Source organism: Asaia sp. As-1742 (genome assembly GCF_011753235.1).
GTDB lineage: Bacteria > Pseudomonadota > Alphaproteobacteria > Acetobacterales > Acetobacteraceae > Asaia > Asaia bogorensis_B.
Map to the genome: position 1 here is coordinate 1 of NZ_VWWA01000002.1, position 53,679 is coordinate 53,679.

63 protein-coding genes and 1 pseudogene (1 of these 64 only partly in view) are annotated in these 53,679 nt (G+C 60.0%); 47 read left to right on the plus strand and 17 right to left on the minus strand.

Annotated elements, in window-relative coordinates; genetic code table 11:
- The coding region (locus tag F3J08_RS02670; RefSeq protein WP_370458655.1) for a cation transporter at positions 1-529 on the minus strand (529 nt) is incomplete at its 3' end.
- Between the two features lie 40 nt (positions 530-569).
- On the opposite strand from F3J08_RS02670, the gene F3J08_RS02675 reads away from it, so the two are divergent.
- The 4 genes from F3J08_RS02675 to F3J08_RS02690 all read left to right on the plus strand — a co-directional run bounded on the left by F3J08_RS02675 (position 570) and on the right by F3J08_RS02690 (position 2,492).
- The gene (locus tag F3J08_RS02675; RefSeq protein WP_166928336.1) at positions 570-992 is read left to right on the plus strand and encodes a helix-turn-helix domain-containing protein; all 423 of its coding nucleotides are present in this window, start codon (positions 570-572) and stop codon (positions 990-992) included.
- A gap of 445 nt (positions 993-1,437) precedes the next feature.
- Positions 1,438-1,653 (plus strand): hypothetical protein, encoded by a 216-nt coding sequence (locus tag F3J08_RS02680; RefSeq protein WP_003618604.1) that lies wholly within the window; start codon positions 1,438-1,440, stop codon positions 1,651-1,653.
- 18 nt (positions 1,654-1,671) lie between these two features.
- Entirely contained in the window at positions 1,672-1,995 is a 324-nt protein-coding gene (locus F3J08_RS02685) for a DUF736 domain-containing protein (protein WP_166928337.1), read from the plus strand.
- Positions 1,996-2,336: 341 nt separating this feature from the next.
- On the plus strand, positions 2,337-2,492 hold the full coding sequence (locus F3J08_RS02690) for a hypothetical protein (RefSeq protein ID WP_166928338.1): 156 nt from the start codon (positions 2,337-2,339) through the stop codon (positions 2,490-2,492).
- Positions 2,493-2,519: 27 nt separating this feature from the next.
- Here the strand turns inward: F3J08_RS02690 and F3J08_RS02695 are convergent, their stop codons facing one another.
- The gene (locus F3J08_RS02695; RefSeq protein ID WP_166928339.1) at positions 2,520-2,753 is read right to left on the minus strand and encodes a helix-turn-helix domain-containing protein; all 234 of its coding nucleotides are present in this window, start codon (positions 2,751-2,753) and stop codon (positions 2,520-2,522) included.
- 269 nt (positions 2,754-3,022) lie between these two features.
- On the opposite strand from F3J08_RS02695, the gene F3J08_RS02700 reads away from it, so the two are divergent.
- The 10 genes from F3J08_RS02700 to F3J08_RS02745 all read left to right on the plus strand — a co-directional run bounded on the left by F3J08_RS02700 (position 3,023) and on the right by F3J08_RS02745 (position 10,633).
- Positions 3,023-3,229 (plus strand): transcriptional regulator domain-containing protein, encoded by a 207-nt coding sequence (locus F3J08_RS02700; protein ID WP_166928340.1) that lies wholly within the window; start codon positions 3,023-3,025, stop codon positions 3,227-3,229.
- 58 nt (positions 3,230-3,287) lie between these two features.
- Positions 3,288-3,809 carry a DUF2285 domain-containing protein gene (locus tag F3J08_RS02705; protein WP_166928341.1) on the plus strand — a complete coding sequence of 174 codons (522 nt, stop codon included), beginning with the start codon at positions 3,288-3,290 and terminating at the stop codon, positions 3,807-3,809.
- A 96-nt stretch (positions 3,810-3,905) separates the two neighbouring features.
- Positions 3,906-4,202, plus strand: a complete 297-nt coding sequence (locus F3J08_RS02710) for an AlpA family transcriptional regulator (RefSeq protein ID WP_012553482.1) — start codon at positions 3,906-3,908, stop codon at positions 4,200-4,202.
- Positions 4,199-5,272, plus strand: coding sequence for a replication initiator protein A (locus tag F3J08_RS02715; protein ID WP_166928342.1), 1,074 nt, complete (start codon positions 4,199-4,201; stop codon positions 5,270-5,272). The genes F3J08_RS02710 and F3J08_RS02715 overlap by 4 nt, the downstream gene beginning before the upstream one ends.
- Positions 5,269-5,757, plus strand: coding sequence for a DUF2840 domain-containing protein (locus F3J08_RS02720; RefSeq protein WP_166928343.1), 489 nt, complete (start codon positions 5,269-5,271; stop codon positions 5,755-5,757). The genes F3J08_RS02715 and F3J08_RS02720 overlap by 4 nt, the downstream gene beginning before the upstream one ends.
- Positions 5,754-6,383, plus strand: a complete 630-nt coding sequence (locus tag F3J08_RS02725) for a S26 family signal peptidase (protein ID WP_166928344.1) — start codon at positions 5,754-5,756, stop codon at positions 6,381-6,383. Before F3J08_RS02720 ends, F3J08_RS02725 begins: the two co-directional genes overlap by 4 nt.
- A 58-nt stretch (positions 6,384-6,441) precedes the next feature.
- The gene (locus F3J08_RS02730; protein WP_166928345.1) at positions 6,442-6,783 is read left to right on the plus strand and encodes a DUF736 domain-containing protein; all 342 of its coding nucleotides are present in this window, start codon (positions 6,442-6,444) and stop codon (positions 6,781-6,783) included.
- Entirely contained in the window at positions 6,780-7,451 is a 672-nt protein-coding gene (locus F3J08_RS02735; RefSeq protein WP_166928346.1) for a lytic transglycosylase domain-containing protein, read from the plus strand. The genes F3J08_RS02730 and F3J08_RS02735 overlap by 4 nt, the downstream gene beginning before the upstream one ends.
- 193 nt (positions 7,452-7,644) lie before the next feature.
- Positions 7,645-9,384, plus strand: a complete 1,740-nt coding sequence (locus tag F3J08_RS02740; protein WP_166928347.1) for a VirD2 family relaxase/mobilization nuclease — start codon at positions 7,645-7,647, stop codon at positions 9,382-9,384.
- Positions 9,385-9,499: 115 nt separating this feature from the next.
- A complete protein-coding gene (locus tag F3J08_RS02745; RefSeq protein WP_166928348.1) occupies positions 9,500-10,633 on the plus strand; it encodes a DUF4238 domain-containing protein in 1,134 nt (377 codons plus the stop codon).
- Between the two features lie 106 nt (positions 10,634-10,739).
- Here F3J08_RS02745 and F3J08_RS02750 read toward each other — a convergent pair whose 3' ends face one another.
- Together F3J08_RS02750 and F3J08_RS02755 are read right to left on the minus strand one after the other, a co-directional pair.
- Positions 10,740-11,051 (minus strand): CcdB family protein, encoded by a 312-nt coding sequence (locus tag F3J08_RS02750; protein ID WP_166928349.1) that lies wholly within the window; start codon positions 11,049-11,051, stop codon positions 10,740-10,742.
- Between the two features lie 4 nt (positions 11,052-11,055).
- Positions 11,056-11,325, minus strand: coding sequence for a type II toxin-antitoxin system CcdA family antitoxin (locus F3J08_RS02755; protein ID WP_166928350.1), 270 nt, complete (start codon positions 11,323-11,325; stop codon positions 11,056-11,058).
- Positions 11,326-11,498: 173 nt separating this feature from the next.
- Here F3J08_RS02755 and F3J08_RS02760 point away from each other — a divergent pair, with 173 nt between their 5' ends.
- From F3J08_RS02760 to F3J08_RS02815, 12 genes are all read left to right on the plus strand, one after another.
- Positions 11,499-13,496, plus strand: a complete 1,998-nt coding sequence (locus tag F3J08_RS02760) for a conjugal transfer protein TraG (protein WP_166928351.1) — start codon at positions 11,499-11,501, stop codon at positions 13,494-13,496.
- A gap of 7 nt (positions 13,497-13,503) precedes the next feature.
- Positions 13,504-13,935, plus strand: a complete 432-nt coding sequence (locus F3J08_RS02765) for a CopG family transcriptional regulator (RefSeq protein WP_166928352.1) — start codon at positions 13,504-13,506, stop codon at positions 13,933-13,935.
- Between the two features lie 147 nt (positions 13,936-14,082).
- Positions 14,083-15,087, plus strand: a complete 1,005-nt coding sequence (gene trbB / locus F3J08_RS02770) for a P-type conjugative transfer ATPase TrbB (protein WP_166928353.1) — start codon at positions 14,083-14,085, stop codon at positions 15,085-15,087.
- Positions 15,084-15,452 (plus strand): TrbC/VirB2 family protein, encoded by a 369-nt coding sequence (locus F3J08_RS02775; RefSeq protein WP_205206678.1) that lies wholly within the window; start codon positions 15,084-15,086, stop codon positions 15,450-15,452. The genes trbB and F3J08_RS02775 overlap by 4 nt, the downstream gene beginning before the upstream one ends.
- Positions 15,452-15,730, plus strand: a complete 279-nt coding sequence (locus tag F3J08_RS02780) for a VirB3 family type IV secretion system protein (protein WP_166928354.1) — start codon at positions 15,452-15,454, stop codon at positions 15,728-15,730. Before F3J08_RS02775 ends, F3J08_RS02780 begins: the two co-directional genes overlap by 1 nt.
- Before the next feature lie 11 nt (positions 15,731-15,741).
- Positions 15,742-18,177: a conjugal transfer protein TrbE gene (gene trbE / locus F3J08_RS02785; protein WP_166928355.1), complete on the plus strand. Its 2,436-nt coding sequence runs from the start codon at positions 15,742-15,744 to the stop codon at positions 18,175-18,177.
- Entirely contained in the window at positions 18,174-18,977 is an 804-nt protein-coding gene (gene trbJ, locus F3J08_RS02790) for a P-type conjugative transfer protein TrbJ (RefSeq protein WP_132127033.1), read from the plus strand. The genes trbE and trbJ overlap by 4 nt, the downstream gene beginning before the upstream one ends.
- 5 nt (positions 18,978-18,982) lie before the next feature.
- Positions 18,983-20,407 carry a P-type conjugative transfer protein TrbL gene (trbL, locus tag F3J08_RS02795; RefSeq protein ID WP_166928356.1) on the plus strand — a complete coding sequence of 475 codons (1,425 nt, stop codon included), beginning with the start codon at positions 18,983-18,985 and terminating at the stop codon, positions 20,405-20,407.
- A 5-nt stretch (positions 20,408-20,412) separates the two neighbouring features.
- Entirely contained in the window at positions 20,413-21,096 is a 684-nt protein-coding gene (gene trbF, locus F3J08_RS02800) for a conjugal transfer protein TrbF (protein WP_166928357.1), read from the plus strand.
- A complete protein-coding gene (trbG, locus tag F3J08_RS02805; protein ID WP_166928358.1) occupies positions 21,093-22,094 on the plus strand; it encodes a P-type conjugative transfer protein TrbG in 1,002 nt (333 codons plus the stop codon). Before trbF ends, trbG begins: the two co-directional genes overlap by 4 nt.
- Complete coding sequence (locus F3J08_RS02810; RefSeq protein ID WP_166928359.1) at positions 22,091-23,269, plus strand: TrbI/VirB10 family protein; 1,179 nt, start codon at positions 22,091-22,093, stop codon at positions 23,267-23,269. Before trbG ends, F3J08_RS02810 begins: the two co-directional genes overlap by 4 nt.
- The gene (locus F3J08_RS02815; protein ID WP_166928360.1) at positions 23,266-23,499 is read left to right on the plus strand and encodes a DUF2274 domain-containing protein; all 234 of its coding nucleotides are present in this window, start codon (positions 23,266-23,268) and stop codon (positions 23,497-23,499) included. Before F3J08_RS02810 ends, F3J08_RS02815 begins: the two co-directional genes overlap by 4 nt.
- Before the next feature lie 2 nt (positions 23,500-23,501).
- On the opposite strand, the gene F3J08_RS02820 is transcribed toward F3J08_RS02815, so the two are convergent.
- On the minus strand, positions 23,502-24,191 hold the full coding sequence (locus F3J08_RS02820) for a LysR family substrate-binding domain-containing protein (RefSeq protein WP_166928361.1): 690 nt from the start codon (positions 24,189-24,191) through the stop codon (positions 23,502-23,504).
- Positions 24,192-24,251: 60 nt separating this feature from the next.
- Positions 24,252-24,858, minus strand: a pseudogene (locus F3J08_RS02825) (glutathione S-transferase family protein).
- A gap of 109 nt (positions 24,859-24,967) precedes the next feature.
- Between F3J08_RS02825 and F3J08_RS02830 the strand changes: the two are divergent.
- Positions 24,968-25,555, plus strand: a complete 588-nt coding sequence (locus F3J08_RS02830) for a TetR/AcrR family transcriptional regulator (protein ID WP_166928362.1) — start codon at positions 24,968-24,970, stop codon at positions 25,553-25,555.
- 45 nt (positions 25,556-25,600) lie between these two features.
- On the opposite strand, the gene F3J08_RS02835 is transcribed toward F3J08_RS02830, so the two are convergent.
- Complete coding sequence (locus F3J08_RS02835; protein ID WP_166928363.1) at positions 25,601-26,563, minus strand: alpha/beta fold hydrolase; 963 nt, start codon at positions 26,561-26,563, stop codon at positions 25,601-25,603.
- 92 nt (positions 26,564-26,655) lie between these two features.
- Between F3J08_RS02835 and F3J08_RS02840 the strand changes: the two genes are divergently transcribed.
- Positions 26,656-27,255: a TetR/AcrR family transcriptional regulator gene (locus tag F3J08_RS02840; RefSeq protein WP_166928364.1), complete on the plus strand. Its 600-nt coding sequence runs from the start codon at positions 26,656-26,658 to the stop codon at positions 27,253-27,255.
- Positions 27,256-27,336: 81 nt separating this feature from the next.
- On the opposite strand, the gene F3J08_RS02845 is transcribed toward F3J08_RS02840, so the two are convergent.
- Entirely contained in the window at positions 27,337-28,254 is a 918-nt protein-coding gene (locus tag F3J08_RS02845; protein WP_166928365.1) for a LysR family transcriptional regulator, read from the minus strand.
- Positions 28,255-28,355: 101 nt separating this feature from the next.
- On the opposite strand from F3J08_RS02845, the gene F3J08_RS02850 reads away from it, so the two are divergent.
- Positions 28,356-29,150 (plus strand): NAD(P)H-dependent oxidoreductase, encoded by a 795-nt coding sequence (locus tag F3J08_RS02850; protein WP_166928366.1) that lies wholly within the window; start codon positions 28,356-28,358, stop codon positions 29,148-29,150.
- Positions 29,151-29,212: 62 nt separating this feature from the next.
- Here the strand turns inward: F3J08_RS02850 and F3J08_RS02855 are convergent, their stop codons facing one another.
- Positions 29,213-29,848, minus strand: a complete 636-nt coding sequence (locus F3J08_RS02855; RefSeq protein WP_166928367.1) for an NADPH-dependent F420 reductase — start codon at positions 29,846-29,848, stop codon at positions 29,213-29,215.
- Between the two features lie 103 nt (positions 29,849-29,951).
- Here F3J08_RS02855 and F3J08_RS02860 point away from each other — a divergent pair, with 103 nt between their 5' ends.
- The gene (locus tag F3J08_RS02860) at positions 29,952-30,842 is read left to right on the plus strand and encodes a LysR family transcriptional regulator (protein ID WP_166928368.1); all 891 of its coding nucleotides are present in this window, start codon (positions 29,952-29,954) and stop codon (positions 30,840-30,842) included.
- A gap of 375 nt (positions 30,843-31,217) precedes the next feature.
- Here the strand turns inward: F3J08_RS02860 and F3J08_RS02865 are convergent, their stop codons facing one another.
- Positions 31,218-32,135, minus strand: a complete 918-nt coding sequence (locus F3J08_RS02865) for a LysR family transcriptional regulator (RefSeq protein WP_166928369.1) — start codon at positions 32,133-32,135, stop codon at positions 31,218-31,220.
- 155 nt (positions 32,136-32,290) lie between these two features.
- Here F3J08_RS02865 and F3J08_RS02870 point away from each other — a divergent pair, with 155 nt between their 5' ends.
- Positions 32,291-33,481, plus strand: a complete 1,191-nt coding sequence (locus F3J08_RS02870; RefSeq protein ID WP_205206681.1) for an MFS transporter — start codon at positions 32,291-32,293, stop codon at positions 33,479-33,481.
- A 104-nt stretch (positions 33,482-33,585) separates the two neighbouring features.
- On the opposite strand, the gene F3J08_RS02875 is transcribed toward F3J08_RS02870, so the two are convergent.
- Complete coding sequence (locus tag F3J08_RS02875) at positions 33,586-33,933, minus strand: MerR family transcriptional regulator (RefSeq protein WP_166928371.1); 348 nt, start codon at positions 33,931-33,933, stop codon at positions 33,586-33,588.
- An 81-nt stretch (positions 33,934-34,014) separates the two neighbouring features.
- On the opposite strand from F3J08_RS02875, the gene F3J08_RS02880 reads away from it, so the two are divergent.
- On the plus strand, positions 34,015-34,815 hold the full coding sequence (locus F3J08_RS02880) for an alpha/beta fold hydrolase (protein ID WP_166928372.1): 801 nt from the start codon (positions 34,015-34,017) through the stop codon (positions 34,813-34,815).
- On the plus strand, positions 34,812-35,945 hold the full coding sequence (locus F3J08_RS02885) for an MFS transporter (protein ID WP_166928373.1): 1,134 nt from the start codon (positions 34,812-34,814) through the stop codon (positions 35,943-35,945). The genes F3J08_RS02880 and F3J08_RS02885 overlap by 4 nt, the downstream gene beginning before the upstream one ends.
- Positions 35,946-36,043: 98 nt before the next feature.
- Here F3J08_RS02885 and F3J08_RS02890 read toward each other — a convergent pair whose 3' ends face one another.
- Positions 36,044-36,961, minus strand: coding sequence for a LysR family transcriptional regulator (locus F3J08_RS02890; protein WP_166928374.1), 918 nt, complete (start codon positions 36,959-36,961; stop codon positions 36,044-36,046).
- Between the two features lie 104 nt (positions 36,962-37,065).
- Here F3J08_RS02890 and F3J08_RS02895 point away from each other — a divergent pair, with 104 nt between their 5' ends.
- The 4 genes from F3J08_RS02895 to F3J08_RS17095 all read left to right on the plus strand — a co-directional run bounded on the left by F3J08_RS02895 (position 37,066) and on the right by F3J08_RS17095 (position 40,824).
- On the plus strand, positions 37,066-38,277 hold the full coding sequence (locus F3J08_RS02895) for an SGNH/GDSL hydrolase family protein (protein WP_166928375.1): 1,212 nt from the start codon (positions 37,066-37,068) through the stop codon (positions 38,275-38,277).
- 45 nt (positions 38,278-38,322) lie between these two features.
- Positions 38,323-39,357: an aldo/keto reductase gene (locus F3J08_RS02900; protein WP_166928376.1), complete on the plus strand. Its 1,035-nt coding sequence runs from the start codon at positions 38,323-38,325 to the stop codon at positions 39,355-39,357.
- 24 nt (positions 39,358-39,381) lie between these two features.
- On the plus strand, positions 39,382-40,446 hold the full coding sequence (locus F3J08_RS02905; protein WP_166928377.1) for an SDR family oxidoreductase: 1,065 nt from the start codon (positions 39,382-39,384) through the stop codon (positions 40,444-40,446).
- Between the two features lie 240 nt (positions 40,447-40,686).
- Positions 40,687-40,824 carry a zinc-binding dehydrogenase gene (locus F3J08_RS17095; protein ID WP_240149101.1) on the plus strand — a complete coding sequence of 46 codons (138 nt, stop codon included), beginning with the start codon at positions 40,687-40,689 and terminating at the stop codon, positions 40,822-40,824.
- A 128-nt stretch (positions 40,825-40,952) separates the two neighbouring features.
- Here F3J08_RS17095 and F3J08_RS02915 read toward each other — a convergent pair whose 3' ends face one another.
- Positions 40,953-41,663 (minus strand): SDR family oxidoreductase, encoded by a 711-nt coding sequence (locus F3J08_RS02915; protein ID WP_166928378.1) that lies wholly within the window; start codon positions 41,661-41,663, stop codon positions 40,953-40,955.
- Between the two features lie 85 nt (positions 41,664-41,748).
- On the opposite strand from F3J08_RS02915, the gene F3J08_RS02920 reads away from it, so the two are divergent.
- Positions 41,749-42,747 carry a LysR family transcriptional regulator gene (locus F3J08_RS02920; RefSeq protein ID WP_166928379.1) on the plus strand — a complete coding sequence of 333 codons (999 nt, stop codon included), beginning with the start codon at positions 41,749-41,751 and terminating at the stop codon, positions 42,745-42,747.
- Here F3J08_RS02920 and F3J08_RS02925 read toward each other — a convergent pair.
- Positions 42,675-43,535, minus strand: coding sequence for a LysR family transcriptional regulator (locus F3J08_RS02925; protein WP_205206685.1), 861 nt, complete (start codon positions 43,533-43,535; stop codon positions 42,675-42,677). The genes F3J08_RS02920 and F3J08_RS02925 overlap by 73 nt on opposite strands.
- Before the next feature lie 127 nt (positions 43,536-43,662).
- On the opposite strand from F3J08_RS02925, the gene F3J08_RS02930 reads away from it, so the two are divergent.
- Positions 43,663-44,079 carry a tautomerase family protein gene (locus F3J08_RS02930; protein WP_166928381.1) on the plus strand — a complete coding sequence of 139 codons (417 nt, stop codon included), beginning with the start codon at positions 43,663-43,665 and terminating at the stop codon, positions 44,077-44,079.
- 64 nt (positions 44,080-44,143) lie between these two features.
- Here F3J08_RS02930 and F3J08_RS02935 read toward each other — a convergent pair whose 3' ends face one another.
- Complete coding sequence (locus tag F3J08_RS02935; protein WP_166928382.1) at positions 44,144-45,343, minus strand: MFS transporter; 1,200 nt, start codon at positions 45,341-45,343, stop codon at positions 44,144-44,146.
- A gap of 107 nt (positions 45,344-45,450) precedes the next feature.
- Between F3J08_RS02935 and F3J08_RS02940 the strand changes: the two genes are divergently transcribed.
- Entirely contained in the window at positions 45,451-45,882 is a 432-nt protein-coding gene (locus tag F3J08_RS02940) for a winged helix-turn-helix transcriptional regulator (RefSeq protein WP_370458656.1), read from the plus strand.
- Between the two features lie 117 nt (positions 45,883-45,999).
- Positions 46,000-47,001 (plus strand): NAD(P)-dependent alcohol dehydrogenase, encoded by a 1,002-nt coding sequence (locus tag F3J08_RS02945; RefSeq protein ID WP_166928384.1) that lies wholly within the window; start codon positions 46,000-46,002, stop codon positions 46,999-47,001.
- Between the two features lie 18 nt (positions 47,002-47,019).
- Here F3J08_RS02945 and F3J08_RS02950 read toward each other — a convergent pair whose 3' ends face one another.
- The gene (locus F3J08_RS02950) at positions 47,020-48,009 is read right to left on the minus strand and encodes a GlxA family transcriptional regulator (RefSeq protein ID WP_166928385.1); all 990 of its coding nucleotides are present in this window, start codon (positions 48,007-48,009) and stop codon (positions 47,020-47,022) included.
- Positions 48,010-48,111: 102 nt separating this feature from the next.
- On the opposite strand from F3J08_RS02950, the gene F3J08_RS02955 reads away from it, so the two are divergent.
- Genes F3J08_RS02955 through F3J08_RS02970 form a run of 4 tightly spaced genes read left to right on the plus strand, consistent with a single transcriptional unit; the run spans position 48,112 to position 51,223 of the window.
- The gene (locus F3J08_RS02955) at positions 48,112-48,660 is read left to right on the plus strand and encodes a cysteine hydrolase family protein (RefSeq protein ID WP_166928386.1); all 549 of its coding nucleotides are present in this window, start codon (positions 48,112-48,114) and stop codon (positions 48,658-48,660) included.
- Positions 48,657-49,652: an NADP-dependent oxidoreductase gene (locus F3J08_RS02960; protein ID WP_166928387.1), complete on the plus strand. Its 996-nt coding sequence runs from the start codon at positions 48,657-48,659 to the stop codon at positions 49,650-49,652. The genes F3J08_RS02955 and F3J08_RS02960 overlap by 4 nt, the downstream gene beginning before the upstream one ends.
- A 39-nt stretch (positions 49,653-49,691) precedes the next feature.
- Positions 49,692-50,207, plus strand: a complete 516-nt coding sequence (locus F3J08_RS02965; RefSeq protein ID WP_166928651.1) for a GNAT family N-acetyltransferase — start codon at positions 49,692-49,694, stop codon at positions 50,205-50,207.
- Positions 50,204-51,223 carry a zinc-binding dehydrogenase gene (locus F3J08_RS02970; protein ID WP_166928388.1) on the plus strand — a complete coding sequence of 340 codons (1,020 nt, stop codon included), beginning with the start codon at positions 50,204-50,206 and terminating at the stop codon, positions 51,221-51,223. The genes F3J08_RS02965 and F3J08_RS02970 overlap by 4 nt, the downstream gene beginning before the upstream one ends.
- A 92-nt stretch (positions 51,224-51,315) precedes the next feature.
- Here the strand turns inward: F3J08_RS02970 and F3J08_RS02975 are convergent, their stop codons facing one another.
- On the minus strand, positions 51,316-51,768 hold the full coding sequence (locus F3J08_RS02975; RefSeq protein ID WP_166928652.1) for an Lrp/AsnC family transcriptional regulator: 453 nt from the start codon (positions 51,766-51,768) through the stop codon (positions 51,316-51,318).
- A gap of 143 nt (positions 51,769-51,911) precedes the next feature.
- Between F3J08_RS02975 and F3J08_RS02980 the strand changes: the two genes are divergently transcribed.
- The gene (locus F3J08_RS02980) at positions 51,912-52,928 is read left to right on the plus strand and encodes an NAD(P)-dependent alcohol dehydrogenase (protein ID WP_166928389.1); all 1,017 of its coding nucleotides are present in this window, start codon (positions 51,912-51,914) and stop codon (positions 52,926-52,928) included.
- Positions 52,929-53,544: 616 nt separating this feature from the next.
- Positions 53,545-53,679, plus strand: the start of a protein-coding gene (locus F3J08_RS02985; protein WP_166928390.1) for an alpha/beta fold hydrolase. It continues 657 nt past the right edge of the window; the window shows 135 of its 792 coding nt (coding positions 1-135); it begins with the start codon at positions 53,545-53,547; the stop codon falls past the right edge of the window.

Sequence of the window (53,679 nt, forward strand, 5' to 3'; positions counted from 1 at the left end):
CCAGCAGAACCGCCAGATTGCCGATGGCGTCATTGCGCGAGCAGATCCAGACCGAGCGCATGTTCGCGTCCCCACTGCGGAAGCGGTATAGCATCAGGGCGACACCCCCATTGGCCAGCAGCGCCAGGCCGCCGATCAGGCCCATGGTTTCGGCATGCGGCAAGGTGCCTGACCAGGCATGCCAGAGCGTATTGCCCAGCACCCAGACGGCGAAGGCAATCATGGTGGCGCCCTTGAGCAGGGCCGCCCGGCTGCGCCACGCCAGCGCCATGCCCGTGACGGTGAGGCTGATGGCGTAATTGGCGGTATCACCGAAGAAGTCGAGTGCATCCGCCTGCAGGGAAGCGGAACCGGCCATGACGCCGGCGACAATCTCGGTGAGGAAAAATCCGCCGTTGACGATCAGGGCGATCCAGAGTGCCCTGTGCCAGCGACGAGCATCTTGACCGGTCGAGGGAGAGACGGAACTCGGGCAGCAGGAGTCATGACAGCAGGGCATGGTGACACTCTCGTAAAAGACGACGAGCACCCCATATCCACCCTGTGGTCACTACAGGGTCAAGAACTTCATGACGCAGACATATACGATCGGGGAACTTGGACGCCTGACGGACACGAAGGTTGAAACCGTCCGGTACTATGAACGCATCGGATTGCTGCCGCCCCCGCCCCGAAGCAGTGGCAATTACCGCGTTTATGATGGCGCTCATCTGGGGCGTCTGGGCTTTATCCGTCGGGCGCGTGAACTCGGCTTTCCGCTGGATCAGGTGCGGGAGTTGCTGAATCTGGCCGGGCAGGAAGCCCGGTCGTGTGAACAGGTGGACGAACTTGTCCAGGCTCATGTCACGGATATCGAGCGCAGGATTCACGATCTGCAGGCACTCCGACAGGAACTGACGCAGCTTCTTGCGCAATGTCAGCATGGCAAGGTTGCCGAATGCCGGATCATTGAGGCGCTCCAACCACACATAGACGGCCAGACGGCGGCGTAACGTCGGGCTTCCCCATTGCCCGCGGTCCCGGTACGGGATTGACCGCGCGCCGGAAGCCCCCACCCGGGGAGATCGGGGGCGGGGAGTGTGACCTCTCGCCGCATTCCAACCGCGAGACCGGCGGACGAGGGAGCGGTGGTCCCCTTCCTCACCGGTGAACAGGTCGAAACAGCAGTGGCGAAGGAGGGATCGTCCAGCGGGCAACTGGCTGGCCAGCCTTCGTTGGAGCGACGGGTCCATAGGATGCGGCCCGAACCGTTCGCAGCAGGGACGCGGCAGTCGGGGGCGGGTGTCTAGCCGCGATCCGCGCCACCAGCATGGAAGACGGTCGCACCGGGCGAGCGCGATATCCTCCTGTGTCGCACGTTCCCCACTTGTCGGACCGGTCATGCCGGCATCGTCTCTCCATGGGGCTGGCGGGTCCGCACACCATGGCCTCTGTCGGATGGCTGATCTAGCCGAAGACCGGCTGCGCCTCGATCGGCTGGCCGCAACGGCGTTCCAGAACTTTCTTCCCCTGACGGCTGCGCCGTCATTCCTCGCGAGACAAGAAAGTTCCGGCCCTGCCGTCCTCCGCTGCGCTGCGGCCCTGAAGGGTGCTCTGCCGCTCGCCTCCGGCTGGTCGATCGCCATCGAGGCCACGGTGGTCGCGGCCCGATAACAGCATGGAGATACGACAATGGCTAACATCGGTTCCTTCAAGAAGGTGGGCGAAGGCTTCGAAGGCGAAATCGTCACCCTGGCCCTGCAGGCCCGCAACGTCCGCCTGGTGGCGGAAACCAGCCGGGCCAACGACAACGCCCCCAACTACCGCGTCTACCTCGGACGGGTTGAACTCGGGGCCGCATGGACCCGCCGCTCCAACGAAGGCCGCACCTATCTGAGCCTGAAGCTGGACGATCCCTCCTTCGCCGCCCCGATCTTCGCCAACCTGTTCACTGACGAGGAAGGGGAAGGCTACACCCTCATCTGGACCCGGCCCCGCAGCCGGAACGGGGAGTAAGCTCCCCACCACCAACCCCGCCCGGTCTCCCCGGGCGGGGCCTTCCGGGGCTTCTTTTCCCGCGTGATCTTCCGAGCGCGGGCGGCAGTGCTGGTCGCCCGACGTGAGACGCAGGAGGAATAGGGGGCTTTCCTTCAGCCTTCCCATTGTACCATGCGCGAGGGCGCACCGCGTCAAGGACGCGTGGTCCCCCCAATTTTGCCCGACGCACCCTTTGGGCACGCCGAACAAAATCGGTTCCCCCACGCGCCGGCGAGCCGGTCGCCTGCGGCGATCCCTGACCCGGTCCACCCCGGCATGAGCCGTCCGTCCTGTCTTCAAGAAACGAAAGGAACAGGACGATGACCACACATCACGACTACATCCAGATGCTACGCGCTGAACTGACCAGCTTTCACCTGAGCCGTCGCGAGCGCCGACAGATCGAGCGCGAACTCAAGGAGGCGCTTGCCCGGCAGGGTAACGTCGAAGCAGACAGGCCGACACCGCCCCATTGAGGGCGGATAGGGCAGAGTCAAGGATCCCTATTTCTGATCGTCTGCCGGAAGATGATTTTCATCCAGTAATGCCGCCGGCCGCACGCCCAGCGCCTGCGACGCATGCCATAGCGAGAGAAGCGTCACATTCTGGCGTCCGGTCTCGATCCAGCTGATATAGGCGCGGTCCACGCCCATCTGTTCCGCTAGGGCCTCCTGGCTGAGACCGGCGGCGCGTCGCAGGCGCCTCACGTTCGCGCCGAAAAGTCCTCGGATGTCCATCCGCAGGATAGGAACGATTTGTGTATTATCGCGCTACGTATTATAATACACGAAATGCCAAGCGCCTTTTCGTGTGATGCGTCACGGGCATCACGTGATGTCGCGCAAACCGACCTTTCGGCCCGTCTGGCGTCAATATCCCCCGATATAGAAATAATCCCGAGCTTACAGGATATATTCGGGATCACCTTCCTGAGTCTTGGGGACTACCCGTTCCGGTTCTGCACCGGATACTGGGTCGAATCCATGACACATCGGGGGAGGGGGGCGTGCCGACAAACCGGCCGTGGGATGCCGCACCCCTTCGTCGCGCCTTCTCCGGGCTCGACCCTGCCGGTCTCGCCCAGGAATGGCTGCGGCGCAACCCGGCCTACCTGAACGATTATGCAGTAACCATGACGACGGGCAAGGCGGACGCCGAAACATGGCGCGCCTTCGCCCGTCGTTGGGGGTTGCGTTTTCCCTGTCGACCCTGATCTCCCCGCCTGGCTCGCCCCCGCGTTCTGGGATCCGGACATCGCGCCGGAGGTGGCCGTGCGTGGTGACGGGGGTGACATTCTGTCTCGCCTCACACCATACGCGCGGGCACGACATGATGCTCCGGATGGCATCCATCTCGTGCTGGATAGCGCAGCAGGCCCCCTGCGCCTTGTCATTGTCGTCGATCGACAGCCCGACGCACCAGGAACCTGGTTCATCATCGATGACAGGCACCTCATGACCCGTCTGGCCAGCGTTACGCGCTTCGGTCGTCTGCTTGCCGGTCAGACGCCCGGTCCTCTTCCCTCCACCTTGCGCCTGAGTCCCCAGCAGAAACTCCGCCAGATCCGCATGCTCTGCATCGCGGAAGGCCGGCGCATGGGGGTGGCGGTCCGACGGATCGCGGCCGGCATCTACGGCGAGCATATCCTGCGTCTGTCACGCAATGAATGGCGTGCCAGTTCATGGCATCGGGCTTTCTACCGCGATCTCGACGGTGCCGCGTTCTACCAGAACGGCGGTCACATTGCTCTCCTTCAGGGGCTGAAGCAGGGGGGTGACATTTTGGCGGCCTGAACTTTGTCATCCCTCCCCACAGCTCATTCTCCGGCAGCGTCCTCCCATGAGCCGCGACATCCCGCCAGCGGCCCGATCCACCGGGAGAAAGACCCCATGCGTGTTCAGCCGACACTGCCACCGCGCTATCTGCGCACCCCGGATGCGGCCAATTTCGTTGGCCTGTCCATCCGCACCCTCGAAAAACACCGGAGTTGCGGCACCGGTCCGCTCTACCGCCAGCTTGGCGGCCGGATCGTCTACGCCGTCGAAGACCTGTGCGCCTGGGCCGACCTGAACGTCCGGCTCTCCACCGGGGACGGTGGCGGCATCCCGATGCCGTCCGACCCCCGCGCCTATATCATCCGCCTGCAGGCGAAGGCCCGCAAGGCGCAGCGGAGTGCCGGACGATGATGCCGGCCGCCGACAGCTGGCGCCAGCCCGATCGGCGCTTCGTGGTCACGGGGTCGGCACGCCCCCGCGATATCCGCGATCTGATGGGGCGTCCGTTTTTCGCATTGGGAAAAACGCCGCGCCTTACCCCGATTGATTACCAGGCACGACATATCGCGATCATGGTGCGGGCTGAAAATGCTGGCGGTATGGCGACCGTCTGGGACGTCGACGTCCTGATCTGGCTGACCGGGCAGATCGTCGATGCGCTGAACCATGGACTGTGGGTGTCACGCCATGTGCGCTTCACACCCTGGCGTCTGTTTCAGGATCTGGGCTGGGCGACGGGCGCGCATGAATATGATCGCCTCCACGGCGCGCTCGCGCGTCTGTCGGCGACAACAGTCATGACGAATATCCGTCAGGGCACTGACTGGCGGCAGAGGCCGTTCACCTGGATCAGTGATGTCCGGATATCCCGTGATGATGGCGTGGCCCTGACGCTGCCGGACTGGCTGATGGAAGCCGCCTGCGATCGCTCGCGCGTGCTGAGCGTTGATCCCGCCTATTTTTGCCTTCGTGGCGGTCTGGAGCGATGGCTTTACCGCCTGGCGCGTCGGCATGCCGGACGGCAGAAGGATGGGTGGCGCTTCGATCTGGCAGAGTTGCACGCGCGCTCAGGCAGCCTGACCCGGCGTCGCGATTTCATCGCGAAAATCCGCGCCATTGTCGTCAGCCAGATCATCCCCGGTTATGCGTTTCGCGTCATTTCTGGCGGAAAACTGGGGATTTTATGCGCTGTTCCAACGAGTCAATCCACCGAGTGTGTGGATAACGATGTGAAACATGTCGTTGGATCAACGGCGCATCATATCGTGGGAGCGACGGCGGATTTATCGTGGGATCATTGGCGAAAATCGGCGCAACGTGTTGTTTTTAAAAGCGGAATTAGCCCTGTAACTTATATAACTAATATAATAACTTATTATGTAGGAGATTCCGGTCTTCCGGCTTCCCTTACGGCAGCCCGATCGGGGCATGAAAAAAAGGCTCGGGAAGCGGTCGCGGATCGCTTGGTCGGTGTCCCATGACCGCCCGCTCCTTCCGGCTGGACGATGCTGTGCTGACCACGGTCGAACTGACCTGGATCGAGAAGCGCATCGAGCACTGGATCCGGTTCGGACATCCCGTCGAGGATCGCATTCTGGATCGCAGGCGCAGGCTGATGAGCTTCACGCCGGACAGCGTGTTCGCGTTCATCCGCTGGGCTGCCAATGATTTCGGGACCGTGGTGTCCTGCATCGACATCGTGCGGGCCGTGGGCGTTCAGGAAGCCTGCCAGACCGTGCCCTTCGTGCGCCCCGGCGGCGAGAGCCTGTTGCGCCAGAGTGGCTGGCCAAAGGTGCGGCGCGTGCTGGAGGCCATCGACGGCGTGGAGGCGCTGGGGATCGATCCCGCCGTCGCCTGTCCCGATCATTGGCGGCATCTGCATCATCGTCTCACGGCAGCGCAGGAACCGCGTCCCTACACGTCAGAGCGCCATGAGGCATGGCTGCGCAGGAGGGCCATGTCATGACGCGGCGCGGCTGGTTTTTCACCACGTATTTCGCCGTGCTCGGCATGGGCGCCTCGCTGGCGTTTCATCCCGCCCCGCGCTGGGTCTGGAACGAGACGGCCAGCGTGCCGATCGGGTTGTATCGCCTCCAGCCCACCGTGCCGGTCCGTGTCGGCGACATCGTCGCCATCCGCCTGCCGGAGCGCGAAGCGACGCTGCTGGCCACACGCGGCTACCTGCCGTTCGGTGTGCCGCTGCTCAAGCCTGTGGCAGCGCTGGCGGGGCAAAGTGTCTGTCGCATCGGCGTCCACCTCACCATCGACGGCAAACCTGTTGGCGACGCGAAGACCGTCGATCATCGGGGCCGCAAGCTGCCGGTCTGGCAGGGCTGTCAGCATCTCGGGCCGGGGCAGGTGTTCGTCATGAACGCCGCTGTGCCGACCAGTCTGGACGGGCGGTATTTCGGCGTCCTGTCGATGGACACCGTCATCGGGCGTGCCGTGCCGGTTCATGTCCGCATGGGCGAGGCGGAGTCACCATCGCCACATTTCGATCCCCTCCCGGATCTGCGCGATCCGGTGCGGGAACGGCCGCTTCTGGGACCGCCCATGATGCCCATGAAACAGAGCGAACCGCCGATCGAATGACGATCGTAAGGCACACGGTTTTCCCATCACCCCTATCATTTCCGAAAGGATTTTTCTCATGAGCCAGATTGGATTTTTTACCCGCACCGCCGATGGTTTCGCCGGGCGGGTGCGCACCCTGTCGCTGGACGCCGAACTGACCTTCGTGCCAGCGGAAAACAATGGCGCGGAGCATGCGCCGGATTATCGCATCCATCTCGGTGACGGGGATTCCGGACCGGAGATCGGTGCCGGTTGGACCCGCACTGGGGAGCGCGCCGGCGAATATATTTCCATCGTCCTAGATGACCCCAGTTTCATACAGCCGGTCCGGGCCACGCTGTTTCAGGCCGGCCGCGGTGGGCGCGAATGGCAACTGGTGTGGAACCGGCCCACGAAACGTCCGGGAGGCCGGGAATGAGTGCCCGGTTTTTCCTGTCCGCCGGCATGCTGGCCGTGCTCGCGCTGCCACTCTCGCACGCCTCTGTCCACGGGCAGGATTGGGACGATCTGGTGCGACAGGCGGCGAAGGAAAATGCGATCCCGGCGACGTGGGTGCGGGCGGTCCTCCATGCCGAAAGTGCCGGTGATCCACATGCTGTTTCCGGTGCGGGTGCGATGGGCCTGATGCAGCTCATGCCGGGCACCTGGAAGGAGGTCCGGCGCACGCTCAATCTGGGCGCTGATCCCTTCGATCCGCACGACAATATCGCCGCCGGGGCAGCCTATCTGCGATGGCTGCACGACCGTTATGGCGATGTGGGATTTCTTGCCGCCTACAATGCCGGTCCCGGTCGTTATGACGAGCATCTCGCATCCGGTCGGCCACTGCCAGGCGAGACGATTTCCTACGTGGAATTCGTCACACGGCTGATGAAAAACCGATCGTCTGACCTTCATCTTCCCGTTTCTTTTTTGTCCTTTTCGGTTCGCTCCTGGGTGACGGCCGCGCTCTTCGTTTCAGGCCAGTCCGATGCGTTTCGGACGACCACTTCACGTCATGTCGTTGCTCCCGAGAACCTCTTCGCAGGGCATGTCGGGGAGAGGTCCGGCATGGTCCCGCTGGGAGGATCGGATCAGGTCCAGTGAGGCGTGAAACCCCCGGAAAATCAACAGAGAAGGGAGGGCTGGATAAAAGGCCGCACATCGCGGCTCGGTTGGGGTGGCTGTTTTCCGGGGTTTTTGAAGTCTTGTCGCGAGGTGCGTGGATTTTCTGAACCTCGCGACACAGTGTCATCTCTTTGATCCGGCGCGATCTTTCGCGCGGTGCAGGACATTTTTCATGAACAGGGATGAGGACTTCCGGGTCCGACCAGGGCGCATCCGCTCCACCCGCGCCCGGCAGGCGCGGCCTTTCGTGACGCAGGTGCTGGCGTCGGTGCAGCAGGCTGGTGGCAGGGTGTCCCGCGCGGGGAAAATCACCTCTGGCCACCGTTCCAGTTTCGGGCGCGGGAGGGCCGCCGCCCATGCCGCGAACCGCCTGCTGACCAGTCGTTCGCGGGGCGTCGTGATCAAGGCCCGCGTCGTGCGGCATGCCCCGCGCGCCACACCCTTGGCAGCACACCTGCGGTATCTCCGTCGGGAGGGCGTGACGCGGGACGGGGAGGACGCGCGCCTGTTCGACAAGGACAGCGACGACATCCGCGCCTCGGACTTCGCCGAACGCTGCGACGGCGATCGTCATCATTTCCGCTTTATCGTCTCTCCCGAGGATGCGCCGGAGATGTCGGACCTGCGGGCTTTCGCACGGGATCTGATGGGGCAGATGGAGGCCGATCTTGGCACGAAACTCGACTGGGTTGCCGTCGATCACTGGAACACGGCGCACCCCCATTTGCACGTCATCGTGCGGGGTGTCGCGAAAGATGGCACCGACTTGGTGATCGCACGTGATTATATCCGCGAGGGAATGCGCGCCCGTGCCCAGGACCTGGTGACGCTGGAACTTGGACCGCGCACCGATCACGATATCCATCAGGCTGTCGAGCGGCAGGTAAATGCTGACCGCTGGACCCAACTCGACCGACAGCTTCAGAGGGATGCCGGAACGGATGGCATCATCACTCTCGGGCGCGCGCCGGACGAAACGCCGGACGCCTTCTCCACCGTGAAGCTGGGCCGGTTGCGCCGTCTGGAAACCATGGGGCTGGCGCATCAGGTCGGGCCGGATCGCTGGAGGATGGACGAGAGCGCGGAAGCGACTTTGCGGGAGATCAGCGAGCGCAACGACATCATCAAACGCATCCACCGGGGTCTGGCGGAACAGAAAATCGATCGCGCCGCGTCCTCCTGGGTGCTAGCGGGTGAAGATGCCACCGATCCCGTCATCGGCCGGCTGGTCGATCGTGGCCTCGATGATGAACTGCGCGGCACGGCCTATGCGGTCGTCGACGGGATTGATGGGCGCACACATCATGTCCGTTTGCCGGACCTTGAAGCCGCTGGCGACGGAGCGGCCGGCTCCATCGTCGAACTGCGGCATTTTACCGATAAGCGGGGCCGGGACCGTGTCGCGCTGGCCGTGCGTTCGGATGTCACGCTGGAGCGGCAGATGACGGCGGAGGGCGCTACCTGGCTCGACCGGCAGGCCATCGCGCGGGAGCCTCTTGTCCTGGCGTCCACCGGGTTCGGCTCCGAGGCCAAAGAGGCGATGGAAAAGCGAGCGGAGCATCTGGTGGAGCAGGGGCTGGCCAGCCGCGACGGCGGGGGCATTCGATACGCGCGGAACCTGATCGCCACGCTGCGTCAGCGGGAACTGGAGATGGTAGGACGGAACCTCAGCGGGAAATCAGGGATACCGTTCCGGCAGAGTGGGGAGGGCGATCCCGTTACCGGCACTTATCGTCAGCGTTTCAATCTGGCGTCGGGCCGGTTCGCCATGATCGATGACGGGCTGGGCTTCGAGTTGGTACCATGGTCGCCCTCGCTGGAAAAACAGCGCGGACGGGAGGTGTCGGGAATCATGCGCGGCGATGGGGGGATTGACTGGTCTTTTGCGCGCAAACGGGGGCTTGGATTGTGATCGGGAAGTCAAGCAAGGCGAGGTATTTGGGTCAATTCCCAACCAAAGGGATACGACAAATCTATAACAAAATGTATTATCTGTATTCTATCTTCGGAGAGCGGGCCCAATCAAAATGGCTGAAAAAAAGAATCAACATTATGTTCCCAAATTCTACCTACGCCATTTCTCAAAATCAGGCAGTTGTATTTCTGTCTATAATTTTAAATCTTCGAAGGTTATTGCGCAGGCTAGTATCGATGGTCAGGCTAGTAAAAAATATTTTTACGGTAGAGATTTATTTCTTGAAAACCGTCTAGGGGAGTTGGAAGGACAAGTCGGTAGCATCTTTGCCGACATACTTAAACGGAGACGCTTGCCACTCAGGACTGATGACAAATTCCGGACGTTATGTCTGTTCATGATGATCCAAGATTCTAGAACAACCGCAAGCGTCTCTAAATTGAATGAAATGGCAAATAAACTTGGAAAAGAGATGCTAAGAAGGAGCATTAAAGATCCTGAGTTGTTGGCGCATTTGCCTGACTTGCAGATATCTATGTCGTATCCATTCAGTATTTTGTTCAAGCAGTCGATTGGAATGGAGCCAATTATGCGGGATCTAAAATTGAAAATAATTCATAACGTGAGCTCTGTTCCATTTATATCATCTGATCATCCAGTAGTATTTCAAAATCAATTTTACGATAATATTTCAGACAATCGATGCCGAGGGTTGGCGAGTGCAGGACTTCAGATTCTTCTGCCCATTTCACCTCAGTACATGCTCATGTTTTATGATGATGTCGTTTACGATGTTGGATCGATTGCGACGAATTTTGTCCGCGTTCCATCCGAAGAACAAATCGAAGCACTTAATGGGCATCAATGGATAGGGGCAATGGGGAACGTATTTTTCCCAGAAGGTGCTGACACGGATCGATTGTTGAAAATGGCACAGAAATATATTCCTTTAAGAAAACAAGAACGCGTTGACCTTACAATTACGTCTCTAGACGAAGATGAACCTCAACAAAAAGAGGTGATTAAAATTTCCAGCAGCATTAGTCATGTGGCTTGCCTAAGCATATGTCGGCCACGGATCAAGAGAACGACGATTTCTGACGGATATTTCCCACTACGCAACGACTTCTGGGCCGCAAGCGTACGACAGTGGGAGCGGGCTCTCATGAAGGGTCAAATATCCTTCGATGAATTTTGGCTACTGACAACGAAAGTGCCGACCGTTAAGAAACGACCCGCGCGCTAATTTCGGTCGAAATACTACTCTGGAGAGCAGAGGACTTTTATAAGTAGCGCAGCATAATTTCTTCTAGGGTCGACATTTGTGGATTTACGTGGAGCGCTTGAGTTCTTCACGCCCTACTGACCAGTTCGTCCAGTGCCCTGATGATCATATCCTGATCGCGTTCGGCCAGGACGCCGACTGCGGCTCCAAGCCGTGCGGCGGGTACAGTCGCCAGGTCGAACGGGTTGGCAAAGACCTCCTCTCCTTCGACATGGAGATGCGGCGTCAGCGGATGGTCTGGTGGCGCACTGCCCGATCGTCTGACGAGCGGCATGACCACGCGGCCAACGCTGCGTTCCAGGCGATTGCTCTGGATCTGGACGACGAACGGGATGTCCCGGTTTCGGCCGGGGTTCCGGTAGATCGCGAATTGCGGCATCGGATCAGAGCGTCGAGAATTCGTCGCTCAGGAAGCCGTGCCGAATGTGAAGATCGTTCACCGCGTCGATCACGCCGTCGAGCTTGCGCTGTTCGTCTTCGCACTGCTGCCGCGCGGATTGCAGGTAGTCGCCGAGCAAGGTCTCGACCGTCGCCGAGAGATTAGGTGTCATTTTCCGGACCTGCGCCAGCAGATCGGTGTTGAGCGATAGGTTGACCGGGCGGCGGGGGGCGCTCCGATCATAGGAAGCGCAGAGGCTGGTGCGGCTGGGCATGATCCGACTCCTTATGCGCATATTGTGCGCATAAGATGAGGATGCCGACGCCAGACCGCAACGCGCAAGTATTTTTTCGCTCCTGCCCGCTACGGTACGACCGGCGCCGGATCATCCTTGCGCCTTGGAAAACCCTGGTTGTTCGCTATCTCCCGTGACGAGGGGAGGGATCGATGGAGCAGCCGGGAACACGCATCCAGTGGGGGCAGGCGCTCGTGGTCCTGTCCGTGATCGTGCTGTCCTGGTGGACGGCGACACAATGGACGGCCTGGGAACTGGCGTTCCAGCCGGAACTCGGCCGACCGTGGTTCATGGTCCTCCATCGCTGGCCGGTCTATGCCCCGCCGCTGTTTTTCTGGTGGTGGTACGAGTTCGACGCCTACGCCCCGGCGGTCTTCGCGCGGGGCGCCTGGATCGCGGGTTCCGGCGGGGTGCTGGCCTTCGCAGCGGCCGTGACGCTGTCCGTCCACCGCGCCCATGAGGCGAAGCGGGCCGCGACCTATGGCTCTGCCCGCTGGGCCGAAGATGCGGAAATCCGCGCGGCGGGGCTGTTGGGCGAGGATGGCGTCGTGCTGGGCAAATACCGCCGGGCCTATCTCCGACATGATGGCCCCGAGCACGTCCTGATCTTCGCGCCGACGCGCACCGGCAAGGGGGTGGGCATGGTGATCCCCACACTTCTGACCTGGCCGGGTTCGGCCATCATCCATGACATCAAGGGCGAGAACTGGCAGATCACCGCCGGTTTCCGGAATCGCTTCGGGCGGGTGCTGCTGTTCGATCCCACCAATCCGGCCTCCTCGGCCTACAATCCGCTGCTGGAGGTCCGGCGCGGGGCGTCGGAGGTCCGCGACGTGCAGAACATCGCCGATATTCTGGTCGATCCCGAAGGATCGCTGGAACGGCGCAACCACTGGGAAAAGACCTCCCATGCCCTGCTGGTCGGGGCGATTCTGCATGTGCTTTACGCCGAGGACGACAAGACCCTCGCCGGGGTGGCGAAATTCCTCTCCGACCCGAAACGGTCGATCGAGGCGACCCTGTCCGCCATGATGCGCACGAACCATCTGGACGGGAAGGGGCCGCATCCCGTCGTGGCGTCGGCCGCGCGGGAACTGCTCAACAAATCGGACAACGAGCGCTCCGGCGTGCTGTCCACCGCCATGTCGTTTCTTGGTCTCTACCGTGATCCGGTGGTGGCGACGGTGACCAGTCGCTGCGAATGGCGGATCAGTGATCTGCTGGAGGGTGAACAGCCTGTCTCCCTGTATTTCGTCATCCCGCCCTCGGACATCAGCCGTACCAAGCCGCTGATCCGCTTGATCCTCAACCAGATCGGGCGACGGCTGACGGAGGATCTGTCCGGCCGGGAGGGGCGGCGTCGCCTGCTGCTGATGCTCGACGAGTTTCCCGCTCTCGGCCGTCTGGATTTTTTCGAGAGCGCTCTGGCCTTCATGGCCGGCTATGGCATCAAGGCGTTCCTGATTGCCCAGAGCCTCAACCAGATCGACAAGGCGTATGGTCAGAACAACAGCATTCTCGACAATTGCCATGTCCGGGTCAGTTTCGCGACCAATGACGAGCGCACCGCGAAGCGCGTGTCTGATGGGCTCGGCGTGGCCACCGAAATCCGGTCGCAGAAGAACTATGCCGGGCACCGGCTGTCGCCCTGGCTTGGGCATCTCATGGTGTCACGGCAGGAGAGCGCCCGTCCCCTGATGACGGTGGGTGAGGTGATGCAGCTTCCGGCGCAGGATGAGGTGGTCATGGTGGCGGGTTGTCCCCCAATTCGCGCGCGCAAGGCCCGGTATTTCCGGGACCGCCGGTTCGTCGAGCGCGTTCTGCCGCCGCCGGATCCCACGCAATTGGCACGGCCCGTGCGACCTGATGACTGGAGTGGCCGCACGCTTCCTGCCACCCCGCCGCCGGAGAAAACGTCGGCGGCGGAGCCTGACAGGCCCGACGACGCCGATAGCGATGAATCGCTCGGCACGGGGCGGAAGTGGTCGCGCGAGCATGATCCGGCGGAGACCGGCAAACGCAAGCGGCGTGCGGCACCGGACCTTTTTGGTGAGGAACCGCCACAGGATCCAGAAGCGCGTGATCGTGCCGACCTGACGCGGATTGCCCGGCAGGCCGGGCTCGACCGTGGCAACGATCTCGGGCTGTGAGGGCGTGATGAGAACATCCCCGAAGAAGGCGCGGCTGTCGGTGTATCTGGAACCGAAACTGCTCGATGCCCTGACCGCGCACGCTACGCGGCGCGATCTTTCCCTGTCCCTTGTGGCTGAAGCCGCCATCGCGTCCTTCCTCTCGCCTGATGCCGATGAGCGGCGGGAAGCAGCGATGAGCCGCAGGCTGGACCGCCTTGACCGGCAGGTCGCCCGTATGGAGCGCGATCTTGGGATCAGCCTTGAGACGCTGGCTCTGTTCATCCGCTATTGGATGACAGTCAGTCCGCCCTTGCCGGAACCGGCAGCCGCAGCGGCGCGGGCGCAGGGGACGGAACGGTATGAAGCGTTCGTGGCAGCCCTTGGTAGGCGACTCAGTCGGGGGCCGGTCTTCCGGCGGGAAATTCCCGACGATGTGCCTCCCACATCGGAATCCTGATCCCGCGATCTGCAAGTAAAAACCGCATCCGTTACGATCCTGTACGATCGCAGGAAAATACTGTTGAAATCGGGAGAAAGCAGCACTCTCTAATTGTCCCCGTCGTCGTCCGGAGAGGCCGGATGACCCGTAAAGACGGGGATTCCCATGGCGGTCACATCGATTGAAAGTGCTGCCCGACAGCGTGGGATTTCCATGCTGCGCACGGCGATGGGACCGGCCATTGCGACGCATCTGGCGGACCCGGCTGTGGTCGAGGTCATGCTCAACCCCGATGGCAGGCTGTGGATCGACCGCCTGTCCGAGGGACTGGGCGACACGGGGGAGCGGATCACACCGGCTGATGCCGAACGCATTGTGCGGCTGGTGGCGCACCATGTCGGGGCAGAGGTCCACGAGGCAGCCCCACGTGTGTCGGCGGAACTCCCGACCGGTGAGCGTTTCGAGGGGCTTTTGCCACCCGTGGTGACGGCACCCAGCTTTGCAATCCGTAAACCCGCCGTCGCGGTGTTCACCCTCGACGATTATGTCGAAGCCGGGATCATGGCAGAAGGGCAGGCGGCATATCTCCGTCAGGCAGTTGCGGACCGGAAAAACATTCTGGTCGCCGGCGGCACATCCACGGGCAAGACCACATTGGTCAACGCCCTGCTGGCCGAAGTTGAGAAAACCGACGATCGTGTCGCGCTGATCGAGGATACGCGCGAACTGCAATGCCGGGCACCCAATCTCGTGTCGCTCCGCACCCGTGATGGTGTCGTCACGCTATCCGAACTGGTCCGGTCAGCGCTACGGCTGCGCCCTGACCGTATTCCCATCGGCGAGGTGCGCGGTCCCGAGGCGCTCGACCTGCTCAAGGCCTGGGGCACGGGTCATCCCGGTGGGATCGGCACGCTGCATGCTGGCACCGCCATCGGCGCACTGCATCGCATGGAGCAACTGATTCAGGAAATCGTCGTCACAGTGCCGCGCGCCCTGATTGCCGAGACCATCGACGTGATCGCCGTCTTATCCGGACGTGGCACGCAACGCCGGTTGTCCGAACTGGCTGAAATCGACGGCCTGGATCCCGTGACAGGAGCCTATCGCATCCGGCCAGTCAGCCTTTCATCTTCCAAAACATCATTCTCTGACAATGGAGAGTCATCATGATGCCGCCTTCACGTCTGCGCGCCGTCGTGTGCGCTGTTGCACGTCCCGATCGGCATGCGCCGGATCTTCGTGTCTTCGGAATATCCACGCTCCTGTCGCTGGTTTTCGTATCATCGGCCTGGGCGTCCGGCTCCGGCATGCCGTGGGAAAACCCGCTCAACGAGATCCTGGAATCCGTGCAGGGGCCAGTGGCCAAGATAGTCTCTGTGATCATCATCACCGTGACCGGTCTGACCCTGGCGTTCGGGGAAACATCCGGCGGGTTCCGTCGCCTGATCCAGATCGTCTTTGGACTCAGCATTGCTTTTGCGGCCAGCTCTTTCTTCCTGTCCTTCTTCTCCTTCTCGGGCGGGGCGTTGATCTGATGGCCGCCGGATATGATGATGACGCGGTGTCGGGCTTTCATGTCCCGGTGCATCGCTCCCTGACCGACCCGATCCTGCTGGGCGGCGCTCCGCGTGCCGTCGCCATTGCCAATGGTACGCTGGCGGCTGCGATCGCACTGGGCCTGCGCCTGTGGCTGATCGGGGCCGTCTTCTGGGTCGTCGGGCACACGCTGACGGTCTGGGGCGCCAAGCGCGATCCGTTCTTCATCGAGGTGGGGCGGCGGCATCTCCGCTACCCCGCCTGGCTGCGGGCATAGGGAGACCGGCCATGATGTCCCTTGGCGAATATCGTAACCGGAATTCCCTCCTATCGGATTTCCTTCCCTGGGCGGCGCTGGTCGAAAATGGGGTTGTCCTGAACAAGGACGGTTCCTTCCAGCGCACGGCACGTATCCGTGGTCCCGATCTGGATAGCGCAACACCTGCCGAACTGGTGGGTGTCACGGGGCGTCTGAACAATGCCCTGCGCCGGCTCGGTTCAGGTTGGGCCGTGTTCGTGGAAGCGCAGCGCGTCCCGGCAACGCTTTATCCCGAGAGCGATTTTCCCGACGCCGCTTCACAGATGGTCGACCTGGAGCGTCGGGAACAGTTTGAGGATGAGGGCGCGCATTTCGAGAGCCGGTATTTCCTGACCCTGGTGTGGTTGCCGCCTGCGGAATCTTCCGACCGGGCCGCGCGGTTTCTTTATGAGGGGCGGGAGCGCGACGGGCCGGACCCGCATGGGATGCTTCATGCCTTCGTGGACCGCAGCGATCGTCTGCTGGCCCTGCTCGACGGGTTCATGCCCGAGGCGGCGTGGCTGAACGACGGCGAGACGCTCACGTACCTGCACAGCACCATTTCCACCCGGAACCAGCGGGTCAGGGTGCCCGAAATCCCCATGCATCTCGACGCCCTGCTGGTGGATCAGCCGCTGGCGGGCGGGCTGGAGCCGAAACTCGGCGATGCCTTCCTCAAGACGCTAACCATCACAGGCTTCCCCAGCCGCACCTTCCCCGGAATTCTCGACGATCTGAACCGGCTGGCGATGCCCTATCGCTGGTCCACCCGCGCTATTCTGCTGGACAAGACCGATGCGACGAAGGTGCTGACGAAGATCCGGCGGCAGTGGTTCGCAAAACGCAAGAGTATTGTGGCCATTGTTCGGGAGGTCATGACCAACGAGGCCTCGGTTCTGGTGGACAATGACGCCGCCAACAAAGCGGCGGATGCCGATCTGGCGTTGCAATCTCTTGGTGCCGATGATGTCGGGCAGGCCTATATTACGGCGACCGTCACGGTGTGGGACGGTTCCGCCTCCATCGCCGCGGAGAAGCTGCGGCTGGTCGAGAAAATCATTCAGGGTCGCGACTTCACCTGCATGGCGGAAAGTCTCAACGCGGTGGAGGCGTGGCTCGGCTCCTTGCCCGGTCACGTCTACGCCAATGTCCGCCAGCCCCCGGTCTCGACCCTGAATCTGGCCCACATGATCCCGCTCTCCGCCGTGTGGGCGGGACCGGACCGGGATGTGCATTTCAAGGCGCCGCCGCTGTTCTACGGCAAGACCGCCGGGGCCACGCCGTTTCGGTTTTCTCTCCATGCCAGCGACGTGGGGCACACGCTGATCGCGGGACCGACCGGAGCAGGCAAGAGTGTGCTGCTGGCCCTGATGGCATTGCAGTTCCGCCGGTACGTGGGAGCGCAGATCTTCGCCTTCGATTTCGGTGGCTCCATGCGCGCCGCCACGCTCGGCATGGGCGGAGACTGGCACGATCTCGGGGGCGGTCTGACGAAGGATCAGGCTGATGGTGTTCCCGCCGTCTCGCTCCAGCCGCTGGCGCGGATCGATGATCCCGACGAGCGCAAATGGGCCAACGAATGGCTGGGGCAGATCCTTGTCGCAGAAGGGGTGACGCTGACCCCCGACGTCAAGGCGTATCTCTGGTCGGCGCTGAATTCCCTGGCGTCATCGCCGGTTCAGGAGCGGACCCTGTCCGGCCTGATAGCGTTGCTCCAGTCCAACGCCCTGAAACAGGCGTTGGCCCCATACTGCCTGGGTGGTCCGTATGGTCGCCTGCTGGATGCGGATGCCGAGCGGCTGGGTGATGCCGATGTGATGGTGTTCGAGACCGAGGGGCTGATTGGTTCCGGCGCTGCCTCTTCCGTTCTGTCCTACCTGTTTCATCGCATTGAGGGACGGCTGGACGGCCGCCCGACGCTACTGGTTATCGATGAGGGCTGGCTGGTGCTGGATGACGGGAATTTCTCCGGTCAGTTGCGGGAGTGGCTGAAAACGCTGCGTAAGAAAAACGCCAGCGTCATCTTCGCGACGCAGTCCCTGTCGGATATCGCCAATTCACCCATCGCCCCGGCCGTGGTGGAAAGTTGCCCGACGCGGATCTTCCTGCCGAACGAGCGCGCCATCGAACCGCAGATCATGGCGATTTATCGCGACTTCGGTCTGAATGACCGGCAGATCGCCATTATCTCGCGTGCCGCGTCGAAGCGGGAGTATTATTGCCAGACCCAGCGGGGAAACAGGCTGTTTGAACTCGGTCTTGGTCCGGTGGCGCTGGCGCTGTGCGCCGCGTCCGGCAAGGACGACCACAGGCTGATCGATGCGGTTCTGGCGGAACATGGGCGGGAGGACTTTCTCCCTGCCTGGTTCGAGGCGCGTGGTGTCATGTGGGCGGCTGACCTTCTGCGGGAAGGGGGTGTGCCATGACGGAAAAGTCTTTCCGGCCTTGGGCTGAATTTTTCGGTCGTGCGAGCGAAAAACATTTCCGACGGGGTGTTCTTCTGACGTCTGCAATGCTGGCGGTTTGCGGGACATTCTCTCCCTTGCATCCGGCCCATGCCCAATGGGCGGTATATGACGGCGCGAACCACATCCAGAACGTGCTGATCGCGGCCCGCACGCTCCAGCAGATCGACAACCAGATCACCTCTCTCGCCAATCAGGCCCAGATGCTCGTCAACCAGGGGCGCAATCTGGCGAGCCTGCCGCTGTCCACATTGTCGACGTTGCAATCGACGATTTCCCAGACCACGGCCTTGCTCGCGCAGGCGCAGCACATTGCCTACAGCGTCCAGTCCGTTGAGCAGCAGTATCAGCAGGCGTATACCTCCGTCTCTTCAGGCATGTCCGACGGCGCACTGTTTTCTCAGGCGCAGACCCGTTGGCAGAATTCCGTCGGTGGGTTTGAGGACGCCCTGAAGCTGCAGGCGCGGGTGGTGGGCAACATCCCCAGCGACAGTTTGGCCATGAGCCAGCTTGTGTCTTCCAGCCAGACCTCCACCGGGGCGTTGCAGGCTGCTCAGGCGGGCAATCAGCTTCTGGCCCTGCAATCACGCCAGCTTTCTGACATTCAGGCCGAACTTGCCGCCAATGGGCGGGCCTCGGCCCTGCAACAGGCGCGCGAGGCCGCAACGGAAGCGGAGAGCGAAGCGCAATACCAGCATTTCTCCCAGCATGACGCTTACGTGCCCGGCACCGTGTCGATGTTCGGCAGCAGCGGGAACTGACCGCCATGGCCACCAATGATGTCGGCGTTATCGATATCTTCCTGAACACTTTCACCTCCACCATCGACAGTGGGTTCGGCCTGGTGAAGGGCAACGTGATCTCACTGGCCGGAACACTGTCCGTGCTGGATATCGCTTTGGCCGGGTTGTTCTGGGCCTGGGCGGCGGATGAGGACATCATCCAGTGTCTGGTGAAGAAGACGCTGTATATCGGGTTTTTCGCCTGGGTCATCAACGATTTCGATGCGCTCTCGAAGATTGTCTTCGACAGCTTCGCGGTCCTCGGCCTGAAAGTCGGCGGTGGAACGCTGGCACTTTCGGATTTCCTGCGTCCCGGTCGTCTGGCCTCGACCGGTTTCGATGCTGCCCAGCCGCTTCTGGACTCTGTCCACACTCTGCTTGGTCCGGTCGCCTTCTTTACGAATTTCATCCAGATCTTCGTGCTCTGTCTGTCCTGGGTGATCGTGCTGGCGGCGTTCTTTATTCTGGCCGTGCAGCTTTTTGTCGCCCTGATCGAGTTCAAGCTGACGACGCTGGCAGGCTTCGTACTGATCCCGTTCGCCCTGTTCAATCGCACGGCCTTTCTGGCCGAGAAAGTGCTGGGCAATGTTGTCTCCTCGGGTGTGAAGATCATGGTGCTGGCGGTGATCTCCGCCATCGCATCCGTGCTCTTCAAACAGTTCACCATCTCCTACGGCAGCGATGTTCCCACGATCGGGCAATCTGTATCGGTGGTGCTGGCCTCGCTCGCGATTGTCGGCCTGTCCATTTTTGGTGGCAGCATTGCCAATGGGCTGATCTCCGGCGCCCCCCAGCTCGGGGCGGGGGCCGCCGTCGGCACCGGTATGGCGGTGGGCGCGATGGGGGCGGCTGCGGTGGCCGGTGTCGGAGCGGCTGCCTCGGGTGGTGCTGCAGCCGTCGGTGCGACCGCTGCTGCCGCGAGGGGAGGGGCCGCGATCGCGGGTGCAGCCACGACCGCCTATTCGGCCGGAGCCGCCGGCGCCTTTGGTGGCGCGGGCAGTATGGCCGCCGGGATTGGAGGCATGGGCCGGGCTGTCGGCGGGAATATCGCGAATGCCGCCAAAGGGGCGGCCTCGCGTGCAGGTTCATCTCTCAGGGAAAGCTACGCCGCCGGTGGACGCTGGGCCGCGCGCGGGATGGGCGAAGGTGGCGAGGGCGGCGAAGGTGGAGCCGGGGATAGCGGACCGGCATCTTCTGGTGGTGGTCCTGCTGGGGGAGGTGATGCACCCACAGGTGGTGGTCCGACAGGTGGTGGAGAAGGCGGCGGTCCTGATGCTCAGCCACCCCGCTGGGCGCGAAATATGAAACGTCGCAATGCCGCAGCCCATGCCGCCGAGGCGGCTCATGTCATCCGCTCCGCCGATGGCGGGGGCGGATCGGCGTCCATCGATCTCTCGGAAAAGGAATAAACGCGATGTTCCGTCGCTCCACCACACGCTATGGGACCACGCCCGAGCCCGTGACACCCTATCAGAAAGCGGCGCAGATCTGGGACGAGCGCATCGGCTCCGCCCGTGTGCAGGCGCGGAACTGGCGACTGATGGCCTTCAGCTCATTAGTCCTGTCCGCCGGACTGGGCGCGGGGGTGGTCTGGCAATCGGCCCGTGGCACCATCACGCCGTGGGTGGTGCAGGTCGATCGGCTGGGGCAGGCGCAGGTCGTGGCTCCGGCAACAGCGGGTTATACGCCTTCCGACCCTCAGATCGCGTGGTATCTGGCGCAGTTTATTGGCGACGTTCGCTCCCTGTCGTCGGATGCCGTAGTGGTCCGGCACAACTGGCTGCGGGCCTATGACTTCACCACGACGTCGGGCGCGGTGGCGCTGAATGATTATGCCCGCCTGAACGATCCGTTCTCCCGGATCGGGCACGAGCAGGTCGAAGTGGACGTGTCTTCCGTCATTCGCGCCTCGTCCGGCAGTTTCCGTGTTGCCTGGACCGAGCGGCATTATCGCGATGGCGCCTTTACCGGCACGGAGCGATGGACGGCCATCGTGTCCATCGTGCTGCGCACACCGCGTGATGCGGATCATCTGCGAAAAAATCCCCTCGGCATCTACGTCTCCGCTATCAACTGGTCGAAGGAGCTGGGCCAATGATCCGTCGTGCTCTTCGTGTTCTGCCATTGCTGGCCCTGCCTCTGGCGGGCTGCGCGTCGCAGTATCATCCGCCGGTCATCCGCTACGATGACGCCGCTCAGGCAACCCGGCTGCTGGACCCGCCGAAGCCGGTACAGGTGGTGGAAGTCCCCAGAGCGCTTCCGTTGCCGGGGCAACTCAAGCCGCTGCCGTCCCAGCGTGTGATCCGTTCACCAGCGGAGGTTCCTGATCCGACCGCGCGCGTGACCCAGGCCAATCTGGCGGCGCGCATTCAGCCGACGCGGGCCGGGTTCATCAATGCGGTGCAGGTCTATCCCTATAGTCCGGGGGCGCTCTATCAGGTCTACACCTCGCCGGGCGAGATTACCGACATCGTGCTCCAGCAGGGCGAAAAGCTGGTGGGTACCGGGCCGGTGGCGGCAGGGGATACAGTGCGCTGGATCATCGGTGATACCGAAAGTGGGGCAGGGACAACGAAACGCATCCATATTCTGGTTAAACCCACCCGGCCGGATCTGACCACCAATCTGATCGTCAATACCGACCGGCGGACCTATCTGGCGGAACTGCGCTCCACCCCTGCGACCTATATGGCGTCGGTTTCCTGGGACTATCCCGAGGATGATCTGATCGCCCTGCATCGGCAGGACAGTGCGGCAGACGACGAAGCGCCGGTGGATGCGGGGCTGGATCTGAACGCCCTGAATTTCCGTTATGCCATCGAGCCGGTGAAAGGCGGCACGCCGCCCTGGCTTCCCAGCCGAGCGTTCGATGATGGTCACAAGGTCTATATCGCCTTTCCATCGGGGATAGGGCAGGGAGAACTGCCGCCGCTGTTCGTGCTGGGGGCCGATGGTGGCCCGGAACTGGTCAACTACCGGGTAAGGCAGAACTGGATGATCGTGGACCGGCTGTTCGCCGCCGCCGAGTTACGGCTGGGCGATAAACACTCCGAGCAGCGGGTGCGCATCGTGAGGACGGATGGCAGGAAGTCATGAGTGGGGAAACCCCGGCAGGCGAGGGTAATCCTGCCGCACCAGCAGCACCCCCGCCACCCGATCTGCGCCTGCGGGCCGAGCGCCCCCGAGTGGTGCGGCTGTCACGCACCGTGATCTGGTCTCTAGGGAGTGTCGCCATGATCGCGGTGGCGTTCGCTCTGGGCTATGCGCTGGAAAGCAGCCGTCAGACTTCATCCTCGGCTGTCAGCCAGGACACGGATGCCCGCCCGTCCGCCGATGGTCTGGCGGGGTTGCCGTCCGATTATCTCGGCAACGGTGTGCCGAAGCTGGGACCAGCGCTACCTGGCGATCTGGGGCATACCATTCTGAAAGCGCAGGAGCAGGGAAAGGTCGCATCCGGCGGCGACGACCACCGTGCGCAACAGGAGATCGAAGCCGCAATCGCCAGCCGTCTGTTCGTGCAGACGGGGGACCGTGACCGGGGCAACGAACAGGCAACTCCGCCCACATCGGGTACGCCTGCCTCCCAGGCAAACCCATCATCTGCAACCGACGCACAATCTGGCAACCGCGCCTTTCTGACGGGACAGCCTGACCGGGCGACGACGAGCCCGGATCGCATCATGCCGCCAGTTTCGCCCTATGTAATTCAGGCCGGTACTGTCATCGCGGGCGCATTGAACACGAAAATCAGCTCCGACCTGCCGGGCCAGATTACCGGCCATGTGACCCAGAACGTCTATGACAGTCCCACCGGCCGCTTCCTGCTGATCCCGCAGGGGAGCCTGCTGTTCGGGGTCTACAACAGCGGCATTTCTTTCGGGCAGCAGCGAACCCAGATCATCTGGACCCGGCTGATCTTCCCGAACGGTGACAGCCTGGTGCTGGAGAAGCTGCCGGGTGGCGACGCCATCGGCCAGTCGGGCCTGTCCGATGAGGTCAACAATCATTGGGGTCAGCTCTTCAAAGCCGCTCTTGTGACCACGCTTCTCAGCGTCGGGTCAGAGGCCGGAACCAGTCAGAGCGAGAACAATCTGGCCCAGGCTATCCGCAGCGGGGCCAGCAACGGCTTCTCGATGGTTGGCAACCGGCTGATCGATCGCAGCCTCAACGTCCAGCCGACGCTCACTGATCGGCCGGGGCTGCCGTTTACGGTTCTTGTTGGGCACGACCTGTTACTCAAGCCTTACCAGAATGGAGGACGTCCACGATGACAGAGCTGAAGATCAGGGAGCTTCCCGACGAAAAACCGGTGAAAATGACCGTGGCGTTACCACCTGACGTTTATCGCGATCTGCTGGCTTACGCAGCACTTCTTTCCGGTAGTGATGGGGCAACGGACCCGGCCCGGCTGGTCGCGCCCATGCTCAGGCAGTTCATGATGTCAGACAAGGGGTTCGCCAAGGCACGGAGAAAGGAAAAAGCGGTTGTATCGGGAAAATAATTTCATGCTCTGCGGGCTTCGATATATCGGGCGAAGCTCCGGGCGCAGGGATTTTCATTATCGGCTCGCCAGACGATCCCGAATTCCAGATGAGACGAACCGATCGTGTCACGTATGTCCGTGATTGCAACGTTGTGCCCATGCTGATCGTGAACAAGCGGTAGCCACGACGCAGGAAGCAGGGCGACGCCTTCGTTGTTCTGGACGAGTGCTATGATCCGGTTGCTGCCGATATCATGGCGCCGGATTTTCGGGTGCATATCTGGTTCGCCAAGTTTTCGTCGGACAAGTTCCTCGAAGTCCTGACCCGCGTTATCCCGTCCGATCAGGAATATATCGTGCCGCAGATCATGCCACGAGATTTCGCGCTGGTTTGCCAGTGGATGACTGACCGGGAGCGCCGCTACGATGCGGTCGCTCCACAGTGGCCTGACCCGCAGGGCTGGAGCCAGATTGCGACGAGTGACGACGGCGAAATCGATCTGCCCGTGCTGGAGGCGACGCAAAAGCCTTTTGCCTGTGCCCTCGGAATAACGAAAGACGATATCGGGATGTGTGCTGCGGAACTCCGCAGTGAAGGCGGAAAATCGTCCAGGCAGGACGCAGGTCTGGATGCCGACGGAGATCTGCCCGTGCTGCGCGATCGCCCGTACGCACAGCAGTTGCCAGAGGTCGAATGGCGGGCGGCGCATGATCCGTCACACCGTCTTGCCGTGACGCAGTTTCAAGGGAGTGCGAGCGGCCTTCATCGGTCAGTAATTTTCTAAAAGACCCGGCATGGGAACAAACCCCGGCAGCTTCTGAACGCGATTAAGCCATCGGGTGAGGGCACGGTAGGGACCAAGGGAGATCCCTCCCTCAGGGGCAAGCGCAAGATAGGGAAAGAGCGCGCAGTCGGCGATTGTAGGGCGGTTGAGCGCAAACCAGTCCTGGGGTCTCGACATGGGCGTTGAGCACCGGCAGGAGCCTGTCGGTCCAGCGCATGGCGGTGCCCATATCGAGGGGATATCCGAATTTCCGGATCAGACGGGCAGCGTTAGGGCCGTTGCGTATTTCGCTCGACGCTACTGAAAGCCATTGTGTAATGGTGGCTTGCGACATGGCGTCTTCGGGCCACCATGTGCGGTCCGCCAGCTGACCGGCGAGATAAATCAGAATGGCCTGGGAATCACGGAGTTTGAAGTCGCCATCCACCAGGACAGGGACTTCCCCGAACGGGTTCAGTTTTTGGAAATCTGGATCATGGTTATCACCCGACGCGAGATTGACTGGAACGAGGTCCAGCTTCGTACCGGTCAGGGCCGTGAAAAGTCGGATCTTGTAGCAGTTTCCAGAGACGTCCAGATCATACAAAATCATCGTGAGGTTCCTATGACTGACCAATCAACCGGGCTGGAGACATGAGGCTTGCTTCATGGAAGCTGGTGTTTTATTCTGCACGAACGATCGTTCGTGAGTCAAAGAAGAAATGCGAGAAACCGTTCCCATCCGCCGGATCGTAATCGAAGCCCGTGAACTGTTTCGCGAGTATGGTTACGAGGGAGCTTCCATGCGTGATCTGGCCGATCGCGTGGGTCTGCGTCCGCAAAGCCTCTACACGCGCTTTCCATCAAAGGAATCGTTGGTGCGCGAGGTGCTGGCCCTGACGCTTGAGGAGACGCTGGTTGATCTTCCTGATCCTGCGACGGACTGGCGTGAGGCCTGGCGGACGCTGATCGGGCGGATTGCAGAGACATTCAAGGCGCGGGGACGCTGCGTGGGATTGCATCTTGCGTATGGCGTGACGGCGCATACACCAGACGCCCAGGAAGCCGTTCGGACGTTTTTTGCGCAATTACGCGATGCGATGGTCGGGATTCTGGAAGCCGGGAAGATTTCCGAACCTGCGTCCGTTGCCGCGGATACTCTCGCACAACTCGAAGGTGCAACGCTCTGGATCACAACGTCTGGAGATGTGACGCCGCTTTGCCGGGCAGTAGAAAGGGCTTCCAGGATCGCTATTTTGTCCTCGGCTTCCTTGCTGCCGATCGAAATACCCGAGAGGGGAAGGCTTTGAGAATTCCTGCACGGTCGTCTCCACTCCACCGATAGAAAGTATCGATTATTCAAGGAATGGGATCGCAAGACGATTAATTTCTTCTGGGCATTCATCTGGCGCAAAGTGGCCGCAATCTTTCAGGATTCCGGAGGATAGGCGTGTTGTTACGGGTGCCATCATTTCCCGAGGAAAATCGGCAACGCCATGATCGCCGCCAAGCGCCAGCACGGGCATGGTCAATTTCTGCCTCGCGCGTTCCTTGTTCTGGGCGATCGTTTGGGAAAATGCCCGATAATAGGCCATTTGGGCGTGAATGCCTTCCGTCGTATTATAGACAGTGGCGTAGTAATCCAGCGCAATCCGTTCCGGATGCACGGCCCAATGCTGGAACAGATAAGCCATGAACGGGCGCTCCCGGTCCTTCAAAAGCATTTCTGGAAGGTCCGCTTGCTGATTGAACATGAACTGCCAGAAAAAGGCGCTCTGAGCCTGCGGCATGAAGACGATCGGTTCGTGTTTGAGCAACCCCGGAATGATGGCTTCGACGAGGACGAGTTTTGAGACATTTTGCGGGTGGTCGGCCGCCATGGCGTATCCGACCCACATGCCGACATCATGTCCCATCACGGCATAATGGGCATAACCGAGCCCCTGCATCAGATGGTTGAGGATTGTTCCGATCGATCCGGTATCATAGCCCGTCTTTGGTCGGTCGGACGATCCCATGCCGGGGATGTCCACCACGATAACACGATGTCCGGCCTGTCGTAGCGCGGGCATGACCTGACGCCATGCAAACCATGTCTGCAACCAGCCCGGAATCAACAATACCGGTGATCCCTGGCCGCCTTCGACATAGTGCAGATTGATGCCATCGACATTTCTGACCGCTTCCGTAAAGCCCTTGGGAATGGTTTGTGCTTCGGCGACACCATCGCCGATGATGAAGAATGTCGCGGCAATGAGGGACGTTCGAAGGTATCGTGACAGGCGTGTTTTACGCTGGGACAGACATGAGGAAAGCATGATGCACCATTCTTTGTTGACTAACAAAGAATATGGACTTGCATACGCCCGTCAAGCAGAATATTTGTTAATCGACAAAGAATGGTGAGGATATGGCGGGACGACCACGCGAGTTCGATCGTGTCGAAGCGTTGAAGAAAGCGCGAGACGTTTTCTGGAAACAAGGTTTTGAAAGCACGTCCATGACGGATCTCGTGGAGGCTCTTGGCCTGGCCTCCGCCAGAATTTACGCGGCATTCGGATCCAAAGAGGCTCTGTTTCGCGAAGCCATCGCCGATTACGAAAATAACGAAGGAGGCTTTGCCGATCGGGCGTTGAGAAATGAGCCGATGATTATTACTGCGATCGAGCGCGTGTTCAACGACGCGATCGTGCTTTACACGCGACCCGGCGGACCCAAGGGCTGCATGGTTGTATCCTCCGCCACGAATTGCTCCGGAGAAAACGTAGCGGTGCGAGAATGGCTCGCGGAGCATCGGCAAGAGCGGACACGGACTCTTATCAAGCGTTTGGAGCAGGCGCAGCAAGATGGCGAACTGGTTGCCAGTGCCGACCCCGGTGCTCTCGGTGACTTTCTATCTGCCTTACTCCACGGCATATCGGTTCAGGCGATGGATGGCGTTCCTCGTAAGAGGCTCTTGGCATTGGTGACGCCCGCACTTGAGGTTCTGCGCCTGCAATGTGCTTTATAGAGAGTATCCGTTTTGCAAGGCTGAGACTGTTGGAATCAAGTAAGTGAAAAAATCATTCGAATACTGAAAACCTCTTGGTTTTCACCGGTGGATACCGGGGATTCCAATAATCCCCTCTGTGAGAAAATCCACACAAAGCCGCACGCGCGTCAGGTTTGTCCGTTCCGGCGCGATCAGCATGCTTAACGGCACGGACGACAGCGTATAGTACGGCAGGACAGGCACCAAACGTCCGTCCCGTAGGCAGTCTTCCACCAGCCAGCGATGGGCCGGTCCATAGCCTCGACCCGCCAGAAACGCGTCCCGCGCCGCCAGACCGTGATCGACAATCAGGCGGCCGTGAAAGGGCACGATATGGTTCCTGCCTGTCGCGTCCTGGAGCACCAGTTGATCTGACCCTTGCACGCGCGACATCCGCACCCCTTCGCGGTCACTAAGATCCTCCGGTCGCCGCACCGGACCGTTGCGCTGCAGCCACTCTGGCGATGCGACAAGCAGGCGCTTACTTTCGCCCAGGGTGCGCAATTTCATCGCGCAATCACTCAGAGGACCGAGGCGAACGGCGATATCGACCCCATCGCGCACAAGGTCGATGCGCTCATCCGTCAGGCCGAACACTACCCGTATCCCCGGATTCTGATCCTGAAAGGCATAGACAAGACGGCCGACATGCAGGACGCCCAGTGCGCCGGTACAGGAAATACGCACCGTCCCGGCCGTCGCCTGCCGAGTATCGCGCATCTCCTGGCTGGCCTGCTCGACGAGGGAGAGGATCTGTACGCAATGCGCGTAATAGTGTGTTCCTTCGTCTGTCAGCGCCGTGCGGCGCGTCGTCCGCGTCAGCAGGGACACTCCCAGAGCCTCTTCGAGTTCGCGTAGATGCCGCGTGATCGTCGATTGCCCCGCGCCGGTTTCACGGGCGACTGCGGCCAGATTACCCCGCTCGGCGATGCGCACGAAGGTTCGCATCCGTTCCAGGGAGATCATAGATTGTTCCATATTTCGGCATTGTCCCTTTCGTCATCGCCGTATGGGATGAGAATAGCCTATCGCTTAATCTCGGTGGGACACGAAATTTTCATCGTAACGAGAGGCTGTTCATGAATGTCCTGATCATTTTCGCTCATCCGGAAAGACACTCACTCAACGGCGCTCTGCTGGAGGTCGCCGTTGCTGAACTGAAGGGCCTGGGGCATGACGTGCAGGTCTCGGATCTCTATGCCATGCAGTGGAAAGCAGCCGTGGATCGGGCTGATTTCCCGGACCTTGGTCCAGACGAACGCCTGAAAGTGGCGTCTGCCTCTTCGCGTGAATTCGCGGCGGACGGTCTTACGGATGATGTGAAAGCCGAGCAGGACAAGCTGCATTGGGCAGATACCGTCATCTTCCAGTTTCCGCTCTGGTGGTTTGCCATGCCGGCGATCCTCAAGGGCTGGGTAGATCGCGTCTATGCCTGCGGATTCGCGTATGGCGTCGGCGAGCACAGTGATCGCCGCTGGGGCGATCGCTATGGCGAAGGTATGATGGCGGGCAAGCGCGCCATGCTGATCGTTACCGCCGGAGGCTGGCCCGAACATTATTCGGAGCGTGGGATCAACGGCCAGATTGATGACCTGCTGTTCCCCATCAATCATGGCATTCTGTTCTATCCGGGCTTCACCGTCCTGCCGCCGTTCGTGGCCTATCGAGTGGACCGGCTGGACGATACTCGTTTCAGGACAGTGGCGGATGAGCTTCGCGAACGGATGCGCACGCTGCAGACGAGGTTGCCCATCCCTTATCGGAAGCAGAATGGGGGCGAGTATCAGATCCCCACGATGGAACTGAAGCCCGGCCTGGAAACGTCAGGTGCCGTGCGTTTCGCTCTCCATGTCGCGGAGCCCAAGTTGCGGTGAGAATTACTCCTCCTATATTACTTAACGCATCACAGGTGGGGTTAAATCGCGCAGACCTCAGCTTATGGGCCTTTGCGTGATGCAGCGGCCAGAGCTTTTTCAAGATCAGCCTTGTTCAGTCTGGCACAATAAGCTGGCGTACCGTTCTCAAAACGCCAACCTTCGGAAAGCGGTCCCGCGTCCACGGTATCGAAGCCGAACTCCTCATAAAGTTGCGCGGCAATCGCCTTGGCCTGCACGTCGTCCCCGCAGAGCGGTAAGGCCAGACGATCTGGCGATCCAGCAGGACGGCCGTCTCGCTCAAGATCGGTCATACGGACAGCGTTGAAGGCTTTCACGACACGTGAGTCCGGCAGATGAGCAGACAGCAATTCACTGGTGGTCGTCTCATGTTGGTCCAGCTCGGCAATATGGCCATCTCGTTCGGGATAGTAGTTGTCGGTATCGATCACGATCTTTCCGGCCAATGGCGCGACTGGCACGGAGCGGTAGGCGGCCAAGGGAACTGCGACGACGGTGATCTCGCCGAAATGGACAGCCTCGTCGACAGTCCCAATCTCGCTGCCGGTGAGAGCACGGAGGCTGAAGAGCGTTTGTGGACCACGTGAATTGCTGACCATGACCTGATGCCCGGAGCGAACGGCCAATGTCGCGATGGTGCGACCGACGAAGCCTGCGCCGATAATGCCTATTTTCATGATGATTCTCCCTGTTTTCTCCTCTGTACGCACGGTAATTATATCCTGGACGGCGATAAATGTCGTATTCGCCCTTTCACTCACAACCAGCAGGGGGGAATCTATGGATCGACTGACCAGCATGAATGTTTTCGTCAACGCGGCGGATCTCGGCTCGTTCGCCGCTACGGCAGAAGCTCTGGGCATGTCGGCACAGATGGTCGCCAAACACGTCGCGTTTCTGGAAGCCCGTCTTGGTACGACATTGCTCAGTCGTACCACCCGTAGACAGAGCCTGACGGATATCGGACGCGCTTATTACGACAGATGCAAACAAGTGCTGATGGAAGTTGACGCCGCTGATGCGCTGGCGGCGGATATGCGCGCTCGACCGACCGGAACGCTGCGGGTCAATGCGCCGATGACTTTCGGCACCTACGCGCTTGTGCCGTTTGTCACCCGCTATCTTGCGAAATATCCCGAGATGCGGATCGATCTCACACTCAATGACCGTTTCGTTGATCTTTTGGAAGACGGTTATGACGTGGCGATCCGCATCGGCGAGGTTGGGGACACATCCCTTACGATACATTCGTTGGCGCCGTACAGACTGATTGCGGCAGCTTCGCCTGCCTATCTCGCTGCACGGGGTATCCCCCGTACACCGGCTGAACTGGGCAGCCATGACTGCCTCGCCTATGCCTATTGGTCGCCGTCGATCCCCTGTCGCTGGCGCTTCGCTCGCGATGGCAGAACGGAAGAAGTGCAGGCTAATGGGCGGCTGCGGAGTAACGACTGGAATGCAGTGCTACGGGCCGTGCAGGAGGGATTCGGCATCACGCTTGGACCCGAGAGCGTTCTGGACCCCGAGATCCAGGCCGGCCGCCTTGTCCGGCTCCTGTCGGATTATGAAGGACCCGCCCGCCCGATGCATGTCCTCACCTCGGCGGCACGTCGACCGACCGCAAGCCTGCGTAGTTTCGTAGAGGCCGTGGTTGAAGAATTCAGCGACTAAGGGCTCGACGATTCCTTATGCGCACTGCCATCAATACTTTAGGGTTGATGGTCATAACAAAATAGTCTTTGCCATGAATAGTTGGCAAGAACTGGTCAGTATTATGATTTCATCGGCCTCGCCAACGGTAGGGTATGAGCTTCACAGGAGTTTCCCCGCGGAAAGTCAGCCTGAAGATGAGGTGTTCGCGGGTATTTGGCTGGCGAGCGACCGATCTGCTGAAGAAAGAGGTTCTTGAACGCGCCAGCTTCCTGTTAGCCAGTGTCCAATTCTAACCGAAAGTGCAAATTGCATCTTGGTCGTGCCTGATCCTGGCCGCGACCATGATTTTTTGTGCCCCTTCGTGAGAAAGGGTCAAGCCTATGACAACACAACTCAGTTTTCGGATATCGAAACCTGTGAAATCTTATGGGGAAACAGATTCTCCGTCATGAAGTCGATGAACACCCTGAGCTTCGGTGGGAGATAGGGGCTGGACGGCCACAGAAGACGAAATACCCCAGAATGTTCGGTATGGTTGGACAGCACAGGAAGGAGGTGTCCGGTCCTGAGATGCTCGTGGAGCACGAAGTCCGGCAGGCTGACGATACCCAGCCCGGCTTCCGCCATGCTGATCAGCGGTTCCAGCGCCGAGGCAACAACGGTTGCCGGGAGTTCAATGGCCCCAGCCGGGCGATCCTGCCGCAGTGGCCATGCTTCCAGTTTTCCGGTTGTAGGATATCTGTGGCGCAGACAGACATGATGCACCAGATCAGCCGGTTTGAAAGGTGTGCCATGGCGCTCCAGATAGATAGGACTGGCAACCAGCCGGTGATGGAACGTGCCGACGACACGGGTCATCAGGCGTGAGTCCGCAGCATCTCCAGTCCGGAGAACAACATCGAAGCCTTCGCCGATGACATCCACGAGACGATCGGTGAAATCAAGATCGGGCTCGATCTCCGGATAGGTCTGGATAAAGGCGTTGACCGCCGGCATCAGCAGCATGCCCACCATGGGGAGGCTCACGCGCAGACGTCCCGATGGTGTGGCGTGTGTATCGGCCAGTTCCTGTTCGGCAGCCGCGACTTCTCCCAGGATCCGACGGCAGCGCGCCAGAAAGAGATGCCCTTCCTGAGTCAGCGTGATCGTTCGCGTGCTGCGATGAAACAGCCTGACGCCGAGACGCCCTTCAAGACGTGCAATGGCCTTGCCGACCGCAGAGGCGGACAGGCCCAGTTGCTGACCGGCGGCCGTGAAGCTGCGTGTTTCCGCAGCCTGTATGAAAATGGGAAGAGCACTCAGACTGTCCATCGCATGATCCGGCTATTGCGGACATTTCTGTCCATTATGTATGGAACTATAGCCTGATTAATCCGGATCAGGGACCATCTTATCGTGAGGGCAACGAGGGGCGGCAAAGCGGCAGGCAGCTTTGCGCCACGACATGCTTTGGGATGGATGCTTCCATGAGTTCAGAAACGACCGAATATGACCTGTTCACATTGGGACGCCTGCCGCTGGGAGGCCTCCTTGCTTTGGCCACGGCCGGATTCATCACCATCCTGATCGAGGCTCTGCCGGCAGGCCTGCTGCCCCAGATGGGCAGGAGTCTGAACGTATCGGATGCGATGGTGGGGCAGCTTGTCACACTTTACGCAATTGGTTCCCTTGTCGCAGCCATCCCGCTGACCAGCGCCACGCAGGGCTGGCGACGGCGCAGGCTGCTGCTTCTGGCCATCGGTGGTTTTGCTCTCGTCAATACGATCACGGCCGTCTCAACCAGCTATGTCCTGACCCTTGCCGCCCGTTTTCTGGCAGGGGTATCGGCCGGACTGCTGTGGGCGCTGCTGGCTGGTTATGCCAGCCGGATGGTGGTGCCCGCCTTGCAGGGACGGGCCATTGCGGTCGCAATGGTCGGAACACCTCTTGCCCTGTCATTCGGCATTCCTCTTGGCACCTTCCTTGGAACGATGGTTGGTTGGCGTTACACTTTCGGCATCATGACCGCGCTGAGTGTCGGTCTGCTGGGCTGGGTCGTGGCGGTGGTGCCGGACTTTGCGGGCCAACGTCAGGGACGGCATCTGACGCTCAGGCACGTGTTCCTGATGCCGGGTGTGCGGAGAGTCCTGTCCGTCACATTGCTGTTCGTTCTGGCACACAATATTCTCTATACGTACATAGCACCTTTCCTGATACGGGCCGGGATGGGCGGGCAGGTGGATACGGTTCTGTTTGTATTCGGCCTGACTGCCCTTGTCGGGATCTGGCTGGTGGGCACTCTTATCGATCACTGGCTGCGGACGCTGGTCCTGGCGAGTATCGCTCTTTTCATGATTGCAGGCTGCATATTGGGTTTTGCAGGGACCAGTCCGATTGCAATCTACGTCGGGATCGTTCTGTGGGGATTGTCCTTCGGCGGCGCGGCCACGCTGTTCCAGACGGCTTCTGCGCGCGCGGCAGGGGAGGGCGCCGATATCGCCCAGTCGATGATCGTGACCGTGTGGAACGCGGCCATTGCCGGCGGCGGGATTGTCGGGGGCCTGCTACTCGACCATTTTGGCACGACCATCATTCCGTGGGCAGCGACAGTTCTGCTGCTTGGCGCCCTGATGATTGTTCGGACTGGACAATTTCATCGTTCTGCAAGCGTGTGCTGACAGGGCCTGCTGGCACAGCAAAGTCAGTGTGGAAACATCGGAGGAGATGCATCATCTGCTCGGATGGAGAACAAGGTCGCATTGCAAGGCTTCTGGGAGGATAATCAGTCCAGATCGTCGAGATAGCGCGATAGAACTTCCCGGCTACTCTGCATGGTGGCGATCCGTTCATCAATTTTCTGACGTTCTACACGCAGGAGCGTGCGGAGATCATTGCAGGGGTGGAAGTTGGGTTTTTCGTCGATGACGCACGGCAGAATACGACGGATTGCATCGAGTTTCAGTCCCGCATCGCTCAACATCTGGATACGGCGGACAGCGATTTCGTCGTCCTCGTCGTAGTCGCGATAGCCGGAAACCTGACGCTTCGGAGTCAGAAGTCCTTCCTGCTCATAATAGCGCAGCATGCGAATACTGATTCCAGTTCGTCGCGACAATGTGCCGATCTGCATGTTTCAACACCCTTGACCCTGACAGCGCTGTCAGACCGTAGCATTCGTTTTCTGAAGAAAAAACGGGAAAGGAGCAAGGGCATGCCATTCGTAGAGGTTGAGGGAGCACGGGTCAGTTATCGGGTGGATGGACAGGGGCCGGCATTGGTTCTGGTCCACGGAACTGGCGGCGATGCGTGTTCCAACTGGGATGCGATGACGTCCGAACTGACGAAAAATTGGATGGTTATCCGGCCTGATTATTCTGGATCGGGCATGACTGAGGACAGCGGTGCTCCCCTTTCGATCGCCATTCTGGCCCACCAAATCGTCGCCGCTGCCAATGCTGCGGGAGCCAAGAGCTTTTCCATCATCGGTTTCTCGCTCGGCGCTGCGATCGCCATAGCGGCTACGACCGAGTACAAGGAGAGAATACGGTCGCTCGTCCTATTGAACGGCTTTGCGCATGCGGGAGATGCCCGGTCGCAATTGGAGTTCAGGTTCTGGCGCGATCTGATCGACCGTGACCGCGATGCGCTGGCGCGTTTGATCCTGCTGACGGGCTTTACGCCTGAGTGGTTCGATACCCTGTCTGTCGAAGACGTGGACGCCATCGTGAGCCGTATGGTCTCGGATACCAACTGGTCGGGCATGAGGCGCCAGATCGATGTCGATCTGCTTGTCGATGTCCGTCGGGAGGCCGCCGGTCTGTCGTGTCCGACACTGGTGATCGGTAGCATATACGATCACATGGTTTCGGCTGCGCATGGCCGCGAACTGACACGCCTGATTCCGGGCGCGCAGCATGTTGAAATCTCATCCGGCCATCTGGCTCCGATGGAGCACCCGTCGCGGGTTCTGGACGCCATCGAGCCATTCTTGCGCGCTACGCCAACGTCATGATGGCGGTTCTCCTCCTTGCGCTGGGGGCGTTCGTCTGGCAGGTCACGGAATTGCTGCCGATCGGATTACTTCCTCAAATCGCGGCGGGGCTGACGGTCCCCGTGGATCGGGTGGGACTGCTCGTAACCGGTTACGCCTGGCTGGTGGCATTGAGCGCAATTCCCATGACCTATCTCACCGCGCACGTGGATCGACGGAGACTTGTTGGTCTGTTGCTTGTCCTGGTCGGGACGGCGGATCTACTGACGGCGACTGCACCGAACTATGCGACCGTTGCGCTGCTGCGGATCATTCTGGCCTGCGGCCATGGTGTCTTCTGGTCCATCATCGCGGGGCTGGCGACGCGGCTCGCGCCGGATGTGCCTTCTGGCCGGGCAACCGCCTGGGCGTTTTCCGGTATCGCCGTGGCGTTGGCATGCGGTATTCCGATGAGCACTGCTCTGGGGCACTGGTTGGGGTGGCGCTCCGCGTTTGTGGTCTGTGGGTTGCTGGGGTGGACCGCCTTCGCATGTGTGCCGTTTCTGCTGCCAGCGATGCCGGGTGAAAAGCGACATCGCATGCCTTGGGAATTGCTGGCCAATCCAGCGCTGCGTCGTGTCGTCCTGATGACCGGGATGCTCGTCACGGCGCATTTCTGCGCCTACACTTATATCGTTCCACTGTTGACCGATCGTGCCCAAGTGCCATCGAACCTCGTGTCGGTGGAACTGCTGGTTTTTGGGATCGCCGGTGTCATCGGGAACTGGCTCTGCGGACGGCTCGGTCTGTCGGCGTTAATGAAAATCATGATGGCGATCGGAGGCATCATGCTTGCTCAGGTAATCCTGATCGGTGGACGTTATGTCTCTGCCAGTTCCTGGACCGACATGGCGATATGGGGCCTGTCCTCTGCGTTTCTGGTCGTGGGGCTGCAAAGCAGGGTGCTGGAAGTTGCTGTCGGGCGCGAAGATGCTGCGTCTTCGCTTTATGTGGCGGCGTTTAATGTAGGGATTGGAAGTGGTGCGCTTCTTGGCGGTGTTGTCCTGTCTCATGCGGGGATTGCCGGTCTCCCGTGGGTCAGTATGGGTCTTGCGGCTCTCACGTTCGGACCAGTCCTGACGCGACGATCCGACGATCGTCATGATGACTGAGCTACCATGCTTAGAAGGGGCTCTCCATTTTTTTAAAGTAAGTCAATTATACGCATGCCGCGCAATGGCTGATCGAACGCGCTTTATCATGCCACCGATCACTGGTCGGGACTGATGGGCATATTCTCCTTTAGGAAATCAAGAACTGCCCTGATCCGCGCAGGTAGTGTGCCTCGATGCCCGAGATAGACGGCATGGACATCGACGAACCTGTCGCTCTGGAAGTGTTCAAGCACTGATGTCAGCTGTCCGGCAGCGATGTGTGGATCAACCTGAAAAGCCGCAAGGTGTGTCAGCCCCATACCCGCCAGTGCCAGTTCCAGCACCGCGTCACCGTCGCTCGCCAGAGCGCTGCACGCAGGAAGGGGGAAGTGTGCTCCGTTCCCATCCTTCATCTGTGGCCAGCCGTCATGCATGCGATGATAGCCAAAGCCGATCCGTTCATGTCGTCGGAGATCGGCGGGCGTTTCGGGAACACCGCGCGTGGCGAGATAGTCTGGCGACGCGACGATCTTCATTTCCGCCTGTCCCAGCTTGCGGGCCATCAGGCGTGAACTGGTAAGAGGGCCATGGCGGATTGCGATATCCGTGCGGTCTTCCATAAGATCGACCACGGTGTCCGTCAGGACGATGTCGAGGACGATATCCGGATATTGGGTCTTCAGTGCCGGGACAAGAGGCAGCAGGAAACGCCGCCCCATGGGCACGTTGATGTTGATCCGCACGCGGCCCTGCGGCAGGGCGCCGGCTGATGCGCTCTGTTCCGCTTCGGCAAGATCGGCCAGGACCTGCACGCTACGCTCATAGAAGGTGCAGCCCTCGGGAGTCAGCTGCAACTGGCGCGTCGAGCGGTTGAACAGGCGGACGCCCAGTCGTTGTTCGAGCCTGGACACCAGCTTGCTGATGGCGGACGGCGTCATCCCTGAAATCCTGGCGGCGGCGGTAAAGCCGCCCGCTTCCACCACATGGGTGAAGACTTCCATCTCGCCGGCCCGGTTGATTTCCAGTCGTCCCATGATGACTTCATCTCACAAATGATGTGCGTGCGAGCAGTCTAGTGCATCAATCGCGCCTCCTCCACATTTGTCGTCAGGACAGAGTCTTCGGAAAGGTGTGGACGATGGTTGACCCCGAACCCGGGCATGACGGGACCAGCATGGCGGCAACAGGGTGGGTCGGCAGCTGGATGGCGGCACAGCAGCCCGTCTGGGGTGAGTATTTTCCATTTCCCGTCGGTCTGCCGTCCGTCCTGGAAAACGTCACAATCCGGCAGTTCGCGCGCCTCAGTCTGGGCGGTCGCCGCCTGCGTGTGGTGCTTTCCAATGTCTATGGTTCGGCTCCGGTAACAGTCGGGGCGGTGTCGGTGGCGCGGGCACTCGGTCAGGACAGAGCGCTTGAAACAACTCCGCTTGCCGTGACATTTTCTGGAGAGACTTCCGTTATCATCCCACCGGGCGCCGACAGGATGACTGACCCCCTGAACCTCCCGGTCCTGCCCCTCTCCACCGTGGCCATTTCGCTTTACCTGCCGGACACGGTTCATCCGCAAAGCTTTCACTGGGACGGACGATCCACCGCTCTGATTGGCGAGGGGCTGCAAACAGATCGCGCTGCATTTCCTGTTGTCACCACGACAGAGACGAGATTTCTTCTTTCGCGGATTCTGGTCGAAGCACCGGAACATCAGGGCTGCGTGGTCGCCTTCGGGGATTCCATTACCGACGGCAATGGCATTCCCGTAGACACTGAAACGCGCTGGCCCGATTTTCTGGCAGCACGTCTCCAGACAGACCGGGTCTCCGTCCTCAATGCCGGCATCTCGGGAAACCGTCTTTTACGTGATGGCATGGGCCAGTCCGGTCTGACGCGCTTTGCGGGTGACGTCCTGTCGCATCAGGGCGTCAGGGCGATCGTCGTCCTGCTCGGGATTAACGACATCGGAATGCCAGGCACGCCACTGGCACCCGACGATCCTGTTGTCAGAGCCGATGATCTGGTCGCTGGCTACCAGCAACTGATCACCCAGGCGCACGATCGTGGCGTCCGCATCATTGGCGCGACACTTCTGCCTTTCGAGGGGGCGTTACCCGACACGCCTTTTGCCGGGTTCTGGTCGCCCCCGAAGGAACAGGTGCGACAGGACGTCAATCACTGGATCCGGACCACGCAGGCGTTCGATGCCGTCGTGGATTTCGACTGCCTGCTGCGCGATCCCGCGCGTCCCTTCCGGCTGCACCCCGTGTCTGACAGTGGCGACCACCTTCATCCCGGCCCGGAAGGCTATCGGCATATGGCCGGTGGAGTGCCCGTGAGTGATCTCCTCTCAGAGTGAGAGGTCCATCAGTTCAGAAAATATGAGATAAGAAAGGATAGAGTCATGGATTATCGTCATCTGGGTCGGTCCGGCCTGAAGGTTCCTGTCCTGAGTTTCGGGGCCGGGACATTCGGTGGTACTGGCCCGCTGTTCAGCGCATGGGGCCAGACCGATGCGGCCGGGGCAACGCGTCTTGTCGATATCTGCCTCGATGCAGGCGTGAACCTTTTCGATACCGCGGATGTCTATTCCAATGGCGCTTCCGAGGAAGTGCTGGGCGCCGCAATCCGGGGCCGGCGTGACCAGGTCCTGATCTCGACCAAGACGACACTGCCGATGGGCGACGGTCCTTACGATGCCGGGTCCTCCCGGTCACGTCTGCTGCGTGCGGTCGAGGCGTCGCTGACGCGACTGGGTACGGACTATCTCGACCTGCTGCAGCTTCATGCCTTTGACGCGGCAACCCCGGTGGAGGAAGTCCTCTCCACCCTGGATGATCTTATCCATGCCGGAAAGGTCCGGTACATCGGCGTGTCCAACTTTTCCGGCTGGCAGATCATGAAGTCGCTGGCCGTGGCCGATCGTTATGGCTGGCAGCGCTATGTGGTCAATCAGGTCTATTACTCACTGGTCGGCCGCGATTACGAATGGGAACTCATGCCGCTGGGTCTTGATCAGGGGCTGGGGGCCATGGTCTGGAGTCCGCTGGGCTGGGGACGCCTGACGGGCAAACTCAGACGCGGCCAGCCTCTGCCGAAAGATAGCCGCCTTAACCAGACCGCCGGGTTCGGACCACCCGTTAGCGATGACCTCCTGTTCCGGGTTCTGGACGTGCTGGAGGAAATTGCGGCGGAGACCGGGCGGCTGGTGCCCCAGGTGGCTCTGAACTGGCTGACCCGCCGGCCGACCGTCTCGTCCGTCATCATAGGGGCACGCAACGAGACGCAGCTTCGCCAGAACCTCGACGCCGTTGGCTGGGTCTTGAGCGATGACCAGATAGCGCGTCTCAATGCCGCCAGCCTGACGGAAGCCGCCTATCCGTATTTCCCCTATCGGCGGCAGGAAGGCTTTGCGCGCCTGAACCCACCGATCGTCTGAACAGCAAAACAGGAAAAAATACCAATGTCGCATACAGCTCTTGTGGTCGGCGCCACCGGGATTGTGGGCCAGAACCTTGCCGCCCGGCTGGTGGCGGAAGGCTGGACTGTTTACGGTCTGGCCCGGCGGCCACGCCATGACATGGCGCCCGTCCTGCCCGTGGCAGCCGACCTGCTGGATACCGAAACCCTACGGACTGCTCTGGCGGATATCCGCCCGACCCATGTCTATTTCTGCTCGTGGATGCGCCACGCGACAGAAGAAGAGAACTGCCGTGTCAACAGTGCCATGGTGCGCAATGTTTTTGCCGCACTGGCTGAGCCGCAGACGCTCTGTCATGCGGCGCTGACGACCGGGATGAAACATTATCTCGGGCCGTTTGAGTCCTATGCCAGCGGCGCCCCGCCGGAAACACCCTTCCGGGAGGAGATGCCGCGTCTCCCATTGCCCAATTTCTATTATGACCAGGAAGACGCCCTGTATGAGGCATCGGAAAAATACGGGTTTTCATGGAGCGTGCATCGGCCGCACACGATCATCGGTTACGCCGTCGGCAATGCGATGAACATGGGAACGACGCTGGCGGTGTATGCTTCGATCTGTCGCGAGACGGGGCGGCCATTTGTCTTTCCGGGCTCGCCCGCGCAGTGGCATGGGCTGACCGATCTTACCGATGCGCGTCAGCTGGCCAGCCAGTTGCACTGGGCCGGGACGCGCGCTGAAGGGCGCAATCAGGCATTCAATATCGTGAACGGTGACGTTTTCCGCTGGAAATGGCTGTGGCCCCAGCTTGCGGCATGGTTTGGTATCGAGGCCGCCCCCTATCCGGGACAGGCCGCTTCTCTGGAAGCCATGCTGTCGGGTGACGCAGAACTATGGGCGGGAATCAGTGGTCGCCATGGTCTGAAGGAGACACAGATGGGGCGGCTTGCTTCAGCCTGGCATACCGATGCCGATCTTGGACGTCCGGTGGAGTGCGTGACTGATATGAGCAAAAGCCGTCGGGCCGGATTTACAGCGTATCAGTATACGCCGGACTCGTTCTTTGACCTCTTTACGAGACTTCGCGCGGAGAAGCTGATTCCCTGAGATGGAACGTCAGTCTGCAGCATCCCTGCCCAAGGTATGGATATAGCGATCCAGCCATATTTCTTGACCAGATGCGGTAGGGATTCCTGCTTGAGGCCATAATCAGACAGTGAGTGGCCTCGCATTCCATGGCGGAACAATGGTGTCGATTTCGGACCGCGCCCGGATATTGATCGTATCCGTAGTACCAATGCCAGCATTGACGGAATTACCGTTGGCTCTGGCGACCACTTTCGGGAAATGAATGCATTTCTGACAGAACAGGACATCCACCCCGTCATCGATCGGATCTTTCATGTCGAACAGGCAGATGAGGCCTATGATTATCTGCAGAGCGCGAAGCACTTTGGAAAGATCGTGATAGATATGTCATCATAAGACGCTTTCCGGTTTTTCGAAGCTTGCCAGCGTCAGTCCGGCAAGGCCAGGTCCTGGCCCAAGCAGGAAAGCGCTGGCCACTGCACTATGTACACAACATAAATAACCATCATGTATTTTGTAATTTGTTACCGTAAAGCATAACCACCGTCACAATAAAGAGTCGTTCCGTTCATATTGGCATTGTCGAGAAGAAAGAGCGCGGCATCCACAATTTCGTCCAGCAGGGCCACGCGCCCCGAAAGAGTAAGGCCTTTCCATGTGGAAAAAGCGGCTTCACGGATGCTGGAGGGGCGCGCTCTCCATAACTCACTGTCGATCGTGCCGGGAGAGAGACAGTTGACGCGGACGGGAGCCAGTTCTGTGGCCAGCCCTCTCGCCAGCCCTTCGATCGCGGCATTGCAGGCTGTATAGGATGCGCTGCCGAGTGGACGAACCGACGCGGCACCAGAAACCAGAACGATCCCCGACGTTGGTACGAGGTAAGGCAGGGCTGCATGGACAGTCCAGTACTGCCCCCAGAATTTTGAGTGAAACGGGCTCGCGGCAATTTCAGGAGATGCGTCCCGAAAGGAGCCGGTCTGATAACTGGCGGCCGGTGTGAACAGCCCGGTGAGAGGAGGGGCGTCAGAGAAAAAGGAGGACAGGGTCGCACGGTCTGTTACATCGACCATGCGCATCGTTGCTCGCTCGCCGAGAACCCCGGCCGCATGGTCCAGCCGGTCCCGATCTCGTCCCCCAATCAGCACCCTGTCACCACGAGCGACCAGCCGCCGGGCAACGCCGAAACCCATGCCGGATGTTCCGCCGATGATCGCATATGTTCTTTGTATCGTCATGCCCGGAGGATACGGCGGATGCGCCTTCACACGTGGCGAAATTTCATCCTCACATTCATGCACGAAATTCGTTAATCTCTGAAATATGACGAAATGGCTCCATCATGACGGGATACGTGTCTTTCTGACTGTCTGTGAAAACGGCAGTTTTGCCGAAGCAGCGCGGGAGATGCATCTGTCGCCGTCCACCGTTGCGAAGGCGATTGCCCGACTGGAGCAAAGCCTGGAAGTGACGTTGTTCGTGCGAACGACCCGGCGTGTTGCGCTGACGTCTGAAGGGGAACTCTATTATTGGAGTTGCCGGAGAGCGGCGGATGAACTGCAGCGGGCTGAAATCCGGCTTGCAGCCATCCGGCAGCGACCAGTGGGGCATGTCAGGCTCAGCCTGCCTCCCTCGCTCGGTACGGAGGTGATTGCGCCTGCGCTATACAGGCTGGCTCAGGAGTTTGAGGGCCTGACATTCGATATCTCGATGAGCCGGCATAAAGTGGACATGAGCGCTGACGGATATGACCTGGCTGTCAGGATCGGTGCTTTGCCGGACACGACAGAAATAAAAAAGCGGTATCTGGGCAGGCAGGCGGTCATGTTATGCGCGGCGACCGCCTATCTTGACCGGAAGGGGCGTCCTGAGCGTGTGGACGATCTGACAAAGCACGATCTGATTGGTACGGCTCGGGGACGACGGGTGGAACCATGGTGCGTTCGACAGGGGGATGGAACGTCACAGGTATGGGAGCCGTCCAGCCGCCTGATTCTTGATGGCGCGGCTCTGACGTTACGCGCCATACGAGATCAGCACGGTATCGGTCTTGTACCGGAATGGCTGGCACGCCCGTTTGTCGCCACCGGAGAAATCGAAGCCGTGGGATATGAGTGGGTTGGCTCTGCCATGCCCATTCATGCCATATGGCCGGTTTCTCCCCAGATGCTGCCAAAACAGCGGGTTGCATTGAACGCCGCTGCGCAGGCCGTAGCGTCTTTTTTCCATCGACTGCGTGAGCGAACCCGTCAGGCAAATTGTTCCCGGATGAAAGTTGCAAATAAAGTCACTTTCGGGTCTGTTTTTCGGTCCGAAGGATAGAGAACATACATCGGGCGTTCCGGCATGATCAGGTCGGGAAATAATTGAACGAGCCTGCCGTCTTCGATATCACGCTGGAGCAATGTGACTGGCTGCATGATGACTCCGGCACCGTTAATCGCCGCTATTCTCAGCGCATGGCCATTATCGATCCGCAACCGTCCGGTGGACAGGTCAAGCGGCACGATATCACTTTGTGTATTATGCCATGATGAAGACGGCGCGTAACGGAACGCCAGACAGTCGTGGCTTGCCAAAGCTGCGGGGCTCAATGGTGTTCCACGACGAGCCAGATAGGATGGTGCCGCACACAGAATCAGTCGGTACGGCTTGAGTGGCAGCGCGACGACATCGCTGGTTGGTGGTTGACCAATGCGGATGGCGACATCGTAGGCCTCTTTTGTCAGATTGACGCTTCGATCCTCCAGTGAAAGATCAACACGGACACGGGGATATGCCGCCAGAAAGTCCGGAAGCAGCGGGGTCAGTGCTTCCGCTCCGAAAGAGACCGGTGCCGTGACCCGCAAAAGTCCTGTCGGCTCCTGTTCCGTTGCCCGCGCTTCAGTTGCAGCCTGTCCGACGCTCTCCAGAATACTCAGGCACCGCTGATAATAGCTTTCCCCGGCGTGGGTCAGTGCCTGTCTTCGTGTTGTACGATGGAGCAGTGAGGTGCCGATTTCCTTTTCAAGGGCTTTCAAGTGTTTGCCGGCCATGGCAGGTGAGATGCCATGCACGGCAGCAGCTTCGGCTATGCTGCCCTCCCGTACAATGGATGCAAAAACCGACATGCTCCGGAAGAGGTCCATTCGATACCTGTAGTTAATTATGATCCTCTTTTTAGATCATTTATCGACATGAGGTTTCCTGTCTAATCACGATTGGCATGCCCAACGCACCGGCGTGCGAGGGATGCCTATGACGACATCGAGCGATGGAGGAGACAGGATGCCTTTTGCCCATATTATTCTCAGCGGCAGCAATATCGACGAGAGAGTTAAAACATCGATCAGGGAGAGCGTTGAACGCCTTCTTATTGATATTCTGGGTAATTCTCCGCAATTTCTTTCTGTTGTTATTCAAGAAATTCCTTGCGGCGACTGGCATGTCGGCGGCCATGTCCAGGGATTTTCAGCCTATGCGCATGTGCGGGTGACGGAAGGACGAACGACCGAGGAGGCGCGCGCCAAGTTTATTGCGGCTCTCTATGAAGCGTTGGTCATCCTGGCCGGTGGCGCTTTGTCAGAAGCGACTTATATCGTGGTAGAGGAAATGCCCGCCAATTCATGGGGGTTCGGAGGGATTACCCAGAAAATTCGGAAACAGATGAAGTAAAAGGCGCCGCACCTTATGGTTCATCTTGCCCCTGAATTTCAGAGGGGATGATCGATCTGGTCTTCTAGCGGGTTTCTGACTTATCAAAATATGCCAGCGTTAATCCTGCGAGGCCAAGTCCTGTCCCGAGCAGGCAGACGCTGGTCCAGCCTCCATGTGCATAGACCAGAGTGGAAGCAAAGGCGCCGCACGCGCTGCCAAGCGAATAGAAAACCATATAGGCGCCGACAAGACGGCTGCGAGCCTCTGCGTCCGAGGCAAAGATCAGGCTCTGACTGGTGACATGGATCGCCTGAATGGCAAAATCCAGCAGGAGAATGCCAGCCATCAGAAACCACAGAGAGAAAGGCAGGGCGGCCATCAGGCCCCACGCCACCAGGGCCAGAACAAAGGACAGAATGGTTGTCCGGCGCGCGTGTCCCTGATCGGCCCAGATGCCGGCTCGTCCGGCCCCCAGCGCTCCTGCCACGCCTGCAAGGCCAAACAGTCCGACTTCGGTGTGCGAAAGCGAGAACGGAACTGTGCTGAGTGGAAGAACAAGGGGTGCCCAGAGCACGTTGAACATCGCAAAGATCAGAAACGCCAGCATACCGCGGCGGCGCAGGACGGAATTGGTCCGGTAAAGCGAAAGGGTCGAGAAAACCAGGGCAGGATAGGAAAGCGACGCCTCATTTCGCCTTTCGGGAGGCAGGATGCGTGCCAGGGCCAGGGTCATGCCCGCTGTCAGAATGGCAGACGCAAGATAGACGGCCCGCCAGCCGATCGCATCCGTGAGCAAGCCCGCAATGATCCGGGCGCACAGGATTCCGATCACGCCGCCGCTGGTGACCTGCCCGACAACCCGTCCCCGCTCGGCAGGTGCTGCCCAGCCGACCGCGCAGGCGACCAGCGTCTGGACGATGACGGATGAAAGACCGACCAGAAACAGACTTCCAAGCAGCCATCCCCATGAGGGGGACAGCGCAGCGGCAACAAGCGCGGTAGCCGCAGTGAGCCCTTGAATGAGCACAAGACGCCCAGGGAGTATCAGGTCACCCAGCGGCACAATACCGATCAGACCGAGCCCGTATCCGACCTGCGTTGCGGTGATGATACTGCCGATAAGGGCCTGGGCGACACCCAGATCATGGGCGATCTCGTCAAGCATGGGGGCGGCGTAATAGACATTTGCAACGCTCAGTCCGCAGGCGGTTGCCAGCAGCAGAATGAGTGGGGCGGTGAGCGGACGCTGCCGGTTGCAATCGTCAGAAGAAGGAGAGGACATCGGTTGCACCTCATAATAGGTTCTATCATAGAACCTATTGCACCGTGCGTCGTCCAGTTCTATTTTAGAACTATATGAAAATGTGAGGACGTGGGATGGTGAAGCGGGTGAGCCTCAGCGATGCGGAATGCCCGGTGGCCCGGTCGCTGGATGGCATTGGCGACTGGTGGTCGCTGCTAATCGTACGCGACGCCTTCGACGGCGTAAGGCGTTTCGGAGAATTCCAGAAAAGTCTCGGAATATCCAAAGGGATTCTGGCCAGCCGTTTGCAGGGTCTTGTTGCCCTGGGAGTGCTTGCAGTGACGTCGGCATCGGACGGTAGTGCCTGGCAGGACTACGTGCTGACCCCAAAAGGAGAGGCGCTGTTTCCGGTCATTGTCGCATTGAGGCAGTGGGGAGAGGCGTTCTGCTACAGACCCGGGGAACCACATTCGGAACTGGTCGACCGGACAGAGGGAAAACCTCTGGCCCCGTTGATCGTGCGGGATGCGGACGGCGAGATTATCCAGGCACGGGATACCATCGTCAGGAAAATTTGATGAGGCGGTGGTGGAGGCTGGCGCTATGACGGACGACGAGTGCAGTAAAGACAGTGGCGTGTCGCGTCGGTCCAGACCCGGATATGGCATCCGACAAACCGGGGAGGCTCTGGCGTCATGAAATCTTATCTGTTTCCGATCCTGGGCAGTATCGACGATATGGTCCAGCAGGAGAGGCAGATGCCTACACCTGCTTATGGGCAGGTTCTGGTCAGGATGCGCGCGGCATCGCTGAATTATCGGGATCTGACCGTTGCCAGAGGACGGTTGCCCCGTGCCAAAACAGTCGATCTCGTGCCGCTTTCCGATGGTGCCGGAGAAGTTGTGGCCATTGGCGATGGCGTGACGCGACATGTGGTGGGAGATCGTGTGGCGGGCCTGTTCTTTCAGGACTGGGCCGGCGGTGCGCTATCAGAACGGATGGCGGCCTCGGCGCTTGGTGGTCCGGTTGATGGGGTTCTGACGGAATATCGCCTGTTTGATGAGGATGGCCTGATCGAGATTCCAGACCACCTGACCTTTCAGGAAGCGGCAACGCTACCCTGTGCGGCCCTCACAGCCTGGCATGCGCTGTTTGGTGGCGCGCGCACGCTGCTGCCCGGTCAGCGCGTTCTGCTGCTTGGCTCGGGAGGCGTCTCACTCTTTGCGCTCCAGTTTGCCGTTCGGGCGGGCGCGCATGTGATCGCCACGTCCTCTGACGACGACAAACTCGCGCGGATGCGTGACATGGGCGCACAGGAGACGCTCAATTATCGCGATCAGCCGGAGTGGGGGCTGGTCATTGCGGAGCGTGGCGGCGTTGACCATGTCGTCGAAGTCGGGGGCGCAGGGACGTTGCCTCACTCGATGCAGGCCTGCCGCTTTGGGGGAGCCATTCACCTGATCGGTGTGCTGACAGGCGGTCAGATTGATCCCGCCAATATCATGCGGCGGAATCTGTTGCTCGAAGGGGTCAATGTTGGATCAGGTGAGATGTTTGCGGCGATGAACGCAGCTCTCACGATACATCGTCTGCACCCGCTGATTGATCGGGTTTTCCCCTTCGATGAGGCGAGGGATGCCTATCACTATTTTGCGGGAACGCGCGGCATGGGCAAGGTCGTGATCAACATATCATAAGTAAAAATCGGATTGTTTTTATTGCCGGCTCTCGCCCGCCGGACTGATACGCCTCCTATAGTCTGCGGGTGGCTGTCCCATAAGTCGTGTGAAGATTTTCCTGAAAGCCCCACTGTCCTGATATCCGACCTCCCACGCGATCTGGTCCAGTGGCAGGGAAGTGGTTTCCAGCAGATCGCGACCTTTCTCTATCCTCAGATGTTGCAGGTAAGCGAGTGGCGTAAGAGAGGTCGCCTTGTAAAACCGACGCAGGAAAGTCCGTTCTTCCAGTCCGGATATCAGTGTCATATCGGCGACTGTGGCGTTTCGGGCAGGTTCCGTACGCAGCCAGTGCTGGACTTTCAGGATGACTCTGTCGCCATGCGTCAGGTTGGGGGCGAAGTGTCGATACTGTCGCTGATCGTGCCGGGGCGGATCAATCAGCAGATAACGGGCCGTCTCCAGCATGACGGCAGGCCCGAGTAGTCTCTCGATCAGCCGCAAGGCAAGATCCGGCCAGGACATGATGCCGCCAACCGTCAGGATGTCACCATCATCCACCAGCAGGCGATCCGGATCGATCCTGATGGCGGGAAAAGCCTGTTGGAGTCTGGCGGCGGCGCTCCAGTGCGTGGTGGCCGGTCTTCCATCCAGCAGGCCGGTGGCGGCGAGGAGAAATGTTCCCGCACAGACGGAAGCCAGAATGCTGCCGCCTTCATGACAGGCCCGTAGCCACGCCAGCAGGTCCGGAACAGTCTCGGGGGCGGGCGGTCCCGTCAGGCTGGGGGGAATGATCACGACAGATGGAGCATCGGGCAGGGATGCGTTTCCGGTCGTTCCATCCGGACTGCGGCCTGTGATCTGATCGAGATCCATGGAGCGAACCCGTAAGACGGGAGCAGCTTTTCCCAGACGGTCGCGGCTCAGCTTGTCCGCGACACTGAACAGGTCGGCCAGACCGTAAAGCGCTGCTTTTTGGGCGGTTGGGTAGGCGACAAGGATAATGTCCAGTGGGGGCTGACGGTTCATTTGTCGGATATGACCCTGTTTTTGTCATTTCTGCCAGTGGGGGCGTGATCAGGAAGGCGTTAGCGTCGTGTGAAACAGTTTGCACGAGTGGGGAGAAGAGCCATGTCCGATCACGCGCTGATCATCGTTGACCTACAGAACGACTATTTCCCCGGCGGTCGCTGGCCGCTGGTCGGGATCGAAAAGGCGGCTGCCAACGCAGGGCGCGTGCTTGCACAGTTCCGGGAGACAGGAACGCCGGTCATCCATATTCGGCATGAGTTTGAGACCAGCGATGCACCGTTCTTTGCTCCTGGATCAATAGGCGCGCAGATCAACGAACGGGTGCTACCGGAGAACGGAGAGCCGGTTGTGCTCAAACATCATCCCAACGCGTTCAGGGATACGGAACTGAAGGCGCTTCTGGATGGGCAGGGCATCAGGAAACTGACGATCCTTGGCGCCATGAGCCATGTCTGCATCGATGCGACGGTTCGCGCTGCGGTGGATCTCGGATATGACGTCACCGTGGTGCAAGACGCGATCGCCACGCGTGATCTGGAGTTCAATGGCACAGACGTCCCGGCGAAGCAGGTTCATGCCGCGTATATGGCCGCGCTGTCTTTTGCATACGCGACGGTGGTGTCCACGGACGAAAGTCTTGAACGATGATCGAGGTGACTGGGGCGAGAGCCGTCCACCTCGTGCGTCGTCCCGACGGGTTGCCGAAGGAGGACGATTTCGCATTCGTCGATCTCCCGCTGTCGCACCTCGGGGAAGGAAAGATCCTTGTCGAGAATGTTTTTCTCTCCGTGGACCCTTATATGCGCGAGTTCATGGATGTGGTCTGGCCGCTGGACGCCCCACTGGAAGGCCGCGCGATTGGTCGTGTCCTGAAAAGCCGCCATGCCAGTGTTCCGGAGGGCGCCCTGGTGTTCCATCGGGCGGGATGGCGGACCCACGCGGTGATCGACGGTGCGGACGCGCGTGTTCTGCCGCCCCATGCCGGTCTGTCGCCCAGCATATTTCTCGCCGGACTCGGAGGAACGGGGCTCACCGCCTATGTCGGGTTGAAGCATATCGCCGGGCTGAAGGGGGGTGAGACGGTCTTCATCTCCTCGGCGGCGGGTGGCGTGGGGAGCATGGCGGGGCAGATCGCACGTCTGCTTGGGGCGAAGCGGGTGATCGGCAGTGCGGGATCGGAGGAAAAAGTCTCCTTCCTGATCGATGAGATCGGGTTCGACGCGGCCTTCAATTACAAGACCGGTGATATTCGCACGCTCCTTCGCCGCGCTGCACCGGACGGGATCGACGTGTATTTCGACAATGTGGGAGGCGCGCATCAGGAAGCGGCCATCGATGTGTTGAACGATGGCGGCCGGATTGCCTGGTGCGGCGCCATCGCCCAATATAATTCCCCCGATCCGCCGTCCGCGCCGCGAAATCTCTTCGATATCGTGGGGAAGAGCCTGACAGTGCGCGGGTTCCTCGTGCGGAATTTCCGTCACCTGCAAGGGGAGTTCGAAGCCTTCCTGCTGCCGCATCTGCAGGCCGGCGACGTCCGGTCGGTCGAGGCGGTCACGCGGGGATTCGATCATATCGTTTCCGGTTTCATCGGCATGTTGGAAGGGCGCAATGTCGGCAAAAGCATTATCGAGGTATAGCGTGCGGATGGATTGTCATGATCCGGGAATGCGGTCGTGATGATCGAAACCGAGCGGTTGCGCCTCTCGCTCCATCAGGCTACGGACTTCGATGACCTGCGCGAGATGTGGAGCGACCCGCATGTCGTCCGCCATATCAGTGGCGTTCCTTCATCAGAACAGGAAAGCTGGTTTCGCCTTCTCCGTTATCGCGGCCTGTGGGATCTTCTCGGGTACGGATATTGGTGTGTCCGCACCAAAGCGGACGGACGCTATGTGGGCGATGTCGGTTTTGCCGATCTGAAGCGCCCTGTTCAGCCACCCCTGGGGGCTGTTCCGGAAGCCGGGTGGGTTCTGGCGACCTGGGCTCATGGCCAGGGATTTGCGACCGAGGCGCTGCGGGCCGCATTGAGATGGATGGACGACCGCGGTGTGGACCACACGGTCTGCATCATGGCGCCGGAAAACGCGGCATCCCGCAGAGTAGCGGAGAAATGCGGATATTCCCTGAAAGGCAATGTTCGGTTCCGGGAGCAGCCGACACTGCTTTTGCAGCGCGAGAGGCAACGATCATGATGACATCGCTTACTTCGACGTACCATGCATGGACGTGGTTGGAGCCGGGTGAGCCTGAGCAACTTCGACTGGTGGAACAGGTCGTGGCGCCTCCAGGCCCAGGCGAAATACTCGTGCGAAACACCATGATCGCGCTCAATCCGGTTGACTGGAAGGTCATTGCGCAAGGTCCTGCTGAGTGGAAACCAGGGCATGTGCCGGGTGTCGATGGTGTCGGGATCGTCTCGGCGGTCGGGGACGGCGTGAGTGTCCCGGTCGGGGGACGCGTAGCCTATCACCAGGCCATCGGCAAACCGGGCAGCTTCGCGGGCTATACGACCGTGGATGCCGACTGCGCGCTGGTCGTTCCTCAAGGTGTCAGTGACGAGAGCGCTGCGGGAATTCCATGTCCGGGATTGACGGCATGGCAGGCGCTGACCAAGGTGCCGGATATGCCGAACCGGGACGTGCTTGTGACCGGGGCGGGTGGCGCCGTGGCGTTGATCCTGGCGCAACTAGCCTTGCGCCGGAAGTGGCGGGTCTGGGCAACGGCATCGCCCATCCATCGCGAACGGCTTCTGGCGCTGGGCATTGCCGGTGTGTTCGACTATCGCGACGGTGGCTGGTGCGGTCAGTTGACGGACGCTCTTGGGCCGCGTCGTCTTTTTGCCGCGTTTGACACCACGAGCGGGGCGTATGCACGCACTCTGGCGCCGCTGATCGGCTATAATGGCCATCTTGTCTGCATTCAGGACCGGCTGGATGCGCCGCCTCTGTCGCCCTTCACGACGGCGTTATCGTTGCATGAGGTGGCTTTGAATAGTGCCCACGGTCATGCGACGGCGGAGGACTGGCGGGAGTGGCGTCATGCAGGCGCGCAGCTTCTTGAGGCTGTCCAGATCGGCACCCTGGACCTCCAGCCGCATGTCGTCATTGCGTTCGATGATCTGCCAACAAGCCTGTCTGCCTTGAAGCATCAACGGATTAAAGGGAAGAAAATTCTGGTCCGCGTTGAAATGACACGTCATTACAGATGATGCTTAAAGATTGGAAAACAGAAGGTTAGTTATTGGAAACTCCTTAACGTACCGAAAGAATTCGCTTGGGAGATAGGTGGAACAGTGCATCATCACGCTCCGTCGTCGCGTCCCAAAGGCGGCAAACGTCGCGCAACGGGCTGTCCTTTGACAATGGCTGTATTGGTGCGGGCCTTGTCATGAAAGCGGTCGAGGATGGCATCCAGTTCCTCGATGGTGCGGATATAAAGCCGGCCGACGAAACAATCCTCACCTGTGACGCGATCGCACTCAACGAATTCCGGTGTATCCTGGATCATCTTCTGGACTTCATGCAGGGTTCCGGGCAACGGATTGATCCGCACCAGGGCCTGCAGCGGAAATCCGAGTTTGCGCGCATCCAGCACGGCGGTGTAGCCACGGATGAAACCGCGCTCTTCCAGGCGTTTCACTCGCTCTGCAACCGTCGGTGAGGCAAGGCCGACGATTCCGGCCAGTTCTTTGAGTGAGATCCGGGCGCGTTCGGACAACAGGGTGACGATTTTTCGGTCAAGACGATCCAAAATAACGACCTCATCTAATAATAGAGATTTGATATATCCACCTATTTATAGAAGGAATATCACACAATCTACCGTTGATCATGTATCCACGACGGAACGGTCACCTTTTATAATCTGACCATGCTCCAACCTCTGCGGAGATTCCGATGCGCCAGATTGAAGTGCCCGCCAGCTATAACCTCAACGAACTGACCCCTGTTGAGCGACCCGATCCCGGTCAGCCCGGTCCGGGGCAAGTCCTGATCCGCATGAAGGCAGTGTCACTGAATTTTCGCGACCTGATGGTTGTCACGGGATGTGACCGCTGGATGCCCCCTGCCGGGCGTGTGCCGGGTTCCGACGGTGTTGGTGACGTGTTGATGGTCGGCGATGGCGTTACGCGGTTCACGCCGGGCGACCGTGTCATGACCACGATCCTGCCAAAATGGATCAACGGTCCACTTACGCCAGAAAAGCGCACCGGCGGTCTTGGCGGCCCTGCTGCTGACGGCGTGCTGGCAGAACAGCTGGTGCTGGACGCCGAGGGACTTGTACTGGCGCCACGCTACCTGTCGGATGTGCAGGCTGCCACTCTGCCGACAGCGGCGCTGACCGCCTGGCATGCGATCACGCGGGCGGATGCCCTGCGCCCGGATGCGACCATCCTCGTGGGCGGGACAGGCGGCGTGTCGTTATTTGCCTTGCAGATCGGTCTTGCTGCCAGCGCTCGGGTAATCGTCACGTCCAGTTCAAACGACAAGATTGATCAGATGAAAACACTGGGGGCCTATGCTGGAGTCAATTATTGCGACGATACTGCCTGGGCCGATCAGGTCGTCTCTATAACTCAAGGACGAGGTGTGGACCTTGCGATCGACATCGGGGGTGCCAGTTCGTTAAACGAGTCCATTCGGGCAACTGCGATGGGAGGCGCCGTCGCCATTGTGGGACTGGTTGGCGGATTGCAGGCTACGATCAATCTGGCAGAGATCTTCCAGCGTAATCTGCGGCTGGACGGGATTGAAACCGGCTCACGCACAATGCTGGAAGCTATGCTGACCTGGTTCGAGTGCAAGGCGATCATACCGTCCGTTGATCGGGTATTTTCTTTTAACGAAAGCGCAGCAGCGTTGAATTACCTCAAGGCGGGAGAGCATATCGGTAAGGTCTGCATCGCTTATTGAAGCATGTTGCAGTACATCGGATAGTCATGTTGAACTTGCCAACAAACTATACAGGCTCTCTCCGTCTCGGAGTAAGATGACCTCTGTTTCGAAAGGACATGTCGGCTGTTAGCCACGCGTGGTCGCCGATGCGCAGTCCGTATGAGGGCTTCAGCAAGCATGATCGTGGCTCTCAACGAAGAAACCTTGTTTGTTTTAGCAAGAGCCGGGCTTATTAATGTTGTGGGAGGTCAGGCACAGGCATAAAAAAGCCTCTTAAAACAGTTATCTAATTCCGCTTTACTCTCAACTTGCGATTGCTGCAATTTGAGAGCGAATCCTGCCCCCGCAACCAAAATACCCCCCCAATACACAATCCAGACACAGCGTAGCTCTCTCACAGAGAATACGCGTTTATACGCGCGCGTAGGGCTCGCTCCGTTCGCAGCCACGCAAAACCCCTGATCCCGCGTCAAAAACGCCCACCGCCTCATAACAGGCACGAACACTGCCATCAGCGCAACCCAAACACAGGATAATCAAATCCTCGGCAGAAATGGCCCATGGTCTTGTTTCCGCGAAATAACTCATGACAAAGTATTAAACCCGGATGGGGCCATAGAGAGGGCTCACGTTCATGCAGCGTCGAGATGTTCTTGCAGTCATTCCGTTTGTGACAGGGTTGAGTATGGTTTCAGATGCTGCCGCGGCCGAACCCAAAGTGCCGATCGTTCTGGTGCATGGTCTGCATTGTGGTGGCTGGATCTGGCGT

What these genes read in the sequence shown, in the direction of transcription:
- F3J08_RS02675 (WP_166928336.1), top strand. Translation starts at nt 570, where the DNA reads ATGACGCAGACATATACGATCGGGGAACTTGGACGCCTGACGGACACG.
- F3J08_RS02680 (WP_003618604.1), top strand. Translation starts at nt 1,438, where the DNA reads ATGGCTGATCTAGCCGAAGACCGGCTGCGCCTCGATCGGCTGGCCGCA.
- F3J08_RS02685 (WP_166928337.1), top strand. Translation starts at nt 1,672, where the DNA reads ATGGCTAACATCGGTTCCTTCAAGAAGGTGGGCGAAGGCTTCGAAGGC.
- F3J08_RS02690 (WP_166928338.1), top strand. Translation starts at nt 2,337, where the DNA reads ATGACCACACATCACGACTACATCCAGATGCTACGCGCTGAACTGACC.
- F3J08_RS02695 (WP_166928339.1), bottom strand. Translation starts at nt 2,753, where the DNA reads ATGGACATCCGAGGACTTTTCGGCGCGAACGTGAGGCGCCTGCGACGC.
- F3J08_RS02710 (WP_012553482.1), top strand. Translation starts at nt 3,906, where the DNA reads ATGCGTGTTCAGCCGACACTGCCACCGCGCTATCTGCGCACCCCGGAT.
- F3J08_RS02715 (WP_166928342.1), top strand. Translation starts at nt 4,199, where the DNA reads ATGATGCCGGCCGCCGACAGCTGGCGCCAGCCCGATCGGCGCTTCGTG.
- F3J08_RS02720 (WP_166928343.1), top strand. Translation starts at nt 5,269, where the DNA reads ATGACCGCCCGCTCCTTCCGGCTGGACGATGCTGTGCTGACCACGGTC.
- F3J08_RS02725 (WP_166928344.1), top strand. Translation starts at nt 5,754, where the DNA reads ATGACGCGGCGCGGCTGGTTTTTCACCACGTATTTCGCCGTGCTCGGC.
- F3J08_RS02730 (WP_166928345.1), top strand. Translation starts at nt 6,442, where the DNA reads ATGAGCCAGATTGGATTTTTTACCCGCACCGCCGATGGTTTCGCCGGG.
- F3J08_RS02735 (WP_166928346.1), top strand. Translation starts at nt 6,780, where the DNA reads ATGAGTGCCCGGTTTTTCCTGTCCGCCGGCATGCTGGCCGTGCTCGCG.
- F3J08_RS02740 (WP_166928347.1), top strand. Translation starts at nt 7,645, where the DNA reads ATGAACAGGGATGAGGACTTCCGGGTCCGACCAGGGCGCATCCGCTCC.
- F3J08_RS02745 (WP_166928348.1), top strand. Translation starts at nt 9,500, where the DNA reads ATGGCTGAAAAAAAGAATCAACATTATGTTCCCAAATTCTACCTACGC.
- F3J08_RS02750 (WP_166928349.1), bottom strand. Translation starts at nt 11,051, where the DNA reads ATGCCGCAATTCGCGATCTACCGGAACCCCGGCCGAAACCGGGACATC.
- F3J08_RS02755 (WP_166928350.1), bottom strand. Translation starts at nt 11,325, where the DNA reads ATGCCCAGCCGCACCAGCCTCTGCGCTTCCTATGATCGGAGCGCCCCC.
- F3J08_RS02760 (WP_166928351.1), top strand. Translation starts at nt 11,499, where the DNA reads ATGGAGCAGCCGGGAACACGCATCCAGTGGGGGCAGGCGCTCGTGGTC.
- F3J08_RS02765 (WP_166928352.1), top strand. Translation starts at nt 13,504, where the DNA reads ATGAGAACATCCCCGAAGAAGGCGCGGCTGTCGGTGTATCTGGAACCG.
- trbB (WP_166928353.1), top strand. Translation starts at nt 14,083, where the DNA reads ATGGCGGTCACATCGATTGAAAGTGCTGCCCGACAGCGTGGGATTTCC.
- F3J08_RS02775 (WP_205206678.1), top strand. Translation starts at nt 15,084, where the DNA reads ATGATGCCGCCTTCACGTCTGCGCGCCGTCGTGTGCGCTGTTGCACGT.
- F3J08_RS02780 (WP_166928354.1), top strand. Translation starts at nt 15,452, where the DNA reads ATGGCCGCCGGATATGATGATGACGCGGTGTCGGGCTTTCATGTCCCG.
- trbE (WP_166928355.1), top strand. Translation starts at nt 15,742, where the DNA reads ATGATGTCCCTTGGCGAATATCGTAACCGGAATTCCCTCCTATCGGAT.
- trbJ (WP_132127033.1), top strand. Translation starts at nt 18,174, where the DNA reads ATGACGGAAAAGTCTTTCCGGCCTTGGGCTGAATTTTTCGGTCGTGCG.
- trbL (WP_166928356.1), top strand. Translation starts at nt 18,983, where the DNA reads ATGGCCACCAATGATGTCGGCGTTATCGATATCTTCCTGAACACTTTC.
- trbF (WP_166928357.1), top strand. Translation starts at nt 20,413, where the DNA reads ATGTTCCGTCGCTCCACCACACGCTATGGGACCACGCCCGAGCCCGTG.
- trbG (WP_166928358.1), top strand. Translation starts at nt 21,093, where the DNA reads ATGATCCGTCGTGCTCTTCGTGTTCTGCCATTGCTGGCCCTGCCTCTG.
- F3J08_RS02810 (WP_166928359.1), top strand. Translation starts at nt 22,091, where the DNA reads ATGAGTGGGGAAACCCCGGCAGGCGAGGGTAATCCTGCCGCACCAGCA.
- F3J08_RS02815 (WP_166928360.1), top strand. Translation starts at nt 23,266, where the DNA reads ATGACAGAGCTGAAGATCAGGGAGCTTCCCGACGAAAAACCGGTGAAA.
- F3J08_RS02820 (WP_166928361.1), bottom strand. Translation starts at nt 24,191, where the DNA reads ATGCGCCGCCCGCCATTCGACCTCTGGCAACTGCTGTGCGTACGGGCG.
- F3J08_RS02830 (WP_166928362.1), top strand. Translation starts at nt 24,968, where the DNA reads ATGCGAGAAACCGTTCCCATCCGCCGGATCGTAATCGAAGCCCGTGAA.
- F3J08_RS02835 (WP_166928363.1), bottom strand. Translation starts at nt 26,563, where the DNA reads ATGCTTTCCTCATGTCTGTCCCAGCGTAAAACACGCCTGTCACGATAC.
- F3J08_RS02840 (WP_166928364.1), top strand. Translation starts at nt 26,656, where the DNA reads ATGGCGGGACGACCACGCGAGTTCGATCGTGTCGAAGCGTTGAAGAAA.
- F3J08_RS02845 (WP_166928365.1), bottom strand. Translation starts at nt 28,254, where the DNA reads ATGGAACAATCTATGATCTCCCTGGAACGGATGCGAACCTTCGTGCGC.
- F3J08_RS02850 (WP_166928366.1), top strand. Translation starts at nt 28,356, where the DNA reads ATGAATGTCCTGATCATTTTCGCTCATCCGGAAAGACACTCACTCAAC.
- F3J08_RS02855 (WP_166928367.1), bottom strand. Translation starts at nt 29,848, where the DNA reads ATGAAAATAGGCATTATCGGCGCAGGCTTCGTCGGTCGCACCATCGCG.
- F3J08_RS02860 (WP_166928368.1), top strand. Translation starts at nt 29,952, where the DNA reads ATGGATCGACTGACCAGCATGAATGTTTTCGTCAACGCGGCGGATCTC.
- F3J08_RS02865 (WP_166928369.1), bottom strand. Translation starts at nt 32,135, where the DNA reads ATGGACAGTCTGAGTGCTCTTCCCATTTTCATACAGGCTGCGGAAACA.
- F3J08_RS02870 (WP_205206681.1), top strand. Translation starts at nt 32,291, where the DNA reads ATGAGTTCAGAAACGACCGAATATGACCTGTTCACATTGGGACGCCTG.
- F3J08_RS02875 (WP_166928371.1), bottom strand. Translation starts at nt 33,933, where the DNA reads ATGCAGATCGGCACATTGTCGCGACGAACTGGAATCAGTATTCGCATG.
- F3J08_RS02880 (WP_166928372.1), top strand. Translation starts at nt 34,015, where the DNA reads ATGCCATTCGTAGAGGTTGAGGGAGCACGGGTCAGTTATCGGGTGGAT.
- F3J08_RS02885 (WP_166928373.1), top strand. Translation starts at nt 34,812, where the DNA reads ATGATGGCGGTTCTCCTCCTTGCGCTGGGGGCGTTCGTCTGGCAGGTC.
- F3J08_RS02890 (WP_166928374.1), bottom strand. Translation starts at nt 36,961, where the DNA reads ATGGGACGACTGGAAATCAACCGGGCCGGCGAGATGGAAGTCTTCACC.
- F3J08_RS02895 (WP_166928375.1), top strand. Translation starts at nt 37,066, where the DNA reads ATGGTTGACCCCGAACCCGGGCATGACGGGACCAGCATGGCGGCAACA.
- F3J08_RS02900 (WP_166928376.1), top strand. Translation starts at nt 38,323, where the DNA reads ATGGATTATCGTCATCTGGGTCGGTCCGGCCTGAAGGTTCCTGTCCTG.
- F3J08_RS02905 (WP_166928377.1), top strand. Translation starts at nt 39,382, where the DNA reads ATGTCGCATACAGCTCTTGTGGTCGGCGCCACCGGGATTGTGGGCCAG.
- F3J08_RS17095 (WP_240149101.1), top strand. Translation starts at nt 40,687, where the DNA reads ATGAATGCATTTCTGACAGAACAGGACATCCACCCCGTCATCGATCGG.
- F3J08_RS02915 (WP_166928378.1), bottom strand. Translation starts at nt 41,663, where the DNA reads ATGACGATACAAAGAACATATGCGATCATCGGCGGAACATCCGGCATG.
- F3J08_RS02920 (WP_166928379.1), top strand. Translation starts at nt 41,749, where the DNA reads ATGACGAAATGGCTCCATCATGACGGGATACGTGTCTTTCTGACTGTC.
- F3J08_RS02925 (WP_205206685.1), bottom strand. Translation starts at nt 43,535, where the DNA reads ATGTCGGTTTTTGCATCCATTGTACGGGAGGGCAGCATAGCCGAAGCT.
- F3J08_RS02930 (WP_166928381.1), top strand. Translation starts at nt 43,663, where the DNA reads ATGACGACATCGAGCGATGGAGGAGACAGGATGCCTTTTGCCCATATT.
- F3J08_RS02935 (WP_166928382.1), bottom strand. Translation starts at nt 45,343, where the DNA reads ATGTCCTCTCCTTCTTCTGACGATTGCAACCGGCAGCGTCCGCTCACC.
- F3J08_RS02945 (WP_166928384.1), top strand. Translation starts at nt 46,000, where the DNA reads ATGAAATCTTATCTGTTTCCGATCCTGGGCAGTATCGACGATATGGTC.
- F3J08_RS02950 (WP_166928385.1), bottom strand. Translation starts at nt 48,009, where the DNA reads ATGAACCGTCAGCCCCCACTGGACATTATCCTTGTCGCCTACCCAACC.
- F3J08_RS02955 (WP_166928386.1), top strand. Translation starts at nt 48,112, where the DNA reads ATGTCCGATCACGCGCTGATCATCGTTGACCTACAGAACGACTATTTC.
- F3J08_RS02960 (WP_166928387.1), top strand. Translation starts at nt 48,657, where the DNA reads ATGATCGAGGTGACTGGGGCGAGAGCCGTCCACCTCGTGCGTCGTCCC.
- F3J08_RS02965 (WP_166928651.1), top strand. Translation starts at nt 49,692, where the DNA reads ATGATCGAAACCGAGCGGTTGCGCCTCTCGCTCCATCAGGCTACGGAC.
- F3J08_RS02970 (WP_166928388.1), top strand. Translation starts at nt 50,204, where the DNA reads ATGATGACATCGCTTACTTCGACGTACCATGCATGGACGTGGTTGGAG.
- F3J08_RS02980 (WP_166928389.1), top strand. Translation starts at nt 51,912, where the DNA reads ATGCGCCAGATTGAAGTGCCCGCCAGCTATAACCTCAACGAACTGACC.